A 55,531-nucleotide genomic window follows, 5' to 3' on the forward strand; every position below is an offset into this window, starting at 1 on the left:
GGTCGTGTGCGCCGTCCCAGCAGATCTGCACGCCCAGGCACAGCAGCACGAAAGCCGACATGCGCATGAAGATGGCCGTGCCGTTGCTGCCCAGTTTGCTGAGCAGGGGTTCGCCAAAACGCAGGCAAAGGAACAGGATCCAGCCTACTGCCAGCAGGCCGGGCAGGGCGCCGGCATACTGGGTGGCGCTCATGAGCGGAGACGGATGCTGACCGCGCAGCGAGGCGCCCACCGTAATGGCCGCGGAAATGCAGCCCGGGCCGACGCAGATGGGAAAAGCCAGCGGATAGAAGGCGCGTGCCCGCGCGATTTCTGGCGTGAAGACCTGCGCCATCTGGGCCTTGCCGTCGCTGTCGGCGTCGGCCGAGTTCACTAGCCGCCAGCCGCTGTAGATCACCAGCAGGCCACCGCCCACGCGCACGGCTGCCAACGATATGCCGAAGAATCCGAGCACGACGTTGCCCGCAATGAGCGACCCGATCATCAGGAGCGTGGCGTTGATGGTCACACGGCGGGCCAGGTCCACGCGCGTGGCGTGCGAGGCGCCGTCGGTCAGCGTCAGGAAAATGGGCGCGACCGCAGGCGGGTTGAGAATGGGCAGCAGCGTGGCGAAGGCCAGGAAGAAACTGCGTCCGAAAGCCGAGGCGTAGTCGTAGATGGCCATGCGCGTAAAGGGCTGGGAAGGGTGCCGAGAATTGTACTCATGCGTGCAGGTCCGAAGTCGGCGATTGCGTTAATTTTCTTCGCCGGCCAGCGCCTGCAATACGTCGCGCTCGAACTGCATCTGGACGCGCGGCCGCTCCAGGGCCGAGCCCGAGATGATGAAGACGTCTTCCACGCGATCGCCCAGCGTCATGATCTTGGCCATGATGAGGCTGATCTCGTTCGAGGAAAAAACCCGCGCCAGCGCGTGCAACAGGCCAGGCCGGTCGGTGGCCGTCACGGTCAGGCGCCAGGACTGGCTGCGTTCGTCGGGTTGCAGCTCGGCTTGGGGCACGATGGGGAAAGCGCGGGAGCGACGCGATTGCCGCGCGCGTGCGCCGCCGCTCCATGCGCGCGCCGAGTCCGGCGCGGCTAGTCTTTCGGCCAGCTCGTGCTCTACCAGGGACGCAAGCGAGCGCAGGTCGCTGCCGTTTTCAGGCGGCAGGACGATATAGCTGTCCAGCGCCCAGCCATGCCGGGTGGTATGCACGCGCGCGTCCTGGATGCTGAGCGACTTGCTGTCGAAATATCCGCAGGTATTGACGAACAGCTGCGGCACATCGCGGGTATAGACCATCACCTGCAGGCCTTCCCCGTGTTCGGTGGGGCGGACGCGCACCACGGGCTTGTCGGGAGCGCTCTGATAGTAGAGATGTCGCGTGTGCCAGGCGATTTCCGACGGTTCGTGGCGCAGGAAATAGGCCACATCGAGCTGTTTCCAGAACGGGTCGCGCTCGGCATCGGTCAGGCCTGCCAGACGGGTCAGGCGCGCGGCTTCTTCGCGGCGCCGGGAGAGCACGGTGGTTGCGTCCGCGCGCTCGCCGCCCAGCCGTTCCAGGGTCAGGCGGTACAGATCTTCGAGCAGTTTGCCTTTCCAGGCGTTCCAGACCTTTGGGCTGGTGCCGCGGATGTCGGCCACGGTCAGAAGATAGAGCGCGGTCAGGTGCCGTTCGTCGTGCACCTGGCGGGTGAATTCTTCGATGACAGCCGGATCGGAGAGATCGCGCTTTTGCGCCACGGCCGACATCAGCAGGTGGTTGCGCACCAGGAACTCGACCAGCTCGGCGTCTTCGGCAGCCAGGCCATGCTGCCGGGCGAAGCGGCGCACTTCGACGGCGCCTAATTGCGAGTGATCGCCGCCGCGGCCTTTGGCAATGTCGTGAAAGAGCGCAGCCACGTAGAGCAGCCAATGCCGGTCCAGCCCCGCGATCAGCTGGCTGGCCAGCGGATACTCCTGCGCATGCTCGGGCATGGTGAAGCGGCGCACGTTGCGCAGCACCTGCAGCGTGTGCTGGTCGACCGTATAGACGTGGAATAGGTCGTGCTGCATCTGGCCCACGATGCGCTTGAAGACAGGCAGATAACGGGGCAGTACTCCAAGCATGGCCATGCGGCGCAATTCGTGCACGATGCCCTGAGGCTGCTGCAGAATCTCGAGGAACAGCCGATGGTTGGCTGGGTTCTTGCGGAAATCCGAGTCGATGCGGCCGCGCGCGTGCCAGATGGCCCGCATGGTGCGCGCCGACATGCCGGTCAGCGTGACGTGCTGCTGCATGACCAGAAAGGCGCGCAGCATCAGACCGGGATTGCGCTCGAAGGCATCGTCATGAACGATGTCCAGGCGCTCGTGCAACTGGCGGAAATCGGCGTCGATGAGGGTGGCTTCGTCAGCCGGGCGCGGAAAGAGGCGCTCTTCGATGTTCTGCACCAGAATCACGTTCAGCTGCGTCACCTGGCCCGCAGCGCGGTAGTAGCGCTGCATGAGCAGCTCGCTGGCTCGGCGCGTGGCCGTATCTTCGATGCCGTATACCTGCGCGAGGCCCGGCTGCAGGTCGAACAGCAGCCGGTCTTCGCGGCGGTTGGCGAGCAGGTGAAGTTCGATGCGCAAGCGCTTGAGCGCCTGCTCGGCGCCTCGCAGTGTGCGGGCCTCGGTCGGCGTGAGCAGGCCCGCCTGGGCGATCTGGCTCCAGCTGCGGCCGAAGTTTGCCGCACGCGCCATCCAAAGAATCACCTGCAGATCGCGCAGGCCGCCGGGCGATTCTTTGCAGTTCGGCTCCAGCGCGTAAGGGGTTTCTTGATAGCGGGCGTGGCGCTGCTGCAGTTCGACCCGTTTGGCCAGGAAGAAGGTGCGCGCATCCAGGCAGTCGTCCATGGCCGCCTCGAAACGTCTGAAGAGGCCGCGGCTGCCCGCCAGCCAGCGCGACTCGAGCAGGGCGGTTTCCACCGTGATGTCGGCCCTGGCCTCGCGTTCGCAGTCTTCGATGGTGCGTACGCTGTGGCCGGGTTCGAGGCCCAGATCCCAGAGCGCGGCGACCAGTCCTTCGACGGCGGCCTCGTCCGCGGGCGAAGGCGCCTGCGGCAGCAGGATGAGCAGGTCGACATCGGAGTGCGGAAACAGGTCGCCGCGGCCGTATCCGCCTACGGCCGCCAGGGCGGCTCCCTTGGGCAGCGGGCGCAGCGTCAGCAGGTCGCGCAGCGCCCGGTCGACATCGCGGCGCAGGTCGGCCAGCAGTGTGTCGGGGCGGCCGTGGTCGTGAAACCGGGCGATGGCCGCGGCACGCGCAGCCTGCATCCGGGACTTGATCTGGACAAGCTCGGCGAAGCTCATGCGAACGGCAGCCGTTGGGTCAGGCGAGGGCGGGAACGGACAGCGGTTCGGTGATGAAGGCCGGAGGCTGGGGTACGCCGGGCGAGACGGTCAACACCTCGTAGCCAGTCTCGGTCACCAGTACGGAATGCTCCCACTGCGCCGACAGGCTGTGGTCTCGCGTTACCACCGTCCAGCCGTCGGCCATGTTGCGGATCTCTTTGCGGCCTGCGTTGACCATGGGCTCGATGGTGAAGATCATGCCTGGCACCAGTTTGATGCCCATGCCGGGCTTGCCGTAGTGCAGGATCTGCGGATCCTGGTGAAAGCGCCGGCCTACGCCGTGGCCGCAGTATTCGCGCACGATGGAAAAGCCGGCGGCCTCGCCGTGCTTCTGGATGGCATGGCCGCTGTCGCCCAGCGTGGCGCCAGGGCGTACCTGTTCGATGCCTTTCCACATGCATTCGAAAGTGACGTCGGTCAGACGGCGCGACAGGATGGATTGCTCGCCCACGGCGTACATGCGGCTGGTATCACCGAACCAGCCGTCCTTGATGATGGTGACGTCCAGGTTGATGGAGTCGCCGTTCTTCAAGACCTTGTCGCCGGGGATGCCGTGACAGACCACATGGTTGACCGAGGTGCAGATGGCGCCGGGGAAGGGCGGGTAGCCTGGAGGCGCGTAGCCCACGGTGGCTGACTTCACCTTGAGTTCGTCGGTGAGGTATTCCATGCACAGACGGTCGAGCTCGCCGGTGGTGACACCCGGTTTCACGAATGGAGTAAGGTAATCCAGGATGAGCGCGGCGTCCTGGCAGGCGGCGCGCATCTTGGCCAGGTCGGCGGGGTCGGTGACGAGTTCGATTGCCATGGCGTGTCCAGCAGAATTTTTAACAATCCGACCCTGTTTTTTTGGGCCGGGTTTATAGCGTGTTTAAGGCCTCGGGGCATGCCACTTGAGGGTTTGCCCTGGAAAATAGTAGAATTATAGGCTTTCCGGCGTTTGACCCAAGGTTTATCCCCAGGATTGAACCGAAAGGAACCGAAGATTAAGCGCCAAATCCCGCACCTTGCCAACCAGGGTGCCCGTCTGCCGATTGCAAAAAAAGCGATTGTAAAAAAGCAGGCGGGTGCTGGCGAGCGTGCAAGTCCAAACCCTAGGAGAACATTATGTCCCTTATGCGCGAAATGCTTGAAGCCGGTGTCCACTTCGGTCACCAGACCCGTTACTGGAATCCGAAGATGGCTCCCTACATCTTCGGTAGCCGCAACAAGATTCACATCATCAACCTCGAAAAGACGGTTGAGAAGTACCTCGAAGCCACCAAGTTCGTGAAGCAGCTGGCCGCCCGCGGCGGCAATGTGCTCTTTGTCGGCACCAAGCGCGCCGCCCGCGAGCTGGTCGCCACGGAAGCCTCCCGCGCCGGCATGCCTTACGTCGATGCCCGCTGGCTCGGCGGCATGCTGACCAACTTCAAGACGGTCAAGGCTTCGATCAAGCGCCTGAAAGACATGGAAGCTGTCGTCGCCGAGGGCGGCGCCGAGCGCATGATCAAGAAGGAAGGCTTGCTGTTCCAGCGCGAACTGGAAAAGCTGAACAAGTCGATCGGCGGCATCAAGGACATGACCACGCTGCCCGATGCCATGTTCGTGATCGACGTGGGTTACCACAAAATTGCCGTGGCTGAAGCCCGCACTCTGGGCATCCCGGTCGTGGCCGTGGTCGATACCAACCACGCTCCCGACGGCGTGGACTACATCATCCCCGGCAACGACGACTCGGCCAAGGCCATCGCGCTGTACGCCAAGGGCATCGCCGACGCGATCCTCGAAGGCCGTCAGCAAAACCTGAACGGCCTGGTCGAAGAGATCGAGGGTCAGGAAGAGTTCGTCGAAGTCCAGGACAACCAGGCCTGAGCCTGTCATGTCCGTCGGCTAGCCTGAATTGGCTGGCCGACGGAGCAAGCGTTGCGCCGCGTGCCGGCGCTTTGCACTCGCAGCATCATTTCTGCCCCGGCCAGCCCGGGGCATGTCTTACGAAATTTGGAGCAAACATGGCTGAAATTACCGCTGCCCTGGTCAAGGAACTGCGCGAAAAGACCGACGCGCCCATGATGGAATGCAAAAAGGCCCTGACCGAGGCCGCCGGCGACCTGGCCAAGGCTGAGGAGATCCTGCGCGTCAAGTTGGGCAACAAAGCCAGCAAGGCCGCCACCCGCGTCACCGCCGAAGGCCTGATCGGCCTGTACATCTCGGCCGACGCCAAGCAAGGCGCCGTGATCGAAGTCAACTGCGAAACCGACTTCGTCGCCAAGAACGACGACTTCGTCGCATATGTCAACGGTTTGGCCAAGCTGGTTGCCGAGAAGAATCCCGCCGATGTGGCCGCGCTGTCCTCGCTGCCCTACGGCGATAGCACGGTCGAAGCGACCCGCACCGCACTCATCGGCAAGATCGGCGAAAACATGAGCATCCGCCGCTTCGAACGCATCCAGACGCCCAACAAGCTTGCCAGCTACGTGCACGGCGGCCGCATCGGCGTGCTGGTCGAGTTCGCCGGCGCCGACGAAGTGGGCAAGGACCTGGCCATGCACATTGCAGCCACCAAGCCCAAGGCCCTGAATGCCGACGGCGTGCCCGCCGCCGACATCGCCACCGAGCGTTCGGTGGCCGAAGCCAAGGCTGCCGAATCGGGCAAGCCCGCCGACATCGTCGCCAAGATGGTCGATGGTTCGATCGCCAAGTTCCTGAAAGAAGTCACGCTGCTGTCGCAGCCCTTCGTCAAGAACGACAAGCAGACTATCGAACAAATGCTCAAGGAAAAGAACGCCTCGATCACCAAGTTCGTACTTTTCGTCGTGGGTGAAGGCATCGAGAAAAAAGTCACCGACTTCGCGGCCGAAGTGGCCGCTGCCGCTGCCGGCCAAGCCTGATCCAGCAGTTCTGCGGGCCGGCGCGGGGGCGCCAGGGGCCGAAAGCCCCGTACCCCGCCCCGGCCCGTTTCTTGTCTTACACTTTCGTCGGAACCGTTCCCAGGGGCATGCCTATGACCAGCAGCAGATCGTACAACCGGGTTCTCCTCAAGCTTTCCGGCGAAGCCCTGATGGGCGAGGATGCTTTCGGCATCAACCGCAGCACCATCATTCGCATGACCCAGGAAATCGCCGAGGTCGCTTCCACCGGCATCGAGCTGGCCATCGTCATCGGCGGTGGCAATATCTTCCGCGGCGTGGCCCCGGGCGCGCAGGGCATGGATCGCGCCACGGCCGACTACATGGGCATGATGGCCACCATCATGAACTCGCTCGCCCTGCAGGACGCTCTCAAGCACCAGGGCGTGGATGCTCGTGTGCAGTCGGCGCTGAACATCGAGCAGGTGGTCGAACCCTATATCCGCCCCAAGACGCTGCGTTACCTCGAAGAAGGCAAGGTCGTTATTTTTGCGGCCGGCACGGGCAACCCCTTCTTCACCACCGATACCGCGGCGGCGCTGCGCGGCGCCGAGATCGGCGCCGAGATCGTGCTCAAGGCCACCAAGGTCGACGGCATCTATAGCGCCGATCCCAACAAGGATCCCACCGCCACGCGCTATGCGCGCATCAGCTTCGACGAGGCCATCGTGCGCCGCCTCGAAGTGATGGACGCGACTGCGTTCGCGCTGTGCCGCGACCAGAAACTGCCCATCAAGGTGTTTTCGATCAACAAGCCGGGCGCGCTCAATCGCGTCGTGGCCGGTGAAGACGAAGGCACGCTGGTACACGTATAAAAGGAAACCTCATGAGCGTTGCAGACATTCGCAAATCCGCCGACAGCCGGATGACCAAGTCGCTGGATACCCTCAGGTCCAATCTGGGCAAGCTGCGCACGGGCCGCGCGCACCCCAGCATCCTGGATCATGTGCAGGTCGAGTATTACGGCTCGCCGGTGCCGGTGGGCCAGGTGGCCAACCTGACTCTGGTCGACGCTCGCACGATCAGCGTGCAGCCGTATGAAAAAACCATGCTTCAGCCCATCGAGAAGGCCATCCGCGAGTCCGATCTGGGCCTCAATCCCATGGCCCTGGGCGATACCATCCGCGTGCCCATGCCCGCGCTCACCGAAGAGCGCCGCCGCGAGCTGACCAAGGTGGCGCGCAGCGAAGGCGAGGATGCCAAGGTGGCCGTGCGCAATCTGCGCCGCGATGCCAACGACAGCCTGAAGAAACTGGTCAAGGACAAGACCATTTCCGAAGACGACGAGCGCCGCGCGCAAGACGACGTGCAGAAGCTCACCGACCGCTTCGTGGCCGACATCGACAAACTGGTCGCGCAGAAAGAAGCCGAAATCATGACGGTGTAGGCGGCCCTGCCGCAATGCCGGCGTGCCTCGCACACCATCATGACCTCCAGCTCCACTCTCGCCGTACCGCAGACCAGCGGTGTGCCGCGGCACGTTGCCATCATCATGGATGGCAACGGTCGTTGGGCCACGCGTCGGCATCTGCCGCGTACGGCAGGCCATATCAAGGGCGTGCAGGCCGTGCGCCGCACGGTCGAAGCCTGCGGCCATCTGGGGGTGCGCTATCTCACGCTGTTCGCCTTCAGTTCCGAGAATTGGCGCCGTCCGGCCGACGAGGTATCGCTTCTGATGCGGCTGTTCGTCAAGTCGCTGGAGCGCGAGGTCGTCAAGCTGGAAAAGCAGGGCGTTCGCCTGCGGGTGGTGGGCGATCTTTCGCCTTTCGAACCTCGCTTGCAGGAGCTCATCCGCCAGGCCGAGGCGCGCACCGAGCATAACGATCAGCTGCATCTGTCGATCGCGGCCAACTATGGCGGCCGCTGGGACGTGCTGCAGGCCATGCGCGGCATGCTGCGGGCCGATCCCAGCCTGGCCGAGCATCCCGAACGCATCGACGAAAACGCCTTGTCGGCGCATCTGTCGATGCCTTGGGCGCCCGAACCCGACCTATTCATCCGCACGGGCGGCGAGCAGCGGGTCTCGAATTTCCTGATCTGGCAGCTTGCCTACACCGAACTGTATTTCACCGACACGTACTGGCCCGATTTCGATCGGGCAGCCCTGCAAGAAGCCATTGCGTGGTACGGCGGCCGCGAGCGTCGTTTCGGACGAACCAGCGCGCAGGTGCTGGCGGCGCGCCGGCCGCCCCAGTGATTCCCCCTTTACATAGCCACCCGCGAGAGTCCTAGCGATGTTACGCCAGCGCATCATTACCGCCGCCGTTCTGCTCGCCGTATTGGCCGCGGCAGTGGCCGCGCCTCAACCCATCTGGGTGCTGGCGCTGTTGGCGCTGACGGCTGCCTGCGCCTGCTGGGAATGGCTGCGCTTGACGCTGCCCGAGCGCGTACCTGCGATTGTGCCGCGTCTGGTCGCCCTCATCGTCTGCTGTTTTCTAATGGCCCTGGCCTGGATCTGGAGTTCACCCATGGGGGGCGTGCTGCCGCAGGAGCTTCTGGCCAGCGGCGCGCTGGTCGTCGTCGTCAGCTTGATCTGGCTGGTTGGCGCCACCGCGGCAGTGGTGCGCGGCCGGGCCGATGCGCCGCCCGCCAGCATCGGCTGGTCGATATTCGCCGTGCTGGCGACCGTCTCCGCCTGGATCGTGCTGGCCGTGATGTATCTGGCCTTCGGGCCCCTGTTCGTGCTGACGCTGCTGCTGCTGGTGTGGACCGCCGACATCTGCGCCTATTTTGGCGGTCGCAAGTTCGGGCGCCACAAACTTGCGCCCAGGGTCAGCCCAGGCAAAACAGTCGAAGGCGCACTTTGCGGCCTGCTGGGGGCGGTTGTCGTGACATTGATCGGCGCATGGTGGCCCGACACTTTCGGCTATATGCTGGTCGACCGCTGGTCGTTATGGGGCGCCATTCCCGTCGCTGCCGTCCTGGGTGCGGTATCCATCATGGGCGATCTGTTCGAATCGCTACTCAAGCGGCGCGCCGGCGTCAAGGATTCCAGTGGTCTGCTGCCGGGCCACGGCGGCGTGTTCGACCGCATTGATGCCATTCTGCCGGTCGTGCCTATTGCGCTGCTGATTTCGGGAGCCCTGTTTTGACCATGCGACAAGCCTCCGGGCCGCGGCGCGTCGTCGTGCTGGGTTCGACCGGCTCCATCGGTGTAAGCACGCTGGACGTTATCGCGCGGCATCCCGATCGCCTGCGCGTTCATGCCTTGTCGGCGAACAGCCGCATGGAAAGCCTCGCCGAACAGGCCGCGACTTGCGGCGCATCCATAGTGCTGGTGCCTGACGACGCCGCGCGCGCGCGGTTCGTTGCGGCTTGGCGCGGTAAAAATTTTCCCGAGATTCGCGTCGGCGCCCAAGCGCTGGTCGAGACGGCTGCCGATCCCCAATGCGATACGGTCGTGGCGGCTATTGTCGGCGCGGCCGGTCTGCCGTCCGCTCTGGCGGCGGCGCATGCAGGCAAGCGCATTCTGCTGGCCAACAAAGAGGCCCTGGTCGCCGCTGGCACGCTCTTCATGCAGTCAGTGCGCGACGGTGGAGCCGAACTGCTGCCCATCGACAGCGAACACAACGCGATTTTCCAGTGCCTGCCGCATCAGGGCGCATCGGGCAATCGCGCCCATGCGCCCGCGGCGCCGGACGCAAGCGTGCGTCGCCTGCTGTTGACAGCCTCGGGCGGACCGTTCCGCCTGGCCGATCCCGCGAACCTGCAAAGCGTCACGCCCGAGCAGGCCTGTGCCCATCCCAACTGGAGCATGGGCCGCAAGATTTCCGTCGATTCGGCGACCATGGTCAACAAGGGGCTGGAAGTGATCGAGGCGCATTGGCTGTTCTCCACGCCGCCTGAGCGCATTGAGGTGGTGATTCATCCGCAAAGCGTGGTGCATTCGCTGGTCGAGTATGTGGACGGTTCGGTGCTGGCCCAGCTGGGCAATCCCGATATGCGTACCCCCATTTCCTACGGACTGGGGTTTCCCGACCGTCTCGAAAGCGGTGTGGGCCTGTTGGATCTGGCCCGCGCGGGGCGGTTGGATTTCGAAGAGCCGGACTTTGCGCGCTTTCCCTGCCTGCCGCTGTGTTTTCACGCGCTCAAGGCCGGGCAGGGCGCCTGCATCGCGCTCAACGCGGCCAACGAGATCGCAGTGCAGGCTTTTCTCGAACGCCGCCTGCCGTATACCGGAATCGCCCGGGTCATCGAGGCCTCGCTCGATTGGCAGGCGGGTCAGCCATCTGCTACGCTGGGTTCCCTTGAAGACGTGCTGGCTGCCGATGCCGCGGCGCGTGCCTATGCCGGTAATCTGGGGCTGGCCTGAGTCTTTCTCGATTGGTCCGGGTTCTTGAGCGGCCGTCGCTAGACTAAGAGAGTCCTGACGCGAGCCGGGCGAGCATCGGAAGTGCGCAGGGCGGCTTCGGCGCCAGAGGAACCCGACGACCAGCGCTCTCAAGAACTCATCCCGACGTCTCATAAACCTTCACCGCCATACATGTTCCTGACGCTAATCGCCTTCGTTGTCGCGCTCGGCATTCTCATCACGTTTCACGAGTTGGGTCACTACTGGATAGCCCGCCTGTGCGGTGTGCGCGTCCTGCGGTTTTCCATCGGCTTCGGCCGGGCGATCTTGCGCCGCACCGATAAACACGGCACGGAGTGGGCCGTATCGGCCATCCCGCTGGGCGGCTACGTGAAGATGCAGGACGATCCCGAGCCGGGCGCGTCCCGGGCCGAGGCGGCGCGGTCTTTCAATGCCCAGCCCGTATGGCGACGCATGGCCATCGTGGCCGCGGGGCCGGTATTCAATCTGGTTCTGGCAGTAGTGTTTTATGCCGGACTGGACATGGTCGGCACACAGGTGCCAGCACCCATTCTGGGCCAGCCCGAGATCAGCAGTCCGGCCGGGCAGGCCGGCTTCATGGCGGGCGACAAGATATTGGCGATTGATGGCAATGCCGTGGCGTCCTGGAACGACGCGCGTTGGCGTTTGTTGGATGTGCTTTCCTCGGGCGGCCAGGCTGCATTGGATGTGCAGCCGGCTGCGGGCGGAGTGCAGCGCCGCGTGCTGGTGCTCAAGACCGGCAACCGCCTGGATCCGTCCCAGGGTGATCCGCTAGCCGCGGCGGGCTTGCATCTGCAGCGCCCGCGCCCTGTGGTGCGCGAGGTCGGCGCCGGCAGCCCTGGCCAGGCCGCCGGCCTGCAAGCGGGCGATACCATCGTCGGCGTAGGAGACTTGAAGGGTCCGCTCGATGCCTCTGCCTTAGTCGGCTACATCCAGCAGCATGCGGGCGTCTCGTTGCCCATTACCGTGCTGCGTGGTGGGGTAGCGATCTCGCTGCACGTGGTTCCTCGCGATGTGCAGGCCGAAGGCCGCGAGGTGGGTCGCATCGGCGTGCTGCTGGGCGGCGACGTGCCCATGGTCACTGTGCGCTACGGCGTTCTTGACAGCGTGTGGCACGGTGCGCGGCGCACCTGGGATACGGCCTGGATGTCGCTGCGCATGATGGGCCGCATGGCAGTGGGCGATATTTCCTGGCGCAATCTCAGTGGCCCGGTGACCATGGCCGATTACGCCGGCCAGACCGCCCGTATCGGACTGGCCGCTTATGTGTCCTATCTGGCGCTCATCAGTATCAGTCTGGGGGTGCTCAATCTTCTGCCCATACCCATGCTGGACGGCGGCCATCTGCTGTACTACCTGCTCGAGGTCGTCCGTGGGCGCCCGGTGCCAGAACGTTGGATGCAGATTGGTCAGCGCACCGGCCTGGGCCTTTTGGTCTGCCTGATGGGGCTGGCGCTCTTCAATGATTTTGCCCGCCTGTTCACCTAGGCGCGAATCGCATAAAATGCTCGGTTTCGTGCCCACCTAAGGATACCTCAGCTTATGTTTTGTCGCCGGATGTTTCAGCGAGTGCTCCAACCGTCGCTGAGGTATTTGCTGAAGTATCTGCTAATCGGGGCCGTGCTACTGGCCCCGACCTGGGCGCAGGCTTTCATCGTCAAGGATATCCGCGTCCAGGGCCTGCAGCGCGTCGACGCGGGTACGGTCTTCGGCTATCTACCTTTCAAGGTGGGTCAGGATTTCAACGATCAGGAAGCCAACGAGGCTATCCGCCGCCTGTACGCGTCCAATTTCTTCAACGACGTGAAAATCGGCACAGAGGGCAATGTGGTGATCGTGACGGTGGTCGAGCGTCCCACGGTCGCTTCCATCACGTTCTCCGGCATGCATGAGTTCCAATCCAAGGACATCGTGTCCGAGCTTGCCAAGGTGGGCTTTGCCGAGGGCCGCATTTTCGACCAATCCGCCCTCGACCAGGCCGAGAGCGAGCTCAAGCAGCAGTACTTGAGCAAAGGTCTGTACAGCACCGAAGTCAACGCCACGGTGACGCCGCTGCCGCGCAACCGCGTGGGCATTGCTTTCGACGTCTTCGAAGGCAGTCGTGCCAAGATTCGTGGTATCCATTTCGTCGGCAACAAGGCCTTTTCCACCAGCACGCTGATGGATCAGGTCGATATGAGCACGCCGGGCTGGTTCACCTGGTATACCGACACCGACAAATATTCGCGCGAGAAACTCGAGGCCGATGTCGACAGGATCCGCTCCTTCTATCTGAACCACGGCTACCTGGAATACTCCAACGAGCCGCCACAGGTCACGATCTCGCCCGACCGCAGCAGCATTTACATCACCATTGCCATTCACGAAGGCAAGCCCTACAAGGTGCGCAGCGTCAAACTGGCCGGCAATATGCTGGGGCTGGACGCCGAATTGCAAAAACTGGTGACGGTCAAGCCGAACACGGTTTTCGATGCCTCGCAGACCAACAAGACGGCCAAGGCAATTGGCGACTACCTGGGCGAGCTGGGTTATGCCTTCGCAAACGTCAATCCCAGTCCGGTTCTGGATCGTGCCAAACACGAGGCTGACCTCACGTTCTATATCGATCCGAGCCGCCGCGTGTACGTGCGCCGCATCCAGATGGCCGGCAACACGCGCACCCGCGACACGGTCATCCGTCGCGAAATGCGCCAGCAGGAGGCCGCCTGGTACGACTCCAACCAGATCCGCGTCTCGCGTGACCGCATCGACCGCCTGGGTTATTTCACCTCGGTCGATGTCAAGACCGAACCGGTTCCGGGCTCGCCCGACCAGGTCGACGTCAACGTCAACGTCAAGGAAAAGCCCACCGGCATGATCAGCCTGGGCGTGGGCTACGGTTCGGCAGACAAGGCCATTCTCCAGGCCGGCATCAGCCAGGACAACCTGTTCGGCAGCGGCCACAACGTGTCGTTCAACATCGGCACCAGCAGCGTGCAGAGCTCGGCGGTGCTGACCGAAACGGATCCGTACTTCACCAAAGACGGCATCAGTCGCACGGTTTCGCTTTATTACCGCCTGACCCGGCCCTGGATCGCCGACTCGGGGCAGTACATGGTCCGTACCTATGGTGCAGGCCTGAACTTCGGTGTGCCCATTACCGACACCGATCGTATCTTTCTGGGCGCCAGCGTCGAACGCAACACCATAGGCCTGTACGGCAACAATTCGCCGGCTGCCTACACGGATTACGTCAATACTTACGGCACCACCACCAACGCACTCATCCTGAACACCGGCTGGTCCAAGGATACTCGCGACAGCGCGCTGTCTCCCACCCGCGGTTCGTATACGAAGCTGAACGCCGACGTCGGCGCGGCGGGCTTGAAGTACGTCATGCTCAGTGCGCAGCATCAGTACTACATTCCCTTGAGCCGTTCTTATACGCTGGCCTTCAATGGCCTGGCCAACTACGGCTTCGCCTACGGCGGCAGGCCTTACCCGGTGATCAAGGACATTTACGGCGGCGGTCTGGGTTCGGTGCGCGGCTACCAGTCTTCCTCGCTGGGTCCGCGCGACCAGAACACGGGCGACTTCCTCGGCGGCCAACGCATGCTGGCGGCCAACGTACAGCTTTATCTGCCGGTTCCGGGCACCGGGCACGACGGAACGTTGCGCTGGTTCCTGTTCGCCGATGCGGGCCAGGTGGCGCCGACCAGCTCGATCCCCGGAAGCACCGGATGCTCCAGCGGTACCTACTCCAATGCCTACGGCTTTACCGTCACCGATCCTTGCGCCTGGCGCATGTCCGCGGGTATCGGTCTGTCATGGCAATCGCCTATCGGTCCGCTGCAAATTTCCGTCGGCAAGGCGCTCAATGCCAAGGCAGGCGACAACAAGGAAGCCTTCCAGTTCCAGGTGGGCACGGCCTTCTGATTTTCGTCCCGTTCACAAAGACCATGCCTCCGGGCATGGCACAATACTGCTCCAGGCAGATTTCGTTTTTTGCCGCTTGATGCGGCATGTACTTTCAGGTGAGAGTTTCAATGTCTGATTTTGTCCGTATGACCCAATCCCGCATTCTGCGCCATGGCGCCATGACCGTTGCCGTCGCGCTGTTGGCAGGCTCGGTCGTCATGGGCACGGCCCAGGCCGCGACGACCACGGCGCCGACCGCGGCCGCCTCGACGCAAGGCACCAAGATCGGTTTCGTCAATACCGAGCGCATCCTGCGCGAGTCGGCGCCAGCAAAGGCTGCTCAAGCCAAGATCGAAGCCGAGTTCAAAACGCGCGATGCCGACCTGCAGAAACTGGCCTCCCAACTGCGCGCCAAGGTCGAACAGTTCCAGAAAGACAGCCCGGTGCTGTCGGACTCCGATCGCGCTACGCGCCAGCGCCAGCTTTCCGATCTTGACGCGACCTTGCAGCGCAAGCGCCAGGAGTTCCAGGACGACTTCAACCGTCGCCGCAACGAAGAGTTCTCGGCCATCGTCGCCAAGGCCAACGCGGCCATCAAGAAGATCGCCGAGCAGCAAAACTACGACCTGATCATCCAAGATGCCGTCACCGTCAACCCGCGCGTTGATATCACCGATCAGGTGATCAAGGCCCTGAACTGATCGCTCTCCAGCGATCGTCTCGCGTTTTTTCATGCCGGCTTTATTGGATCCAGCGCAAGCGCCCAGTCTCGATGAGCTCCTGGCGGGCGCCGATACGCAGGGGCTGAGCTGGCGAATCGAATCGCCAGACTCAGCCAGCGGTGCAGGGCCAAGCGTGCCGCGGGTGTGCGGCATCGGGACGCTATCGGGCGCCAGCCCCGGCGAAATCAGTTTTCTCACCAATAAGCGCTATCAGTCGCAGCTGATGGGCACCAAGGCTGCCGCGGTCATCGTGCCGGAACAGGCGGTCGAGCTGCTAAGGCCTTACGCGCCGCTACCGTTTGCGCTGGTGGTCAGCGACCAGCCTTACCTGCTTTATGCCCGTCTGGCACAGTGGTTCGACGCGGCGCGCCGGCCCTTGCCGCCGCCAGGCGTACATCCCACTGCGGTGGTCGCGGTCGACGCCGTTCTTGAAGACGGCGTGAGCGTGGGACCGCACTGCGTGGTCGAATCCGGCGCCCGCATCGGGCGCGGCACGATTCTGGGGCCGGGTTGCGTCATCGGCGAAGGTTCAATCCTTGGGCCGGATTGCCGGTTGCATGCCCGCGTCACGCTCTATCATGGCGTCTCCGTCGGAGCGCGCGCCATCCTGCATAGCGGCGTAGTGCTGGGCGCCGACGGCTTCGGCTTTGCGCCGGACTCGACGCGAGGCAAGGGCGCCTGGGGCAAGATTCCCCAATTGGGCGGGGTCAGGCTGGGCGACGACGTCGAAGTCGGCGCCAATACCACGATCGACCGCGGCGCCCTGGAAGACACCCAGATCGCCGACGACGTCAAGCTCGACAATCTGATCATGATCGCGCACAACGTGCGCATCGGTGCCCATACCGCCATTGCGGGCTGTGTGGCTGTGGCCGGGTCTGCCGTCATCGGCGAGCGCTGCATCATCGGCGGTTCGTCGGCCATCGCCGGCCATATCACGATCGCCGACGATGTGACGGTATCGGGCAAGACGGGGATTTTCTCCAGCATCGCCAAGCCCGGGCACTACACGTCCGTGTATCCTTACTCGGAGCATGCCCAGTGGCAGCGCAATGCCGCGGTGATTCCTCACCTGGCCGATTTGCGCAAGCGCTTGCGGGCGCTCGAAAAGAAAAGCGGCGGCGCGAGCTGACCGCAGTGCCTCGCTGCCGATGCGCCATGGCGGGGCAACAATAATTTAAAACTCGTATTCAGGAAAAGACTCAGCATGGAACTCGACATCAAGGCGATTATGGAACGGTTGCCGCATCGTTATCCGATGCTGCTCATCGACCGCGTTCTGGAAATGGTGCCGGGCAAATCCATCGTGGCCCTCAAGAACGTCTCGATCAACGAACCCTTCTTCGAAGGCCACTTCCCGCATCTGCCGGTAATGCCGGGCGTGCTCATCGTCGAGGCCATGGCCCAGGCCGCAGCCATCTTCTCTTTCTCCAGCGAAGACGGCAGCAAGTCGCTGGACACCAGCAAGACGGCCTACTATCTGGTGGGCGTGGACGGCGCGCGCTTCCGCAAGCCTGTCGTGCCCGGCGATCAGCTGCGCCTCGAAGTCCAGGCCGAACGCCTGAGCCGCACCATCTGCAAATACAAGGGTATCGCCCTGGTCGACGGCCAGGAAGTGGCCGAAGCCACACTCATGTGCGCAATCCGCAGCCTGGAAAGCTAATGTCCGGAATCATCCACCCCACCGCGATCGTCGACCCCGCCGCCAAGCTCGACCCTACGGTGAACGTGGGGCCCTACAGCGTCATCGGACCCGACGTAACCATAGGCGCCGGCACCGATGTCGGTCCGCATTGCGTCATCGACGGCGTCACCACCATCGGCCGCGACAACCGCTTCTACCGCTATTGCTCCATCGGCGGCATGCCCCAGGACAAAAAATACGACGGCGAGCGTACCGAGCTCCTCATCGGCGACCGCAACACGATTCGCGAGTTCACCACCTTCAACACCGGCACGGTGCAGGACGGCGGCAAGACCATCGTCGGCAGCGACAACTGGATCATGGCCTACGTGCACATCGCGCACGATTGCCGCATCGGCGACAACACGATCCTGGCCAACACGGTGCAACTTGCCGGCCATATCGAAGTGCACGACTGGGCTATCGTCGGCGGCATGACGGGCGTGCATCAGTTCTGCAAGATCGGCGCGCACAGCATGGTGGGCGGCGGCACGTCGCTGGTGCAGGACGTGCCGCCCTTCGTGCTGGCTTCGGGCAACGACGGCGCCTGCCGTCCGGCGGGCATCAACGTCGAAGGCCTGAAGCGTCGGGGCTTCAGTCCGATCGCCATTTCGGCTTTGCGCGACGCGTACAAATCGCTGTATCGCCGCGGACTGACCCTCGACGAGGCCTGCCTGCAGTTTCGCTCCCAGATGCAGGCCGAACCCGAAGCTTACGATGCTTTACAGACCTTGCTTGAATTCGTCGAAAGCTCCCGGCGCGGCATCATCCGTCCATGAGCACGTCGGCTCCGCTTGGCCGCCCCAAGGAGCCGACCGCTTCCTTGGGGGGCAGCGAGCCCAGTGAGCGAGCGGGCTTGCGCGCAGCGGCTTCGCTCGCCATCGGCATGGTGGCCGGTGAGCCGTCCGGTGATCTGCTGGCGGGCCGCGTCATCGCCGGCCTGCATCAGCGCTTTCCCGGCGTTGCGATCCAAGGCATAGGCGGCCCGCGCATGCTGGAGCATGGCTTCGAAGCGTGGCACGACATGCATGCGCTGACGGTGTTCGGATTTGTCGACGCCTTAAAGCGCCTGCCCAGCCTGGTCTCCATTTATAACGATACGAAAAAGCGCTTACTGAGTGCCCCCCCCGCGGTCTTCGTAGGCATCGACGCGCCGGATTTCAATCTGCGCCTTGAACGCGAACTGCGCCGGGCCGGCACGCCCACCGTGCATTTCGTAGGGCCTTCGATCTGGGCCTGGCGCTATGAGCGCATTCACAAGATACGCGAGTCCGTTTCGCACATGCTGGTGCTGTTTCCCTTCGAAGAAGAGATCTATCGCAAGGAAAACATCCCGGTCACTTACGTAGGCCATCCGCTCGCGCAGACTATTCCCATGAGGCCTGATCGCGCAGCCGCGCGCGCGCGGTTGGGGGTGGACGCATCGGCCCGCATGTTGGCCATTTTGCCGGGCAGCCGCTCGTCGGAAATCCGTCTGATAGGGCCGCGCTTTCTGCAAGCCGCCCAAGGTCTCATGCGTCGCGATCCCAAGCTGGTGTGCGTCGTTCCTATGGTCAACCCGCAGCGCCGCGCCGAATTCGAAGCCTTGCTGGCGCAATATCCAGTGCCCAATCTGCGCTGCGTCATGGCGCAAGATCGGGTCGGGCAGGACGCGGCTGCAGCGCAGCCGGTGGCATGGTCTGTCATGGAAGCCGCCGACGCGGTCCTCGTCGCCAGCGGCACGGCCACACTGGAAACCGCGCTCTATAAGCGGCCCATGGTCATTTCCTATGTGCTTTCGCCCTGGATGCGCCGCATCATGGCCTGGAAGTCCAAGCAGGAGCGGCCTTATCTTCCCTGGGTAGGTTTGCCCAACATTTTGCTGCGCGACTTTGTCGTGCCCGAGCTTTTGCAGGACGATGCGACGCCGCAAGCCTTGGAGGCGGCGGCCTGGGCGGCATTGACCGACGACGCTCGCGCAGCGAGACTGGAAGTGAAATTCACCGCCTTGCACCAGGAGCTGCTGCGCGACACCCCGGCCTTGGCTGCGCAGGCCATCGCTGCGGTTGCAGACGGCCGGTTGTGAGGCGACCGGGGCCGACTTGATTGCGCCGGGCGTCGGCCGAACAAGGGTTGCTAGTGTGGTTCGGGCGGCAATACGTCGGGATGCGCGAGCGTTCTGTACGGTAGCGCCGATGTCTTCGGATCGTTCGTGGTCTCGTCGATCACCTTTAGAACGTCGGCAGTCTTGGCGAGTTCGAACAAGAATTTCTTCTTGTCGAAGTTCGCCGACACGCAGCCCTGCACGATGATGAAACGGCGCTGCAGCATCAGCCACAAGGCCGTATGTTCGCGCCAGCCTGTCGTGCGGTCGATGAACGCAAGGCGTCGCCGGACCGCCTCCGCGATCTCATGGTCGTATTGGTAGGCATTGGACAATCTGCAGCGTCCTTCCCACCAGCAGCTGTTGCCGTCCTCGACGCGATAATGCACGCGAGTGGTCCATTCGTTTTCCGTGTAGAGCGGTCCCAACGGAGTGGGACAGTTCGCGACTGCATGCGAAATCTGGAAGAAGGGATCGCTGCCGCGATTCTGCCTGGCGCCGTCGGCGTAAGACGCCTGGCTCACAAGTGCGATCAGCAAAATCCCCATACCCCGATGAATTCTGTTCATGGCCGACCCTTTTGAATTGGCGCAGCGTGCCTGGGAATTCATGGTAAGTTGCGCCGCATGCGCATGCAACCCGATTTGTTCGACCAGACCGACGGCATCGACGCCTCCGCCACCGCCGGCGTGGACGAGGCGGGCCGCGGCCCGCTGGCGGGCGCCGTTTACGCTGCCGCCGTCATTCTCGACCCCTCGCGCCCCATCGCGGGCCTGGCCGATTCCAAGGCGTTGTCCGCAGTCAGGCGTGAAGAACTGGCCTTGGTCATACGCGAGCGCTCGCTGGCATGGTGCGTCGCCCATGCCAGCGTCCAGGAGATCGACAAGCTCAACATCCTGCGCGCCACGCTCCTGGCTATGCAGCGCGCCGTCGAGGGACTGGCCGTCGCACCGCGACTGGCATTGGTCGACGGCAATCAGCCGCCCAGGCTGCAGTGCGCGGTGCAGACCATTATCAAGGGCGACGCGGAAGTGCCTGCCATCTCCGCCGCTTCCATCCTGGCCAAGACGGCGCGCGATGCCGATCTCATGCGCCTGCATGCGCTGTATCCGCAGTACGCTTTCGACAAGCACAAGGGCTACGGTACGGCTCAGCACCTTGACCTGCTGCGCGAGCACGGCCCGTGTCCCGAGCACCGCCGCAGCTTCGCGCCGGTCAAGGCGTTGATGCAGACCTGACGATGTTCGACCATGAAATCCATAAGTTCTCGCGATAATCCGCTGGTCAAGACGCTGCGCAAATCGGCGGCAGGCGCCGGTCGCCGCGGAGAACCGGTGCTGCTGGACGGCGTACACCTCTGCCAGGCCTGGCTGCAGCGCCATGGCGCGCCCAATTACGCCGTATTCGACGAAGAAAAGCTGCAGCGTCCCGAATTGCAGGCCCTGGCGGCACAACTACCTGCATCGGTCTGCATTGCGCTGGATGCGCGCCTGATGCGCGAATTGGCCAGCGTGGAAAGTGGGCAGGGCGTGCTGTTTCTGGTTCACCCTCCCGAGCCAGAATTGCCCGGGCGCATCGCCGAGAACTGCGTGCTGTTCGACCGTATTCAGGATCCCGGCAACGTCGGCACCTTGCTGCGCACCTGCGCGGCGGCAGGGGTGCGCAGGGTGTTCCTGTCGATCGGCACGGCAGCCGCCTGGTCCCCCAAGGTGGTGCGCAGCGGTCAGGGCGCGCATTTTGCGCTGGCCATCCACGAGCATCAGGATCTGCAGGCCTTGCTGCCGCGTCTGGACCTGCCCCTGGTCGCCACGGCGCTCGAGGGCGCGACCGATCTTTACGCTCAGGACTTGCCGCGCTCCTGCGCCTGGGTCTTCGGCCATGAGGGGCAGGGTGTGGCGCCCGAGCTGTTGCGGGCTGCCGGCTTGCGCCTGCGCATTCCCCATGATAGTGCGGCCGTGGAGTCGCTCAACGTCGCCGTCGCCGCAGCGATATGCCTTTTCGAGCAGCGGCGCGTGCATGGCGGGCAGTGAACGACCGGACATGCGGTTTTGTGCTATGGTTTTTATAATACTGATAGGCTACGATTATGCATCGTGCCTTGAGCGGCACTTCCGGAGAGAAACCCATGAGCAAACAGATCATTCACACCGATGACGCGCCGGCCGCGGTCGGTCCGTATTCCCAGGCTGTGGCGGCCTCGGGCAGCAAGACGGTGTACCTCTCGGGCCAGATCGGCCTGGAACCTGCCACGGGTGAACTGGTCGCCGAAAGCTTCGAGGCGCAGGTGCGCCAGGCGTTCGCCAACCTCAAGGCCGTAGTTGCCGCTGCCGGCGGCACGCTGGACAACGTCGTCAAGCTCACGCTTTTCCTTACCGATCTGGGCAAGTTCGCCGCGGCTAACGCCATCATGGCCGAACTCATTCCTCAGCCTTTCCCTGCACGCTCGACTATCGGTGTGGCCAGCCTGCCCAAGGGCGCCCAGTTCGAGGTCGAGGCGATTCTGGTGATCTGACACGGCCGCGAACGAGCCGCACGTCCGACCCCGTCTGCCCTAGAACCGGCAGCCACTTGCGAGCGCGTAGATCCATGGCGCCCTCAGCGGCCGCATCCCGCGAGCCCCGCGCAGCCGAAGCGGGAATGAGCGCTATCGAGCGCAAGTTCCATGCGCTGGGCCTGCGCGAGCATCAGGATTTCATCCTGCATCTGCCGCTGCGCTACGAGGACGAGACCCGCATCACGCCCATCGCGCGCCTGCGGCCGGGTTTTCCGGCGCAGGTCGAAGGCGACATCCTGCGCTCAGAAATCCAGTATCGCCCGCGCCGACAGCTCACCGCGATCATCGCCGACGACACGGGCGAGTTGCAGCTGCGCTGGCTGAATTTCTACGGCAGCCAGCACAAGCAGCTCACGGCGGGACGCAGGCTGCGTGCGCGCGGCGAGGTGCGCGGCGGCCTCTGGGGCCGCGAGATGGTGCACCCGCGCATGAGTAATGCCGATGCGCCGCTGCCTCAGGCGCTCACGCCCGTCTACCCGAGCACCGAAGGCCTGCCGCAGCCCACGCTGCGCAAGGCCATCGACGCGGCGCTCAGATTATCCGATCTGTCCGACACGCTGCCCGAGGGCTTGCGCGAACGCTATGACCTGCACGCGTTCGAGCCGTCCATCCGCTTGCTGCACGCGCCGCCGCCCGGGGTGGCCGAAGCCGACCTGATCGAGCGCGCGCATCCGGCCTGGCGGCGCATCAAGTTCGACGAACTGTTGGCGCAGCAGTTGTCTCTGGCTGAGGCCAGGGCGGGCCGGCGCAGCAAGCAGGCCCAGCCCATGCCCGCGTCCACGCAGCCCGGCAATCTGACGCAGCGGTTGCTTGCGGCGCTGCCGTTCGGGCTGACGCGGGCGCAGCGGCGGGTGTGCGATGAAATATCCGAAGACCTGGGCCGCGCGTATCCGATGCATCGCCTTTTGCAGGGCGACGTGGGCAGCGGCAAGACCGTGGTGGCCGCCATGGCGGCCGCGCAGGTCATCGACAATGGTGCCCAGGTGGCGTTGATGGCGCCGACCGAAATCCTGGCCGAGCAGCACTATCGCAAGCTATCGGCCTGGCTCGAGCCCCTGGGCGTGAAGATCGCCTGGCTGAGCGGCAGCCTGCCCGTCAAGGCGCGGCGCGAGGCCACGGCGGCCGCGGCCGAGGGCGCCGTGCAACTGGTGGTGGGAACTCAGGCCCTGGTGCAGGACCACGTGGTATTTCACGACCTGGGTTTGTCCATCGTCGACGAGCAGCACCGCTTCGGGGTCGGCCAACGGCTGGCCTTGAGCCGCAAGGGCGAAGAGGGCAGGCTCGCGCCGCACCAACTGCACATGAGCGCCACGCCGATCCCGCGCACCCTGGCCATGACGTTCTTCGCCGATCTTGACGTGTCGGTCATCGACGAGCTGCCGCCCGGCCGCACGCCGGTGCTGACCAAGCTGGTTGCCGACGCACGCCGCGAAGAAGTGCTCATGCGCATTGCCCAGGCCGCGCGCCACGGCCAGCAGGCGTATTGGGTCTGCCCCCTGGTCGAAGAAAGCGAAGCGCTGCAGTTGCAGACCGCCGTCGACACGTACGAGACCATGCGGGCCGAGCTGCCGGATCTGCGCATAGGCCTGGTGCACGGCCGTCTGGCGCCGGCCGAGAAAGCCGAGGTCATGCGCGCTTTTCGCGATGGCGAGATCGACCTGCTGGTCGCCACCACGGTCATCGAAGTGGGCGTGGACGTACCCAATGCGTCGCTCATGGTGATCGAGCATGCCGAGCGCTTCGGTCTGGCGCAGCTGCATCAACTGCGCGGCCGAGTGGGGCGAGGTACGGCCGAATCGGTGTGCGTGCTGCTATATCAGCACCCTTTGTCGCCGGTGGCGCGCGAGCGCTTGCGTGCCATGTTCGAGACCAACGATGGCTTCGAAATCGCGCGGCGCGACCTGGCTCAGCGCGGCCCCGGGGAGTTCCTCGGCACGCGCCAATCGGGCCTGGCGCTGTTGCGCTTCGCCGACATCGAGCTGGACGCCGCGATCGCCGAGCAGGCCCGGGAGGCCGCGACCTGGCTGCGCAAGCACGATCCGCGGGCTGTCGCCGCGCACCTGGCGCGCTGGATGCGCGGGCGCGAAGACTTTCTGCGCACCTGATATTTCGTCAACCTTTAGCCTTAGCTCCTGCCGCCATGACGCTTACCGAGTTGAAATACATTGTCGCCGTCGCGCGCGAACGCCACTTCGGGCGAGCCGCCGAAGCATGCTTCGTCAGCCAACCCACGTTGTCGGTGGCCATACGCAAGCTTGAAGACGAGCTGGGCGTCACGTTGTTCGAGCGCGGGGGGGCCGAAGTAGGCGTCACCCCCATAGGACAGCGCATTGTGGTCCAGGCGCAGAAGGTCTTGGAAGAGAGCGCCAGCATCAAGGAGATCGCGCGTCAGGGCCACGACCCGCTGGCCGGCGCGCTGCGCGTAGGCGTGATCCATACCGTCGGCCCCTACCTGCTGCCGCGCCTGGTGCCCGCACAGATCGAACTGACGCCGCAGATGCCTTTGGTGCTGCAGGAAAACTTCACCGTACGCCTGCTCGAATTATTGCGCCAGGGCGAGATCGACTGCGCCATCATGGCCTTGCCCCTGCCCGAATCGGGCCTGATCGTGCAGCCGCTGTACGACGAGCCCTTTATCGTGGCGGTGCCGCAGACACATGAAATGGCCAAACTCAAAGCCATCGACGCGCACGACTTGAAAAAACAGAACATGCTGCTCCTGGGTTCCGGGCATTGCTTTCGCGACCAGGTGCTGGAAGTGTGCCCCGAACTTTCGCGCTTTTCGGCCACCAGCGACGGCATCCAGCGCACGTTCGAGGGCTCGTCGCTGGAAACGATCCGGCATATGGTGGCGGCCGGCATCGGCGTGACGGTGCTGCCTATGAGCGCCGTACCGGAGACCGCGGCCGAGCCCCCGGCGGGCAGGAACCTGTTGCGCTATGTGCCTTTCGCCGGCAGCGTGCCAGAGCGCCGTATCGTCCTGGCGTGGCGCCGCAGTTTTCCGCGTCTGGCGGCCGTCGAGGCGTTGGCCCAGGCGGTGCGCATCTGCGGCCTGCCGCACGTGAAGATGCTCGACGAAGAGCCTGTTCAGGCTTGATTTCCCCGACGGCGCCCAAGTCGGCGCGGTGAGCGGCAATGTTAATCTTTGACCTCTCACTAGATTGCAAAAAATCAACGCTATGACCTTACTCGTGACCGGCGGAGCCGGCTTCATCGGCGCGAACTTCGTGCTGGACTGGTTGGCAGCCTCGCAAGAGTCCATCGTCAATCTGGACAAGCTGACCTATGCCGGCAATCCCGATACGCTGGCCTCGTTGCAAAACGATGCGCGGCACACGCTGGTGCAGGGCGACATCGGCGACAGCCAGCTCGTGGACAGGCTGCTGGGCCAATACCGGCCGCGCGCAGTCGTCAATTTCGCCGCCGAGTCGCATGTCGATCGATCGATACACGGCCCGGCCGAATTCATGCAGACCAACGTCATCGGCACCTTCAATCTGCTGGAGTCGGTGCGGGCTTATCTGCCGACCCTGACTGATGCCGAGCGCGGCGCCTTCCGCTTTCTGCACGTTTCCACCGACGAGGTCTACGGCACGCTCGCGCCCGAAGATCCGCCTTTCACCGAGACGACGCCCTATGCGCCCAACAGCCCGTATTCGGCCTCCAAGGCGGCTTCCGATCACCTGGTGCGGGCCTGGCACCATACCTACGGCCTGCCGGTACTCACCACCAATTGCTCCAACAATTACGGGCCCTATCATTTTCCGGAGAAACTGATTCCGCTCGTCATCCACAACGCCTTGGCGGGCAAGCCTTTGCCGGTGTACGGCGACGGCATGCAGGTGCGCGACTGGCTGTACGTAAAAGACCACTGCAGCGCCATACGCCGTGTGCTCGAGGCCGGCAGGCTGGGAGAGACCTACAACGTGGGCGGCTGGAACGAGCGCGCCAACATCGATGTGGTGAAGACGATCTGCGCACTGCTCGACGAGTTGCGGCCTTTGCCGCAAGGGCGTCGCTATAGCGACTTGATTACCTTCGTCAAAGACCGCCCGGGGCACGACCGCCGCTATGCCATCGACGCACGCCGCCTCGAGCGCGAGCTGGGTTGGCGCCCGGCCGAGACTTTCGAAACCGGCATACGCAAGACGGTGCAGTGGTACCTCGACAACCAGGGCTGGGTGCAGGGCGTGACCAGCGGCGCCTATCGCAATTGGGTGTCGCGCCACTACGGTGCCTGAGGACTCTCGCAATGAAGATCTTGCTCACGGGCTGCAACGGGCAACTGGGCTTTGAATTGCAGCGCAGCCTGGCCGTGCTGGGCGAGGTGGCGGCCATGGACCGCCGCCGCTGCGATCTGGCCGACCCGGAATCCATCCGTGCGGCCGTGCGTGCCGAGCGTCCGGACATCGTCATCAACGCGGCCGCCTACACGGCCGTGGACAAGGCCGAGCAGGAGCCCGAGCTGGCCTTGCAGGTCAATTGCCAGGGGCCGGGCGTGCTGGCCGCCGAAGCGCAGGCGCTGGGCGCGCTACTGGTGCATTATTCCACCGACTACGTGTTCGATGGCACGCAGCAAACGCCCTACGGCGAAGGCGATGCCACAGGGCCGGCCAGCGTCTACGGGCATAGCAAGCTGGTAGGCGAGCAGGCGGTAGGCGCGGCGTGCGAGCGTCATCTGATCCTGCGCACCAGCTGGGTGTACGGGGCGCATGGCGGCAATTTTCTGAAGACCATGCTGCGCGTAATGCGCGAGCGCGATGCCTTGCGCGTGGTAGGCGATCAAACGGGCGCGCCCACGGGCGCCGCGCTGATCGCCGATGTGACCGCACAGATGCTGGGACGCTATTTGGCAGACGCAAAATACGGCGCGCCGTTTCCCTACGGCACTTATCATCTGGCGGCCCGGGGCGAAACTACCTGGTACGACTATGCCGTGCTGATAGGACGGCTGGCCCGCGCAGCGGGCGCGCCCTTGGCAGTGCAGCCCGAGCAGATCCAACGCATCTCGACGGACCAATATCCGCTGCCGGCGCGCCGTCCGGCGTCGTCGCGTCTGGATACAAGCAAGCTGCGTTCGACCTTCGACCTGGCCTTACCGCCCTGGGAAGACGGCGTTCGGCAAGTCGTGCAGGTTCTGCTCGGCGTCTGAGAGCTCGGCTCACGCGCTACGCGGCGTGGGCTTGAGCGCGAATGCGCCGTCGCCGAGCAAGGCCAGCGCCGCCGCCGCGATCGCCAGAAAAATCGGGTATTCCCAGCCGCCGTTGGCGTTGGTGAACATCCAGCCGTTGCCGAAGTGCACCGTCGATGCCGCGAACAGTTCGATCGCGGCCACCGCGGCGATCAGGCGGGCATAGACTCCCGTCACAAGCAATACGCCGGCAGCGATTTCGAATGCGATGATCGGCCAGGCCAGCCAGCCGGCGAAGCCCACCGACTCAAAGAATTTCGCGGTACCGGCCGGCGTGAAGAGGATCAGCTTGGTTAAGCCATGCGCGACGAACATGATGCCCAGCGCGATGCGCAGGACGAGAGCGGAGTAGGGAGCAGTGCGGGTATCGGTCATGATGGTTCCTGGTTAGTTGAGATGCAGGTGCTGGTCCACCCAGCGAGAGAAGTCATTGACGATGTCGGCGTTCAAGGCGTGGCCGACCGGATAAAGGCGCGTCTCGTGCGAGACGCCCAATTGCGTCAGTAGTGCGTCGCTTTGCGCAGCCAGGGCAACAGGCAGCTTGTCGTCATATTGGCCGTGCATGACTAGCGCGCGGACATTTGCCAGTTTTTCGGATGAGGCAAGACGCGGTTCCAGCTCCGGCAGGATGCGGCCGCTGAGAATCGCGAAGCGCGGTACGTCGTTCGGCGCGGATAATGCGACGCTCGCGCTCATGATTCCGCCCTGGCTGAAGCCCGCCATCACTGCCGTGACGGGCATATCCCGGTCGGCGTGGCCGAGCGAACGGACCAGTGCGAGCAACCGCTCGCGACTGTCTTCGGCTTGCGCGGGATCGATGACGCTGCCCTGCGGCCCGAATCGCACGTGGAACCATGCGTATTGTCCGCTGCCCAATGCAACGGGACCGCGCACGAAAACCAGTTCAATGCGCGGGTCGAGGTCTTGCGCGAGGGCAGTCAGATTGGTTTCGCTGCCGCCGAAGCCATGCAGCAAGAACAGGCGACCCGTGGGCCGGCCTGCGGCCGGACGCACCCGGTACGAAAGGCCGGAGACGCGGTCGCTGTGCAAAGTGTCCATGATTTGCGATGCCTTATCGGAGCGTTGATGGGGCCATTCTATTGACTATTAATTTGTTAATAAATTAGTATTTCGTGAACTTATAGTCCCAATAAACGAGATAATTAATGGATCGAAGCCTGGAAATGGCGACATTCGTGGCCGTCGTCGATGCCGGTAGTTTCGTCCGCGCGGCCGATGCGCTGCGCGTGTCGAAAGCCGCGGTGTCGCGGCATGTCGATGCGCTCGAACAGCGGCTCGGCGTGCGCCTGCTGCAGCGGACCACCCGCCGCTTGTCGCTAACCGAGGAAGGGCGCCTGTTCTATCAGCGTGCGCGAGATATTCTCGGTGCGATGGACGATGCGGAGGCCGAGGCCGGCTCGCGTATGCATACACCCAGCGGACTGGTGCGGGTCAATGCGCCGGTCAGCTTCGGCATACTGCACCTGGCTACCTTATGGGGAGATTTCCTGGAGGCGTATCCGCAGATCGATCTGGACATCACCTTGAACGACAGGGTGGTGGATCTCGTCGACGAGGGCTACGACCTGGCGGTTCGGATCAGCTCGCTGCCCGATTCGTCGTTGATCAGCCGCAAGCTGGCCCATACAGAGATGCTCCTATGCGCTTCGCCCGGCTATCTGGCTCGCCACGGCGCTCCGGCGCATCCGCGCGAGTTGGGCAAGCACCCCGTGCTGGCCTATACGAATCTCGCAGGCCGCGACGAATGGCGGTTCTTCGGGCCCGATGGCGAAAGTGTGGTGAAGACGGCACGCGTGCGCGTTTACTCGAATAATGGCGATACGTGCCGCGCGCTCGCGCTGCGAGACGGCGGCATCATCCTGCAGCCCAGCTTCATGATCGACCAGGACATCAGAGAGGGCCGTCTGATCAGACTGATGCCGGAATACCGCTCGATCGCGCTGGGCATCTACGCGGTGTACCCCAGCCGCAAGCAGTTGCCGCTCAAGGTGCGAAGCCTGATCGATTTCCTGTCCGAGGCGTTTCGTGCGCCGCCGTGGCAGACCGATTAGGCCTGCCGTCCTGGCCGCATCAAAGATTCGCTACCCGCTTGCCGCTGTCGATCTCGAACCAGTGCATGGGGTGCCTGCCATCGGGTCCGATGTCCAGGCGCGCGCCCGGCTGCAGCGGCGCTTCGGTCAACTGCCGGGTCGTGCAGCGCACGATCAACCGGTCGTTGCCGTAGCGGCAGTGCACCAGTTGCTCGGAACCCAGCGTTTCGATCATCTCGACCTCGGCCGACAGGCCGCGGGTGTTGAGGATCATGTATTCGGGCCGCAGGCCCAGAATCACCTTGCGGCCGCGCACGGCGGGCGGCACGTCGTTGGGCGAGATGTCCAGCGGCAGGCTGCCCTCGAGGGTCTGCATGGTGCCGTCGCCGGCCACCTTGACCTGGATCAGGTTCATGGGCGGCGAACCGATGAAGCTGGCGACGAACACCGAGGCTGGTTTTTCGAACACCTCGACCGGCGTGCCGATCTGCTCGGGCACGCCCTGGTTCATGACGATCATGCGATGCGCCAGCGTCATGGCCTCGACCTGGTCGTGCGTGACGTAGAGGCTGGTGGTTCTCAGGCGGCGATGCAGCTTGAGAATCTCCAGGCGCATGGCCACGCGCAGCTTGGCATCCAGGTTGGAGAGCGGTTCGTCGAAGAGAAACACCTTGGGTTCGCGCACGATGGCGCGGCCCATGGCCACGCGCTGGCGCTGCCCGCCGGACAGCGCGCGCGGGCGGCGGTCGAGCAGCTTGGACAGTTCCAGGATTTCGGCGGCGTCGTCGACGCGCTTCTTGATCTCTTCTTTGGGCAGCTTGCGCAGCTTCAGGCCGTAAGCCATGTTGTCGAACACGCTCATATGCGGATAGAGCGCGTAGTTCTGGAACACCATGGCGATGTCGCGGTCGGCGGGCTCCAGGTCGTTGACCGTGTTGCCGTCGATCTGGATCTCGCCGCTGGTGACTGCTTCCAGGCCGGCCACCATGCGCATCAGCGTGGATTTGCCGCAGCCGGACGGGCCGACGATGACGATGAATTCGCCGTCGGCGATCTCCATATCGATGCCGTGGATGACGGCGATGTTGCCGGCGTAGGTCTTCTTGACGTTCTTGAAGCTGAGAGTGGCCATGAGTAGCGCGAACGGGTAAGGGATTATTTTTCGGCGTCGACCAGGCCTTGCACGAACCATTTCTGCATCAGGATCACGACCAAAGCGGGCGGGATCATGGCGAGAATGGTGGTGGCCATGGTGATGTTCCATTGGGTGACGTCGTCGCCGCCGGCGACCATGCGCCGTATGCCCACCACGATGGGGTACATGTTTTCCTTGGTGGTGATGAGCAGCGGCCAGAGATACTGGTTCCAGCCGTAGATGAACTGGATGACGAACAGCGCCGCGATGCTGGTCTTGGACAGAGGCAGCAGCACGTCGTAGAAGAACCGCATGGGACCGGCGCCGTCGATACGCGCGGCCTCGACCAGTTCGTCGGGCACAGTGAGAAAAAACTGGCGGAACAGGAATGTAGCGGTGGCCGAGGCGATCAGCGGCAGGGCCAGGCCGGCATAGCTATTGAGCATGTGCAGATCGGCCACGACCTGGTAGGTGGGCGCGATGCGCACCTCGACAGGCAGCATCAGCGTAATGAAGATCATCCAGAAGCAGAGCTGGCGTCCGGGAAAACGGAAGTACACCACGGCGTAAGCCGAGATGATGGAGATGAGAATCTTGCCGATGGCGATGGACAGCGCCATGACCAGGCTCACCCACAACATGCGGCCGACCGGAGAGGCGCCGGAGCCGCCTGCGGTGATCGCGGTGATGTAGTTCTCGACCATGTGCGAGCCGGGCAGCAGCGACATGGGCGCGTTGGCGACTTCCTGCGCGGTCTGCGTGGACGCGATGAAGGTCACGTAAAGCGGAAAGGCCACGATGAGCAGGCCGACGATCAGGATGACGTGGGCCAGAAAATCGAGCCAGGGGCGGCGTTCTACCATGGAGTTGATCTAGTTCGTGGGCTGGTGGCCAGCGGGAGTCAGTACTGGACCTTGCGGTCGATATAGCGGAACTGCACGATGGTCAGCACAATGACGATGAGCATCAGCACCACCGATTGCGCGGCCGAGGAGCTCAGGTTCAGTCCGTTGAAGCCGTCGTTGTAGACCTTGTAGACCAGGATGTCGGTGGACGTTCCGGGACCGCCCTGCGTGGTGGTGTCGATCACCGCGAAGGTATCGAAGAACGCATAGATGATGTTGATCACGAGCAGGAAAAAGGTGGTGGGCGAGAGCAAGGGGAAGACAATGCTCCAGAAGCGCCGCCACGGCGAGGCGCCATCGATGGCGGCCGCCTCGATCAGCGACTTGGGGATCGATTGCAGACCGGCCAGGAAGAACAGGAAGTTGTAGGAGATCTGCTTCCATACGGCCGAGATCAGCACCAGGATCATCGCATCGGTGCTGTCCAGGCGCGGGTTCCAGGGGATGCCCAGGCTATTGAGCGCCACGGCCAGGATGCCGACTGCCGGCGAGAACAGAAAGAGCCACAATACGCCCACCACGGCCGGCGCCACGGCGTAGGGCCAGATGAGCAGGGTCTTGTAGACGCTGGCGCCACGAATGACGCGGTTGGCCATCACGGCCAGCAGCAGCGCCAGCGATAGGCCCACGAAGGCCACCAGGATGGAGAACACCGCGGTAGTCTTGAACGAATCGAGGTAGGCCGACTGGGTGAACAGGTCGGTAAAGTTTTCCAGGCCGACGAACTGGGTGGTCAGCCCGAAGGCGTCCTGCAGTTGCGTGGACTGCCAGATGGCTTCGCCAGCAGGCAAAAAGAAGAAGATGACCGTAATCAGCAACTGAGGGGTCAGCAGCAGATAAGGCAGGGTCTTGTGGCCGAAAACGACGCGTTTTTCCATGGGGCAGGGCAGGTTCAGGACGGGCCGACGACCCGATGGCCGCAAGCATAACCGCAAAAACAAACCGGCTATTCAGTCAATAAAGTGAAAAACAATAAAGTGAAAAACGGGCGGGTCTTTCCGTCGGGAAAGACCCGCCCGCGGCGCATTTAACTTATTTGACGCTTTGCTGGAACTTGGCCAGCAGCGCGTCGCCGCGCTTGGTCATGTCTTGCAGGCCGGCCTTGGCGGTCATCTTGCCCGACACGATGTTTTCGAAGTCGGCGTCCTCGATGTCGCGAATCTGCGGCAGGAAGCCCAGACGGATGCCGCGCGACTGCGCGGTGGTCTTGACGTTGAGCTGTTGCACGCCCACTTCGGTGCCGGGGTTCTTGTCGTAGAAGCCTTGCTGCTTGGTCAGCTCATAGGCGGCCTTGGTCACAGGCACATAGCCGGTGGCCTGATGCCATTGTGCGGCGACCTCGGGGCTGGCCAGGTACTTGAAGAACTTGGTGACACCCTTGTAGACCTCGGGCGACTTGTGGGCGAAGACCCACAGCGAAGCGCCGCCGATGATGGCGTTCTGCGGCGCGCCCTTGACGTTGGCGTAGTAGGGCAGGGTCGAGATGCCGAACTGGAACTTGGCGTTCTGCAGCAGGCTGGCGCGCAGGCCCGACGAGCCGGTGATCATGCCGCACTTGCCGCTCACGAACAGCGCGTTGGGGTTGTCGCCGCGGCCGCCGTACGTGAAGATGCCTTCCTTGGACCACTTGGCCAGGTTCTGCATGTGGCGCAGGACCAGCGGATTGTCGATGGCCAGGCGCGCGCCGAAGCCGCCGAAACCGTTGTTCTCGGTGGCGTAGGGAATGTTGTGCCAAGCCGAGAAGGTCTCGAGCTGGATCCCCGAGGGCCAGCTGGTGGTATAGCCGCATTCCATACCGGCAGCCTTGAGCTTGGCGCCGTCGGCTGCGACTTCTTCCCAGGTCTTGGGCGGCTTGTTGGGATCCAAGCCCGCCTTCTGGAAGGCGTCCTTGTTGTAGTAGAACACAGCCGTCGAGCTGTTGAACGGCATCGATTCGAGCTTGCCGTCGTTGGTCGAGTAGTAGCCGGCCACGGCGCCGAGGAAGGCCTTGGCGTCGATCGGATCGCCGGCCTTTTCGGACATCTGCTGCACCGGCATGACGGCGCCCTTGGCGGCCATCATGGTGGCGGTGCCGACTTCGAACACCTGCAGGATGTCGGGCGCATTGCCGGCGCGGAACGCGGCGATGCCGGCGTTCATGGTTTCGTTGTAGCTGCCTTTGTAAATGGCCTTGACGTCGTAGTCGGGGTTGGCCTTGTTGAAGGCGGCCACGATGGCGTTCACGCGGTCGCCGAGCGGGCCTTCCATTGCATGCCAGAACGAGATTTCGGTGACGGCCTGGGCCGAGGTGGCGGTGAGCGCGCCGGCGATGGCCAGGGCAGTGGCCAGACGTGAGAATCGCATTACAACTTCCTCCTGAGATGGCCGGCGCGGCGCGGGTTGCGACGCACGCGGCGAGTGTGTGTACCGAGCGCTGTCGGGTCTCGATGCAGGCTGGCACTTTATGAAGTGTTTATGACAACGGCGTGACTTTGATCCAGCGGGCGCCAAACTGTCAATGATCTTGTTGGCCCGCGTTCGCGGCGACCTGGCGACATTCCTGGTTCATGGGTTGAAAGTTAACTGAAGGATTGCTTGGCGCCGATCCGGGTTTACTGGGTAGAAACTCGGGTTTACCTATAAATCGTGGTGGGTATTACAATTTCATCCCTATGGACAACCTCACTCTCGCATTCATCGGCGGCGGCAATATGGCCGCCGCCCTGGCTTCCGGCCTGGCAGGAAAGATCTGCGCCGCCGGCGATATCCACGTCATCGACATCAACGAAGCGGGGCACGAAGCCTGGCGCGCCCGCGGCATGACCACGGCAACCCAGCCCGATGAGACGTTGCGACGCTGCAAGGCCTGGGTCTATGCGGTCAAGCCGCAGCACATGCGCGAGGCGGTGCTGCAGAGCAAGCCCTGGCTGGCGCCCGATACGCTCATCATCAGCATCGCGGCCGGTATACGGGCCGATACCCTGGCCGGTTGGCTGGGCGAGCCGGGCAAGCCCTGGCAGCGGCTGGTGCGTTGCATGCCCAATACGCCTGCGCTGGTGGGTGCGGGCATGACGGGTCTGGCGGCAATGCCTGGCGTGACAGAATCCGATCGCGCGCTGGTCGCCCGTCTCTTGCAGTCGGTTGGCGAGGTGGTGTGGGTGGATGGCGATGCCGGACTGGATGCGGTTACCGCCGTGTCGGGCAGCGGTCCGGCGTATGTCTTCCTGCTGCTGGAAGCCCTGGCGGCGGCGGGCCAGTCGGTGGGCCTGACCGAAGCGCAAGCGCACCAGCTGGCGCAGGCTACGGTGGCCGGCGCGGCCAGATTGTCGGGGCAGTCGACCGACACGCCGGCGGTCCTGCGCGAGAAGGTGACATCCAAGGGCGGCACGACGGCCGCGGCGCTGGACGTGTTCAAGCAGGCCGGTTTTGCCGACATCGTGCGCGATGCGGTGCAGGCTGCGGCGCGTCGTTCGAGAGAGCTGGCCGAAGAGTTCGGCAAATAGGCCGCATCGATAACAATGCAGAGGGGCCGCCTGCGCTTTGCGCGGGCGGCCCCTTTTTATTGCGGGACTGTCGCTGCGATGCGCTTTATTCCAGCCCTTCGGCCTTGAGCGCAGCCGCGACGCCGGGGTCGGCCTTCATGCGTGCGTTGAATTCGGGCAGGTTGGCCAGGCCGGACAGGTCAAGATTCTTGGCGTGAGCCCAGCGCAGTACGACGAACAGATAGGCGTCGGCGGCGGTGCGCCGGGCGCCGGTCAGGTAGTCGCGGCCATCGAGGCGCGCGTCGAGCATGGCGAAGTAGCGGTGCAAGATCTTGGCGGCCGAAGCGGCGAGCTCTTGCTGGGCGGCATCGTCGCTGACGAAGCGCCCTGGACCGAAGAGCAGGCTGAAGGTGCGGTGCAGGTCGGAGTTGATGAAGGCTAGCCAGCGCATGGTTTCGGCCAGGCCCTCGGGCGTGCCGTCGCCCAGCAGGCCCGCTTCGGGGTGCTTGGCGTTCAGGTAGGCGAGGATGGCGAGGTTCTGGTTCAGATTGAAGTCGCCATCGGTAATGGCCGGCACGGCGCCCATGGGGTTGATCTTGAGGTAGTCGGGCGACTTGATCGCGTCCCGCTCCATTTTCCGGGCTTCGTAGGGCTTGCCTATCCACTCCAGCGAGATGTGGATAGTGAGCGAGCAGGCTCCGGGCAAGTAGTACAGCTTCATGTTCTATCTCCTGTGGCATGAACGTGCTGCCGGGTATGGTACGCCCGCAGGACGGGTTGCGCGACGGGCCTCGGACCTTCGATTCAACGCGGCGCGCGCCAGGCCGCCCAGCCCGTCATGGCCCAGGCCAGCAGAAAGGCGACGCCGCCCAAGGGCGTGATCGCGCCCAGCCAGCGCATGCCGGTGAGGGCCAGCGCATAGAGGCTGCCCGAGAACAGCACGATGCCGGCGAACATCAGCCACGCAGCGACCGGCAGCAGGCGGGTCCGAGGGTGGCGCGTACGCAGCCAGGCCACGGCGAACAGGCCCAATGCGTGGACGAGATGATATTGCACGCCGATCTGCCAGACGCCGAGCATCTCGGCGTCGATTCTGCCCTTTAGGCCGTGGGCGCCGAAAGCGCCGGCAGCGACGCCGACGAGCATGCAGAGGGCGGCGAGCGCCGGGAGCGAACGATCGTTCATGGTGAGGCCGGAAGTAAACAGAAACCTATTATTATGCGCAAATTCAACGGAGGCCGAATGGAACACAGCATTCCCCTGATCACAACGCTGGCCGAGGGCTTCGGCATGGCGCTGGTCCTGGGCTTCGCGGCCGAGCGCATCAAGGTGCCGGCGCTGGTCGGCTATCTGTTGGCGGGCATACTCATCGGTCCGGCTACGCCAGGGGTCGTGGCCGATGTGAAGTTGGCTTCGGAGTTGTCGGAAATCGGCGTCATGCTGCTGATGTTCGGCGTAGGGCTGCATTTTTCGCTGCGCGACCTGCTGGACGTCAAACGCCTGGCCGTGCCCGGCGCCATGGTGCAGATGGCGCTGGCCACCGCGATGGGTATGCTGATCGCGTGGCTCTGGGGCTGGAGCTGGGGCAGTGGGCTGGTCTTTGGCCTGTCGCTGTCCTGCGCCAGCACCGTGGTGCTGCTCAAGGCGCTGGAGACGCGCGGCACGCTGGAAACGCAAAATGGCCGCATTGCCGTGGGCTGGCTGGTGGTGGAGGATCTGGCCACGGTCCTGGTGCTGGTGCTGTTGCCGCCCTTGGCCGGCGTGTTGGGCGGCCAGGCGCTGGAGCACGGCGCCACCGGCATGGCCTTGTGGCTGACCATCGGCAAGACGCTGCTGGAGGTGGCCGTGTTCATCGTCCTGATGCTTGCCGTCGGCCGGCGTGCATTGCCCTGGCTGCTGTGGCAGGTGGCGCGCACCGGCTCGCGCGAGATGTTCACCCTGGCGGTCGTTGCCGCGGCGATCGGCATTGCCTACGGCGCCGCGCAGCTTTTCCATGTGTCGTTTGCGCTGGGGGCTTTTTTCGCCGGTATGGTCATGCGCGAGTCGGAGTTCAGCCACCGCGCCGCCGAGGAGTCGCTGCCGCTGCGCGATGCTTTCTCGGTGCTGTTCTTCGTCTCGGTCGGCATGCTGTTCGATCCCGCCATTCTGCTGCGCGAACCTCTGCATGTGCTGGGCGTGCTGGTCATCATCATGTTCGGCAAATCACTGGTGTCGATGGCCTTGGTCCTGCTTTTGCGCTATCCGCTCACGACAGCGCTGACCGTGTCGGCCAGCCTCGCGCAGATCGGCGAGTTCTCTTTCATCCTGGCCGGGCTGGGCGTGTCGCTGGGCCTGCTGCCGCCCGAGGGCATGAGTCTGATACTGGCCGGCGCGATTCTCTCTATTGCGCTTAATCCCATTCTCTTTGCCGCCATCGAACCGCTGCGCAAATGGGTGCTGGCGCGGTCGGCGCTGGCCCGCAAGCTCGAAGCCAGCGGCGATCCCTATGCCGAATTGCCCGTGAGCACCGAGCGCAAGTATCTCGACGGGCAGGTGGTGTTGGTGGGATACGGCCGGGTAGGGCGGCGCGTCGCCACCGACCTGGCGGCGCACGGCATCCCGATGGTGGTGGCCGAGCAAAGCCGCGAGAGAGTCGAAGACTTGCGCAATCAGGGGCAGGCGGCAGTCCTGGGCGACGCGGCCGAACCGGCCGTGCTGATCCAGGCCCATATCGCGCACGCAGCCATGCTGGTGGCGACCGTGTCCGATCCGGTGGGCATGCGCAAGATGGTCGACACGGCGCGCACGCTCAACCCGCAGATCGAGATCGTTCTGGTCGCGCAAAGCGAGGACGAGATGCGGATGCTGCGCGAGGAAAATATCGGCGAGGTGTTCATGGGCGACGAGCAGCTGGCCCGCGGCCTGGCGGGGCACGTGCGATCGCGCTTTGCCCAGTAGATCCTGGCAGGCGCTAGGCCCGGGCGCGGCCCAAGGCCTGGCCCATGCGCACGGCGCCGCCGGGCTCGGCCAGATCGGTCCAGTCCACGCGGTCGCGCCCGAACAGGGCTACGACGGTCGAGCCCAGCAGGAAGCGCCCCATTTCGGCGCCTTGCGCCAGCTGTGCGGCCTGCGCACCCTGATAGCGCGTGACGACCAGGTCGGGACGATGCGGCGCAATGCGGCCCGCCCAGACGGTCTGTACCGACGCCACGATCATTGCGCCCACCAGCACTAGAGCCATGGGGCCGTGCGCGGGTGTATCGAAAATGCAGACGACGCGCTCGTTGCGCGCAAAAAGACCCGGCACGCTGCGGGCCGTCAGCGGGTTGACCGAGTAAAGCCGGCCGGGCACGTAAACCATCTCGCGCAGCACGCCGGACACCGGCATGTGCACACGGTGATAGTCGCGCGGCGACAGGTAGATGGTGGCGAAGCTGCCGTCGGTGAACGGCGCAGCGCGCTCGGCGTCGCCGCCCAGCAGGTCGAGCAGGTCGAAATGGTGGTTCTTGGCCTGGAAGATGCGGCCGCCGACAATGCGGCCGGCCTGGCTGACGCTGCCGTCAGCCGGGCACAGTACTGCGCCCGGTGTCGCATCCAACGGACGCGCATCGGGCTTCAGGGCGCGGGTGAAAAAATCGTTGAAGCTCTCGTAGGCCAGCGGGTCTTCGATTTGCGCTTCGCGCATGTCCACGTCGTAGCGGCGCAAAAAACGACCGATGAGGGTGTTCTTGACTCCGGTCATGCGGCATCCTGCCAGGCTGCCTGCCAGGCGCGAAACCATCTGATGCGGGGCCAGATGCTGGCAGGCGAGAAACAGCGAGTCGGAAAAAGACATGGCGACAGACGAAAATCGCGCCCTCCCATAGTGGGCGCCGAGGGCGAAGTGTAGCGCGCAGGGGCCGTCTTAACGCGGCGTATCGTTGTCTTTCTCTTGAAAGTGCGCCGTAAATTTCTCTCCCTCGGACGAAGGAGGCGCCTCAAACGCTTCGTTGGCCGCGGCGGCGTTCCGGGCGGCGATAATCTCTTCCAGCGTCTCGATCGGCGCATCCGGCGGAATCGTCAGGATCTTGTCCCGGTCGATGCTGCGCGGCGTGGAGAGATTCTGGCGCCGCGAAGCGGTGTAGTGCAGCAGCACCGACATCGCCGAACTCTTGTCTTGTATCCATTTTGTGCGCTTGCGCAGATGCCGGATGGCTTGTTCTGCAGTACCCAGCCGATAGACCAGGTGCTCGATTTCCACACTGCCCTTGCTTGCGAACTCTTCGTCGGTCAGGTTGACGATGCCAACCGCCTCCATGTTGTAGGTGTCGAAATCGGCCCGATACACGAACTTCAAATCGTTATACGGATCCCGCACCACGATAAGCCTGTCTCCGGAATAATCGTTGATGAGACCGATGACGGGGGATTCGCGCAGGCGTCCGCCCTTATCTTCTTCGGTATAAAGAAAGATAGTGTGGCGAGGGAATGCAATTTCGTTATTCATGGGGTTTTGCTTCACGCGCATGCAGATCATGCGTATGAACAGATTGTCGGATTTTGTCCCACTTGCGTCCAGAGAAACTGAGGTCAAGTAGGGCATTTCATGCGCTTTCGGAACAAAGCGTGACGTTCCTTTTCATTTTCGGCATGGAGGTATTCATGAAACTCTTCTCAACCGCTTGGGTCATGGCCGCGGCAATGACCGGTGCATTGATAGCGACCACGCCGGCGCGCGCCCAGTCAGCGCCGTCCACGCAACTGCGCGGAACGATTTCCAGCGTCAGTCCCCATGCAATGACGCTCAAGACGACGGGGGGCGACAAGCCGGTCGCGGTGGCTTTACCGGCTCATGTCAGGTTGCTCTCGGTGTCGCGCGCCAGCCTGGCCGGCATCAAACCCGACAGCTATATCGGCACGGCCGCCACGCGGCGCCAGGATGGAACGCTCGAGGCGCTGGAAGTGCACATTTTCGCTCCCGGCATGCGCGGCGTAGGCGCAGGCTTCCGACCCTGGCGGGGCGCAGGCGGCGCGACAGGCACGATGACCAATGGCACGGCGGGAAGCCTGGACAAAGGCCTCGCGGGCAGCATGGTCAACGGCTCGGTGAGCGCGTCGACGGGGCTGGGGGCCGGCGCAACGCTGGTGGTCGATTACCCCGGCGGTCGGCAGACCGTGGACGTGTCGCCCGATGTGCCCGTGGTCTATATGGAGCCCGGCAAACGCAGCCTGCTCAAGCGCGGTACCGCCGTGCTGGTGTTTGCTGCCCGAGATAGATCAGGCGGATGGACGGCCCGCACTGTCATCGCCGGCAAGGACGGCGTCGTGCCCCCGATGTAGGAATCGGTGGCAGGCCAATATCGATGCGCGAGGCATAAGCAAATTACCAGGCCAGGCATAACGATCTAATCATCGATTCGTTCTTGTGCCCGCCATGCCTGCCTAGAATCGTCTGCATTCCCACTGACCGCATGCAGCCGATCCATGAAACTTCTGCCCTCTTTGCGTGTTGCAATGCGCATACTCGGGGTCTGCGTGATCGCCTGGGCCGCCCTGCATCCCGCCGCGGATGCCGGCAAGGCCGCAGCGACGGACACTGCCGTATCGTCCGGCACGTAAACCCCGCCCGGCGGCCCGGCGCGATCCGCGCCCTATAATTCGTGGCGTGAGCCACAACAAACCTGTTTCCGTGCACGATATGCAGGGCTTCGACGCCCTGATCGATGCACGCTCCCCGTCGGAATTTGCGCTCGATCACGTGCCGGGCGCCATCAACTGCCCGGTGCTGGACGACGAAGAGCGCCGCATCGTGGGCACGCTCTACGTGCAGCAATCGTCTTTCGAGGCCAAGCGCGTCGGCGGCGCCATGGTGGCGGCCAACATCGCGCGGCACTTGCGCGAGCAGTTCCACGATAAACCCAAAAGCTGGCGCCCGCTGGTCTACTGCTGGCGCGGCGGCATGCGCAGCGGCAGCCTCGTGACCTGGCTGCGTCTGGTGGGCTGGGACGCCCAGCAGCTCAAGGGCGGCTACAAAGCCTGGCGCGGTCACGTCATCGCCAGCGGTGAAGGCCTGGCCGCGGCACTGCGTTTGCGCGTGCTGTGCGGCCCCACAGGCAGTGCCAAGACGCGCGTGCTCCACGAACTGGCTCGCCTGGGCGAGCAGGTGCTCGACCTGGAGGGCCTGGCCAGACACCGAGGCTCGGTCCTCGGGGCCATTCCCGGCGTGGAGCAGCCGTCGCAGAAGGGCTTCGAGACGCTGCTGCATGCGGCCATGTCGTCCTTCGATCCGGCGTGTACGGTGTGGGTCGAGGCGGAAAGTCGCAAGATAGGCCGGTTGAGCCTGCCCGAATACCTGGTGACCCGACTGCGCGCCAGCCCGGTGGTGGAGATCGACGCACCCCGGGAGGCGCGGCTGAACTATCTGCTGCGCGACTACGCGTGGCTGGGCGACGATCCCAGCGGCCTATGCGCCAAGATCGCCGGCCTGAAAGGCCTGTTGTCCAACGAGACTCTGGACCGTTGGCAGGCCTGGGCGCATGCGCGAGCGCTGCCGGCCTTGTTCGAGGAAATGATGGTTTTGCACTACGACCCGCTCTACGCGCGGTCGCAGGGCCGGAACTTTCAGCGCCTGGGTCAGGCTGTAGCGATGCCGGCCGAGGATCTCTCGGACCTCGGCATCGCCGATCTGGCACGGCGCATCGCGGCCTTGGCGGCCGGTTGAAGCATCGCTGCGGCGACCGGCTTCGAACCGGATCGGATCACCACCAGTTGCGTTCGGACTGCAACGACTGCATGCGGGTTTCGAACGCGGCGATGTCGCGCGCGTCTCTCAGATACTGCATGGCGCGCTGATCGTGAGCCTGCATGATGGAAAGCTCCATGAAGTCCTTCTCCGGATGCGGCGCCGGCCGGCGGGGAAGGGGTGAGAGGCGGCTCCAGAAGAAGCTGAAGAACATCGGCAGTGTCATGATCGGTACCTCCTGTTTCAAGTGGTTCTGGACAGCAAGGCGAGGCGCAGGGCCAGCAGGGCAAAGACGGCGGCCAGGGTGCGCGAACCGAACTTGCTCGCGGCACTCGAGCCGTCGGGCAGAAGGCGTCGAATCGAGCCGCTCAAGGTGCCGAGCAAGCCGTTGAGGGTCAGACTGATCAGGGTCAGCAACCCACCCAGCGTGATGATCTGCAGGGCTACGTGGCCTCGGGCTGGATCGACGAATTGCGGCAGGAACGTCATGTAGAACAACATCGGTTTGGGGTTGAGCAGGCTGTTTAGCGCGGCGCGTGCGCTGATGGCGAGCCAGGAACGACGCACTGGCTGGCAAGGCCGCAGCCCGCCGTTTTGACGCAATGCTTTGTAGGCCAGCCACAACAGATAGGCCGCACCCGCATAACGGATCAGATCGAAAGCGGGTGGCCAGGCATGGATGACCGTGACCAGCCCGGACACTGTCAAGGCCGTATAGACCAGATTTGCCATGCCCAGGCCCAATGCGGCAGCCAGGCCTGCGCGCGGGCCTTGAGTCGCTCCGTAGCTGACGACGAAGGCCATATTGGGGCCCGGCGACAAGATCAGCGCCAGGCAGGCGATGGAAAACATAAAAAGCGTGGGGGCAGAGATCATCGTGGCAACTCCAGAAAGCGTCATGCGGGATCCGGGCTTTCAGCGTATGCTATGAATGCAGAACAACAAAGAAATTGTTCTAAATACAAAATGTTCTAGATACAGGTTTTCTTTCTGCCGCAGTCCCGAGCCATGCGCGAGCCCCGCTACAAATCCATCGTCGACGATTTCACCGCGCGCATCCGCGCCGGCAAACTGATGCCGGGCACGCAGTTGCCCACCACGCGCGAGCTGATGCGGCAGCACGGCGTCGCATTGGCCACGGCCTCGCGGGTCTATGCCGAACTGGGCGAGATCGGCCTGGTGGTGGGCGAGACGGGGCGGGGCACTTTCGTGCGCGACACATCCTTGCCGCGCACCATGGGATTGCAGCAGCGTCCTGCGCGCTCGGGCGTGATCGACCTGAGCCTCAACCATGCCTTGTTGCCGGGACAGGACGAGCTGCTGCGGGCCGGCCTGCGCACCATGGCCGCCGCGGGCGACCTCGACGCCTTGCTGCATCCCGCGCCGCATGGCGGGCGGCCGCACGAAAGGCAGATGTTCGCGCGCCATCTGCGCAACCGCGGCATCCGTGTTCCCGGCGAGCAGGTGCTGATCGTCAACGGTGCGCAGCAAGGCCTGTCCGCTGCGGTCATGGCCATGTTCCAGCCTGGCGATGTGCTGGCCATCGACGAGCTGACTTATCCCGGCATGAAGAATCTGGCCCAGCAGGCCCACCTGGACCTGGTTCCCGTGCCCCAGCGCCCGGGATACGGCGGCATGGACATGGACCGTCTCGAAGCGTTGTGCCGCAAGCGTCCGGTGCGCGGCATCTACGTCATGCCCACGCTGCACAATCCCCTGGGCTTGGTCATGTCCGAGACCGATCGCCTGCGTCTGGCCGTTCTAGCCGAAAAATACGGTTTCATCATTCTCGAAGATGCAGCCTATGCCTTTCTTGCGGAGCCGGCGCCGCTTCCCGTTTTCACGCTCGCGCCGCAGCGCACGATCTATGTCTGCGGACTATCGAAAAGCGTGGCTTCGGGCCTGCGGCTCGGTTTCATGGCAGCACCGGCCGAATGGATCGCCGACATCGAATATGCCATCCGAGTGTCGACCTGGACGGCCTCTTCGCTGAGCATCGCGCTGGCCTGCCTATGGATAGACGACGGCACCGTCGATCGGCTCGAAGACGGCAAGCGCAAGGACGCCCGCCGTCGCCAGACCTTGGCGCGCCGCGTGCTCAAGGACATCGACGTCCGAGGTCACCCGTCGTCCTATTTTCAGTGGCTGAGCTTGCCGCCGGACATGCGCATAGACCAGGTCGCGGCCAGCCTGGCGCACCAGGGTATTTTGGTGGCTACGTCCGAGCCCTTTTCCACGTCCATGCGCATGCCCCACGCCATGCGCATCGTGCTCAGCGGGATCGCGCCCGACGCGTTGCAGGATGTGCTGGGCAAGGTGCGCCGCGAGATACTGGGCGTGGTTCCGGAAAATTAGTGCCAGGCCTTAGCGGATGCGAATCAGCGCTTCGGGCCCGAGTTCGCCGCAGGCGTTGACCCCTAGCATCGCCATATTGCGATCGACCTCGTCGCGCAGCAGGCGCGTGGTATGCGCCACGCCGTGCGCTCCGGCCACGGCCAGCGCATAGTTGTAAGGCCGGCCCACGAACACCATGCGCGCGCCCAGCGCAATGGCTTTGAGGACATCCGAGCCGCGGCGAAAGCCGCTGTCTATCATCACCGGATAATCCGGGCCCAGCCTTTCGACGACCGTGCGCAGCACGCGCATCGGCGACGTTGCGCCATCCAACTGCCGCCCGCCGTGGTTGGAGAGAATGACGCCGTCAACACCCTGATCGCGCGCAGCCGCAGCGTCGTCGACGCTCAGAATGCCCTTGACCACCAGGTTGCCTTGCCATTGCCGGCGAATGACACGCAGATCTTCCCAGCTCAAATGGTCCCGCGCGGTGAAATCGCGCGTTACGTTGGACGATACGATGGGTGCGCCGCGCGTTGCGTAGGAATTTTCGAAGTGCGGCATGCCGTGCTTGAGCAGCGTGCGCGCGAAGGTGCCGAGCAGCCAGCGCGGCCGCGTCAGCCCATCCCAGGCCAGACGCAGGCTGGGGCGCAGCGGCGTGGAAAAGCCGCTGCGCACATTATTTTCCCGATTGGCCCAGACGGGGATGTCCACGGTCACGACCAAGGTGCCGTAGCCTGCCTGCGCCACGCGCTCGATCAGGGCGGCGCGGCGCTCGGCGTCGCCCGGAAGATAGACCTGGAACCAGGTCGATGGCGCGGCCGCTGCAACGTCCTCGAGCCGGATCAGCGACGAGCCGCTCATGATGGAAGCGATGCCGGCGGCCAGTGCCGATTGCGCCAGCACGATGTCGCCGCGATAGCCCGAGATGGCGTTGATGCCCATGGGCGCGATGCCGAAGGGCGCAGAAAAGCGCTGCCCGAATACTTCGACCCCTTGTGTGCGGCCCGACACATTGCGCAGCACGCGGGTCACAAAACGGTAATCGTCGAAGACATCGCGATTGTCGTCGCGTGTGCGGTTGTCCTCTGCCGCGCCGCTCACATAGCCGAAGACGGGGCGAGGCAGGATGCGGCGCGCAGCAGCCTCGAAATCGTGCAGGCTCAGGATTTTTTCCAGCACGCGCGGCGGTTTTCCTTCTGCGGCCTGGAGACTGATCCGGGAGAGGGCGGCTGGGTCGGCGGTGTTCATCTGCAAGGCATCCTTCGAATCGAGCCGACATTCTATGTCGCGGCGCGAAGCCGGCAAATGCGATCGGCGCAGACCGCTTTACGCTAACCTGGCGGCCTGCTCGCGATCGGATGCACAATGGCGGCAACGACGGCTATCGCCGCCGGCGCGGCGGAAAACTGATCTACAGTCATACCATCGGCCCCAAGGCCCCACGTAGCGGAAGATCCTGCGCGTCTCATTCAACATCCCGACATAGAGTTCTCCGATCATGTCTGCAAGTATTCCCGCATTTTCCTCCGAGAAAGACGCCGATCGGCCGCAGGCCTCGGATCGCATCCGCTCCCGTTTGATCGAAGCCGGGCAGCGCTATCACGCCAACGACAATATCTCGGCTTACATCGAGGAAGGCGAACTGGGGCAGCTGCAGCTCGAGGTCGAAGGCAAGCTGCAGGCAGTGCTGCACTCGCTGGTAATAGACACCGAGAACGATCACAACACCATGAACACCGCGCAGCGCGTGGCCAAGATGTTCATCAAGGAAGTGTTTCGCGGCCGCTACGACGCGGCGCCATCGGTCACGGCATTTCCCAATGTATCGCGCCTGAACGAACTGATGATCGTCGGACCGATCAAGGTGCGCAGCGCCTGCTCGCATCATCTTTGCCCGATTCTGGGCAAGGTCTGGATCGGCGTGCTGCCCAGCCCATCGTCCGATTTGATCGGGCTTTCGAAGTACGCGCGCATCTGCGACTGGGTGATGAGCCGCCCTCAGATCCAGGAGGAAGCGGTGATCATGCTGGCCAACGAGCTCGAACGCCGGATCAAACCTGACGGACTGGCCGTCGTGATCGAGGCCAGCCACTTTTGCATGCATTGGCGCGGCGTCAAGGACGACGGATCCCTGATGAAAAACTCCGTCATGCGCGGCGCCTTCTTGAACGACGTTGCGCTACGGCGAGAATTTTTGAGTCTGCTGCATACGGACAACCCACGATAGCGCGCTCATCACGACGATCGTGAGCGGCTGGCCTGCTATTTTTTTGGATCCAGCGCCCGCAATTTTGTGCGCAGCTGGTCCATTTCCTCGAGCATGTCCGCCACCAGCGCCGCCAGTTCCGGTACCGCGTCGTAGCCGCGTTCGATATGGATCATGCGGCGAGCCCGCCTCAGGTCCACGCTGCTGAAGCGCTGGGTGCTTACGGCCACGCTGCCGTCGCTGAAAAGGCCTGCCTGCACATGCTCCACCACCCAGTCGGGTTTGACGCCGCACGCGCGTGCCAGTTCGTCCAGCGTCAGGGTTTCGTCGTCGAGCAAATGGCCGATGATAACGTCCGTAGGCTGCATGGCTTACGCTCCTTGGCGCTGACGCGGATTGAAGGGCATCTCGCGCGCCATCGTCTCGTAGAGTTGGCGTGCCTTGTCGCTGTCTGCCGGAGGCAGCACGACTTCCAGCACAAGGTAGAAATCACCGGGCGGCTCGCTCGGCAGGCCGCGGCCGCGTAGCCGCAGCTTGCGGCCGCTCTGGCTGCCGGCCGGCACCTGCACGTCGAAAGTGCCGGCCGGCGTCGTTGCCGTGACGGAAGCCCCTAGCGCGGCCTCCCACGGCGCCACCGGCAGGGCGCCGTAGACGTCGGCGCCCTCGATGCGGTAGCGCGCGTCGGGACGGAACTGGACATCCAGATACAAGTCGCCAGCGGGGCCATCTCCTAGCCCCGGCGCGCCCTGACCGCGTAGACGTATGTGCTGCCCCTCGCGGATGCCCTTGGGTATGCGTACGTCGAGCGTGCGCTCCTGGCGCGTGACTCGGCCTTGCTCGTCGATGACGGGTTGCTGCAGTGTGATGGTGCGCGTGGCGCCCTGGTAGCTGTCGGCCAGGTCGATCTGGACGCGGGCATGGCGGTCTTCGCCAGGCATGTGTCGGCCATGAGGCTGGCCGCGTCCGGCGCGGCCGAATAGCGTACTGAAAAACTCGCTGTAGTCGCCTTCCCCGTCGCCGTCGCCTGAAAACTCGTAGCCGGTGTTCCAGTCGGGAGGAGGGCGGAAGTCGCGGGCGGCGTGCGGGCGGCTGTTCAATTCATCGTAGGCGCTGCGCTTTTCCGGATCGCTGAGTACATCGCGTGCTTCGTTGATCTCCTGCATGCGCGCCTGGGCATCGGGCTCTTTGCTCAAGTCGGGATGGTATTTGCGGGCAAGGCGCCGGTAGGCGGTGCGAATCTCGTCCGCGGTGGCGGTCTTTTCCACGCCGAGAATCTTGTAGTAGTCCTTGAAGTCCACAATGGGTCCTCCTGTATCGCTTGTGCCGGACGCTCTCGATGCTGCCGTTCCTAGTCTAGTTCAATGCCTGCCGCGCGCGCCAATCGCGGCGCGGCTCGCGCTGTGCGCCGGGGCGCATCCGGTCGCGGCCCCGATGCGAGGCCGCCTGGCGGTTTGTGCGCGTCACACCTCACGGGTCCTGACGGCGAATGTGCCGCGATCTTGACCTGGAGCAAATAGCGCACGCCTGGACGCCGCTATGGTGATCATCGCGGCGCTTCGATGGCGCGTTTCGTCCATCGATATACGAGTGCGCGCTGCCGTCACGCCGTGCGATCGGCGATCTCTCGAAGGTTAATTCGCATGTCAGGCTCCGCAGCCACCGAAGCGATCGTAGCGACCGGCCTCACCAAATTTTTCGGCGAAGGGGCCACGCGCATGACGGCCGTCAACGCGGTCGATCTGGTCGCGCACTTCGGCGAAATGTTGTTCATCGTCGGGCCGTCAGGCAGCGGGAAAACCACTTTATTGAGCTTGCTTTCGGGAATTCTGCGGCCCGATGCCGGTGCGGTTCGCATCAACGGCAGCGATATCTGGGCACTGTCGAAAGACGACCTGGCGGATTTCCGCTTGAACACGATCGGCTTCGTGTTTCAGGATTATCACCTGTTCCCGCGGCTCACGAGCGTGGAAAACGTCGCGATCCCGCTGATTCTGAAACATCAGAATTGGCAGGAATCCCTTGCAGCGGCGCGTCAGTGCCTCGACATCGTCGGCCTGAAGGAGCGCGCGCAGATCCTTCCGGTCAAGCTCTCCGGCGGCGAGCAGCAGCGCGTTGCGATCGCCCGCGCCATCATCGGTTCCCCGCAGATTCTGGTGCTCGACGAGCCGACGGCATCGCTGGACGGCGATACGGGCCGCATGATCATCGCTTTCGTCAAGCAGAAGATCCTGGACCAACACCGGTGCATCGTGATCGTGACCCACGATGCCCGAATAAGCGAATATGCGGACAGGATCATTCATATGGAGGACGGCCGCATCGTCCAAGGCAGCGGAGACCGGCCATGAGCAACAAATGGCTCATTGGGGTGGCCGCGGCCGGGATAGCGGTCGCCTTGCTGGGCGCCTACCTATTCAGCCTGGTGCGAAAACCGGAGCCGCCCGCCTTCGTTCCGGTCGGCAACCCATATCCCACCGCGATCTACGCCACCGGCATCGTTGAAAGCGAGCAGGCCGGCGGTGCCAACATCAATATGTACCCCGACGTGTCGGGCGTGGTTACTCAGGTGCTCGCTCATGAGGGCGACAAGGTGCGCGCTGGGGAAACACTGCTGCGGATCGACGATACCGTGCAGCGCGCGACGGCGGAGCAACTGCACGCCCAGATGCTCGCGGCCGGCGTCGTGCTCGATAAATTGAAGGCCGAGCCGAGGAAGGAAACCCTGGCCGTCGCCAAGGCGCAGGTAGATCAGGCACAGGCGAATCTGAAAGCGGCCCGGGATCAGTACGACAAGCGCCGGATGTCCTATGAAATGGACAGACGATCGATCAGCAAGGACGTCGTCGATACCGCCCGCGATGCGCTCGGGCAGGCGCAAACAGCACTGGAAGTCGCACGGCGTCAATATGAGCTGACACGCGCCGGCGCGTGGCGCTACGACATCGAAAGCCAGGCGCGGCAATACGACGCGCTGTCCCAGTCGTACAACGCCGCTGCCGCGCTTTTGCAGAAATACACGCTCGCCGCGAAATCGGACGGCGTGATACTCGCCTTGAACGCGGCCGTGGGCAGCTACGTTTCGCCGCAAGGCGTTTACGACAGCTATACCAACGGATCCGATCCCGTGATCGTCATGGGCGCACCGCAGGATTACCTCGCGGTGCGCTGCTATGTCGACGAAATTCTGGTGTCCCGCCTTCCTGCTCCCGACCATATGCGCGCCCAGCTCTCCGTGCGGGGCGCCGAAGTCAAAGTGCCGTTGGAGTTTGTCCGGGTGCAACCCTATGTGTCGCCGAAGATCCAACTGTCCAACCAGCGGCAGGAAAAAGTGGACCTGCGTGTGCTTCCGGTCATTTTCCGGTTCAAGAAGTCGGACCTGCCGATGATCTATCCGGGACTGCTTGTCGATGTCTTCATTGGACAGAAATGATGCTCGCCTACGAGACCAAGTCAGCGGCGGCGCGGGTGCTGCTGGGCGCGGTCGTGATCGCGACGGTATGCGGATGCACCGTCGGCCCGGATTTCACGAGCCCGGCGCCTCCTGGCGTCGATCGCTACACGCGTGAACCGCTGGCGCCATCGACGGTGGTTGCCCAGGGCAAATCGCAACGCTTCATGTCCGGAGCCCCGGTACCCGAAGCATGGTGGCGGCTGTTCGGCTCGCCCGAACTGGACGGGACGGTGCGCCAGGCGCTATCGAACAGCCCCACGGTCGCAGCGGCCCTGGCCAGCCTGCGCGAAAGCCAGGACAATCTGAGGGCAGGGTACGGCGTGTTCTTTCCGCAAGTCGGCGCGCAAGGGCAGGCCGTACGCGAGCAAACGCCGCCAATGCCAGCTGCCGGCCGGCTGCAAGAAGGCAGCGTCTTCAACCTGGTGACGGCAAGCGGCAGCGTGACGTACCTGCTGGACTTTTCCGGCGGAAAGCGCCGCAGTGTCGAGGCATTGCGCGCGCAGTCGGACTACCGGCGCTATCTCGCCATGGCGACCTATCTGACGCTGAGCACCAATGTCGTCAATACCGTCATTGCATACGCGGCCTATGCTGCGGAGGCGAACGCAATCGGCCGGATGATCGCGCTCCAGACGCAGCAATTGCAGGCCATCGAGGCGCAGGTGAGGGCGGGCACGTCGTCCTATTCGACCGTATTGAGCCTTCAAGGCTTGATCGCCGGGAATCGGGCCGCCATGGTGCAGCTGGAACAGAAAATGAGCCAGTCGGCGCACCTATTGGCAACGCTGCAAGGGCGTTCCCCGGCCGAGGCCGACGCGCCTCGGATCGCATTGGCTGCGCTGGCATTGCCCGACGATCTGCCCGTCAGCCTGCCGTCGGATCTGGTCAGGCAGCGCCCTGACATTCTCGCGGCGCAAGCGCAACTGCATGCCGCCAGCGCCAATATCGGCGTGGCGACGGCGGCCATGTTCCCGAGCATCAGCCTGAGCGGGACCTATGGCAAGGATGCCACCCGCTTTGCCGGGCTATCTGGCGACGGATTCAGGTTCTGGAGCATCGGCCCTTCCATTTCGATACCGGTGTTCGAAGGCTGGAGCCTTTGGTACGGACGCAAAGCGGCCATCGATGCGTTCGATCAGGCCCAGGCATCCTACCGGCAGACCGTGCTCGCCGCGTTTGCCCAGGTTGCGGACGTGCTCGATGCCCTCGCGCACGATGCGCAGGCATTGCAGGCGCAAGAGGGCGCGCTGAACGATGCGCGGACGGCGCTGGACCTCGTGCAGGTCAACTTTCGTGCGGGAATGGCCGGATATCTCGACGTGCTGGCCGCCGACGTCCAGTTTCAGCAGGCGTCCATGGCTTATCTTGGATCGGTTGCCCAGCGCCAGCAGGACACCGTCGCGCTTTTTGCGGCACTGGGCGGCGGGTGGCGGGAAACCGCGAACGCGGAGCAGGGCAGGCAATGAGCATGAAATCGCTCGGCATCATGCGCATCGGCTTTCGGCTGCTTGTCAATGACAAGGCGAAATTCTCTGCGCTTCTGGTCGGCATCGTGTTCGCGGTGTTTCTCATGACGCAGATGACGGCGATGTTCGCCGGCATCTTGAATCGAGCCTATTCGACGGTTACGAATGTGGGGGCCGACATGTGGGTGATCGATCCGGCTGTCAACACGCCCACCATCTCGTTTCCCTTGCCGAGTTTTCTTCTGGACGCGGTGCTGAGCATGGACGGCGTGAAATACGCTGCGCCGCTATACATCGGCGGCGCCCAGGTCAGACTTGCCAACGGCAAATATCAATCGGTGAGCGTGGTCGGCCTGGACGATGTCAGTCTTTTCGGCCGGCCGCACATGGAGGAGGGAAACCTCCTCGATATTTACGCAGACAACGCTTTCCTGGTGATCGACGATCCGGAAATCGCCAAGCTGGGCAACCCGAAAATCGGGACCACCTTCGAGATCAACGACCTTCGCGGTGTCGTCGTCGGCCTGGCGAAGGTTTCCGCGAACGGCCTGAACGGCGTACCGACGCTTTACACCTTGTACAGCCGCGCCGTCGCCTATATTCCGGGCACCCGTTTCTCCACGTCGTACATTCTTGTGGAACCTAAAACGCCAGCGGCGGTCGCATCGATCAAACAGCAGGTGGCCAAGCTTGGCTACCTCGCCCTGACCAAGGCCGAGTTCAATCAGCGCATTGCCAATTTCTACACCTATCAGACCGGCATCGGGACCAATATTCTGTTGATGACGATCATCAGCTTTTTGGTCGGCGCCTCGATTTCGGGCCAGACGTTTTATGCATTCGTACTCGAAAATCTCGACAATTTCGGCGCGCTCAAGGCCATCGGGGCCAAGGGAAGCGAACTGGTGAAAATGATCCTGTTCATGGCCGCCTTTACCGCGCTGACAGGGTATGGGATCGGCGTGGGGCTGGTCACGGTGGTGATTTCGCTGATCCAAAGCGTCTTGCCGAACTATGCGGCCATCACGACATCCTGGAACCTCGCGTTCTCGTTTGCGATGGTCTTGCTGATCGCCGGGGTCTCGAGCTATATCGGAGTCCGTCGGGTGCTTAAGATCGAGCCGTTCGACATATTCCGGGGATAGCCGGGTCAGCCGATCCGCCACCGTGCTTTTATTCGCATAATGTATATTATGTAAAGTACGAGATATGGCGGGCGCCTGACCGAATGTCGAGATACCCGCCCGATTACCCGGCTGCGCCTAGAGCTCGAGCACGAGTTTGCCGCTGGCCCCGCCCGTGCGAACCAGCTCGTGAGCCTCTTGCGCCTGGTCGAGCGTCAACCGGCGGCTATCGAGCCGCGGCAGCAGTTTGCCGTCTTCCGCCAGCTTCGTCGCTTCGGCCAGAATCCGCCCGTGCGCTTCGCGCCCTTCGCCGGACAACAATGGACGCAACGTAAACACGCCTGCATAGCTCGCAGAGCGGAAAGACAGCGGTCCCAGGGAGTACGTGCCCCAGCCGAGCGAGCTTGTTACCCTGCCGAATTTGCGCACGGCCTGGAAGGCGGTGTCGAGCGCGCCGACGCAGTCGTAGACGACATCGAAGCCCAGGCCGTCGGTGAATTCTTTCACGTAGGCGTCCACCGGCGTATTGCGATCGATCGCGACAGCGCCCAGGGATCGCAGGTAGTCGGCCGCATCGGCGCTGTCGACGCCGAATACGCATGCGCCGCGGGCATGCGCAAGCTGCAGCGCAACGTGGCCCACGCCTCCGGCGCCGCCTATCACCAGGACCTTGTCGGCGGGTTGGACATCTGCAATATCCACCATGCCTTCCCAGGCGGTAATGATGGCCAGCGGCAGCGCGGCCGCTTGCCGCATGGTGAAATTGGCCGGTTTTTTCGCCAACAAGCGCGCATCGACGGCCGCGAATTCGGCCATCGAGCCTTGCACGCCCGCCACGCCGCCGGCCATGGCCCAAACTTCGTCCCCGGGCGCGAAATCCGTTACGCCGGGACCGACGTGTTCGACGATTCCGGCCAGATCCATGCCCAGCACCGCGGGCAAGGGATGACGTGCGTGATCGGCGGCGCCGGCTCGGATCTTGGTATCGAGCGGATTGACTCCGCTGGCACGTATCCGCACGAGAACGTCTCCGGCTCCAATCTGCGGCATGGGCAGGTCGATCCAGCGAAAAGGCGCGTCGGGCGCATCCACCACCAGGGCACGCATCGTCTCGAATTTCATTTTTACTCTCCAAAAAATAGACAATGACGACACTTTAGGAGGAAAATATCTGAATGAAAATAAATATAAATGAATTTTATCCATGCAAAAATGAATGAGACTATGGATTGGAGCGATATTCGAATCTTTCTCGCCATCGCCCGGGAAGGCAGTCTGGGCGCCGCGGCGCGGGCGCTGGGGCAAACGCAGCCGACCATGGGCCGGCGTCTCAAGGCGCTGGAGCGGCAGATCGGCCACGTGTTGTTCCAGCGAACCCAGCACGGCTTCGTTCCGACGGATGAAGGCCAGACCTTGTTCCTGCATGCCGAACGTATGGAGGTCGAAGCGCTCGCCGCCATCAGAGAGCTGTCGGGCGCGGAAACGCAACTGTCGGGCCTTCTCAGGGTCTCTTGTTCAGACTGGTTCGGGTCGCTGTTGCTCGCCCCTGTCATCGCGGAATTCACTGCCAGCCATCCCGGCGTGACAATCGAACTGCTCACGGATCCGAGGCTCTACAGCCTCCCCCATCGCGAGGCGGATTGCGTCATGCGCATGCTGCCGTTCGAAGACCAGGACGTGGTCAGCAGGCGGCTGCTGCGAACCCGCTACGCGGTCTATGGCCGCCCGGGATCATGGCGTACGAAACCCGGAGAGGGCTCGGGGTGCCGGCTCGTGCTGATGGACACCGCGTTCGGCAACATGCCCGACGTCGCATGGGTGACGCGCATGCTGCCGAATGCGCGCGTTGCGGCGCGCAGCAACAGCCGCGAGGCCCAGGCGCGGCTTTGCGCGCTCGGCGTCGGATTGGCGGTTCTTCCCTGCCCCGTCGGCGATGCAACGCCGGGCATCGAGCCGATCGACCTGGGCGAATCTCCTCCGACGCGGGACACCTGGCTGGGCTATCACCGCGACATGCGCCGGCAACCGCGCTTGAGCAGATTCGTGGAGCTGGTCGTTGCGCGGCTTGCGACGACCGATCCGCAGCCTCAGTCCGGGCCGACGTAGCGTTTTCGGAAAACTCTCATCGACTGCAAGGCGACCGAGTTTGGTAGCATGCCTGCGTTGGATCTCAGCAGGCGACGGGATAGGAGCCCCTACATGCGATTCTTTGACAGGTTTGCCAGACGCCCCGCCGCTTCGCACGCGCTATCCCCGCATTCCGACGGGCAGACCCAACTGCTTGCCAGCCTGCTGGCCATGGCCTGGTTCGTCGAGGCCCGCGATCCCTATACCGGCGGGCATCTTTGGCGGGTTTCGCGTTATGCCCAGCTGCTGGCCAAGGCACTGGGTCTGGCGCCCGCAGAGGTCGCCCGCATCGGCCTAGGCGGTTTTCTGCACGATCTGGGCAAGATCGGAGTGTCCGATGCGATCTTGCGTAAAACGGATCGGTTGACCGATGAGGAATATGCCGTCATCAAGACTCATCCGGCCATGGGCGCGCGCATGCTGGCGGGCCACCCCCTGGCCGAACTGGTGATGGATGCCGTGCGCCTGCATCATGAACGTCCCGACGGAAAAGGCTACCCGCTGGGTCTTGCCGCGAGCGACATTCCGCAAATGGCGCGAATCGTCGGAGTTTGCGATGCCTTCGACGCAATGACCAGTCATCGGCCCTATCGCAGCGGCATGCCCCTGGAGAAAGCGCTGGGCATTCTGGGCAGCGAAAGCGGAACCCAGTTCGACGCGCAAAGCGTCCGAGCGTTGATCGCGCTGGGAGAACGAGGCGATCTGCAGCATGTGATGGGCCATAGCGCCGACGGCATTCCGCTGCAGCAGTGCCCTGCCTGCGGGCCGACGCTGGTGCTGACTCGCCGCAGCGTCAGCGGCCAACTGCTGTATTGCCGCAATTGCAGCACCGAATTCAAGCTGACCGCGGGCGCGGACGGCCTGCGGGCAACGCCGACGGGAAACACAGGCAGTGCGGCGGATCTGACGCCGGAGCTGGATTCGGATCTGATTCAGGAAACCGTCGCCCTCGCGGTCGCGGAGCTGCCGGCAGATCTGATCGGCAAGGTCGACAGCGCCGATTCGAGGACGGCCTAGCCTGCCGCAGGTAGGTTGCTCGCCCTTGCCTATGCGCGAAGGCCGGGGCCTGTCGTCACGCCTTGAGCTCGAAGATCGTGCGGAGGAACGTGATGATATCGTCCCGGCTGAGCATCCCCACGACACGGCGCTCGCGGGTGACCGGCAACTGGTTGACGCCGTTTCGATCCATGGTTTCAAGCGCGCTCCACAGCTCGGCATCGGCGTCGATGCATTTTGCTTTCTCCAGGGCAAGCATGGCCTGATCGACGCGAGTCTGCGCCCATTGATGTCTAGGTATGGCCCTGATCTGGTGCAACGTCGCCAATCCGACCATCTGGCCGCCGTGCTCGACGAGAAAACTGCGCTGGCCTTTGCCCAGCACGAGTCCGTTCACCAGCTCCTGCAGCGTCATGTCCGAAGAGACGGCGGCGCAATGCGCATTCATGGCCTGCGTGACGCGATACCCTGCCATCAGATCTTTCATTCGCACCTGCGTGACCTGGGCGTGCGCGGTGCTGTCCAGAAACCAGCCGACGAACGCAATCCATATCCCGCCCGGATTGCCGCTCAATATCTGCATCACGCCCAGAAAGATCAGCAATAGCCCGAAGATCCGACCTGCGTTTGCAGCGATAAGCGTTGCGCGCTGCAAACTGCCGGTGAGTTTCCAGACAATAGCGCGCAGCACGCGTCCGCCGTCGAGCGGGTAGCCGGGGATCAGGTTGAACAGGACCAGGGCAACGTTGACGTAGGCTAGATAACCGACTATGCCGAGCAGCGGTTCCATGCCCGCAAACAAGGGCTGCGCCACATAGAACAGGATCGCAAGAACCAGGCTTACCAGGGGGCCGGCGATCGCGATGAA

The 55,531-nt window shown here is 63.7% G+C and carries 56 protein-coding genes (1 of these 56 cut by a window edge); 35 read left to right on the top strand and 21 right to left on the bottom strand.

The window, feature by feature from the left end; genetic code table 11:
- The 3 genes from ACTHJ1_RS17445 to map all read right to left on the bottom strand — a co-directional run.
- Positions 1-664, bottom strand: a 664-nt coding sequence (locus ACTHJ1_RS17445; protein WP_440195081.1) for a MarC family protein, incomplete at its 3' end; no start/stop codon positions are given.
- Between the two features lie 69 nt (positions 665-733).
- Positions 734-3,310 carry a [protein-PII] uridylyltransferase gene (locus tag ACTHJ1_RS17450; protein ID WP_440195084.1) on the bottom strand — a complete coding sequence of 859 codons (2,577 nt, stop codon included), beginning with the start codon at positions 3,308-3,310 and terminating at the stop codon, positions 734-736.
- Between the two features lie 19 nt (positions 3,311-3,329).
- A complete protein-coding gene (gene map / locus ACTHJ1_RS17455; RefSeq protein WP_440195268.1) occupies positions 3,330-4,154 on the bottom strand; it encodes a type I methionyl aminopeptidase in 825 nt (274 codons plus the stop codon).
- A gap of 305 nt (positions 4,155-4,459) precedes the next feature.
- Between map and rpsB the strand changes: the two genes are divergently transcribed.
- From rpsB to lpxB, 14 genes are all read left to right on the top strand, one after another.
- Positions 4,460-5,206 carry a 30S ribosomal protein S2 gene (rpsB, locus tag ACTHJ1_RS17460; protein ID WP_440195087.1) on the top strand — a complete coding sequence of 249 codons (747 nt, stop codon included), beginning with the start codon at positions 4,460-4,462 and terminating at the stop codon, positions 5,204-5,206.
- A gap of 137 nt (positions 5,207-5,343) precedes the next feature.
- Positions 5,344-6,222: a translation elongation factor Ts gene (gene tsf / locus ACTHJ1_RS17465; protein WP_440195090.1), complete on the top strand. Its 879-nt coding sequence runs from the start codon at positions 5,344-5,346 to the stop codon at positions 6,220-6,222.
- Positions 6,223-6,335: 113 nt separating this feature from the next.
- On the top strand, positions 6,336-7,055 hold the full coding sequence (gene pyrH, locus ACTHJ1_RS17470) for a UMP kinase (RefSeq protein ID WP_440195093.1): 720 nt from the start codon (positions 6,336-6,338) through the stop codon (positions 7,053-7,055).
- Between the two features lie 11 nt (positions 7,056-7,066).
- Entirely contained in the window at positions 7,067-7,627 is a 561-nt protein-coding gene (gene frr / locus ACTHJ1_RS17475; protein WP_440195096.1) for a ribosome recycling factor, read from the top strand.
- A 39-nt stretch (positions 7,628-7,666) separates the two neighbouring features.
- The gene (gene uppS, locus ACTHJ1_RS17480) at positions 7,667-8,437 is read left to right on the top strand and encodes a polyprenyl diphosphate synthase (protein ID WP_440195099.1); all 771 of its coding nucleotides are present in this window, start codon (positions 7,667-7,669) and stop codon (positions 8,435-8,437) included.
- 37 nt (positions 8,438-8,474) lie between these two features.
- Positions 8,475-9,332 (top strand): phosphatidate cytidylyltransferase, encoded by an 858-nt coding sequence (locus ACTHJ1_RS17485; RefSeq protein ID WP_440195102.1) that lies wholly within the window; start codon positions 8,475-8,477, stop codon positions 9,330-9,332.
- A 2-nt stretch (positions 9,333-9,334) separates the two neighbouring features.
- The gene (locus tag ACTHJ1_RS17490) at positions 9,335-10,552 is read left to right on the top strand and encodes a 1-deoxy-D-xylulose-5-phosphate reductoisomerase (protein ID WP_440195105.1); all 1,218 of its coding nucleotides are present in this window, start codon (positions 9,335-9,337) and stop codon (positions 10,550-10,552) included.
- 171 nt (positions 10,553-10,723) lie between these two features.
- On the top strand, positions 10,724-12,061 hold the full coding sequence (rseP, locus tag ACTHJ1_RS17495; RefSeq protein ID WP_440195108.1) for an RIP metalloprotease RseP: 1,338 nt from the start codon (positions 10,724-10,726) through the stop codon (positions 12,059-12,061).
- 69 nt (positions 12,062-12,130) lie between these two features.
- Positions 12,131-14,488 carry an outer membrane protein assembly factor BamA gene (gene bamA / locus ACTHJ1_RS17500; protein ID WP_440195270.1) on the top strand — a complete coding sequence of 786 codons (2,358 nt, stop codon included), beginning with the start codon at positions 12,131-12,133 and terminating at the stop codon, positions 14,486-14,488.
- A gap of 128 nt (positions 14,489-14,616) precedes the next feature.
- The gene (locus ACTHJ1_RS17505) at positions 14,617-15,171 is read left to right on the top strand and encodes an OmpH family outer membrane protein (RefSeq protein ID WP_440195111.1); all 555 of its coding nucleotides are present in this window, start codon (positions 14,617-14,619) and stop codon (positions 15,169-15,171) included.
- Between the two features lie 31 nt (positions 15,172-15,202).
- Entirely contained in the window at positions 15,203-16,324 is a 1,122-nt protein-coding gene (lpxD, locus tag ACTHJ1_RS17510; RefSeq protein WP_440195114.1) for a UDP-3-O-(3-hydroxymyristoyl)glucosamine N-acyltransferase, read from the top strand.
- A gap of 75 nt (positions 16,325-16,399) precedes the next feature.
- Positions 16,400-16,855, top strand: a complete 456-nt coding sequence (gene fabZ, locus ACTHJ1_RS17515) for a 3-hydroxyacyl-ACP dehydratase FabZ (protein WP_440195117.1) — start codon at positions 16,400-16,402, stop codon at positions 16,853-16,855.
- The gene (lpxA, locus tag ACTHJ1_RS17520; protein WP_440195120.1) at positions 16,855-17,655 is read left to right on the top strand and encodes an acyl-ACP--UDP-N-acetylglucosamine O-acyltransferase; all 801 of its coding nucleotides are present in this window, start codon (positions 16,855-16,857) and stop codon (positions 17,653-17,655) included. The genes fabZ and lpxA overlap by 1 nt, the downstream gene beginning before the upstream one ends.
- The gene (gene lpxB / locus ACTHJ1_RS17525; protein WP_440195123.1) at positions 17,652-18,941 is read left to right on the top strand and encodes a lipid-A-disaccharide synthase; all 1,290 of its coding nucleotides are present in this window, start codon (positions 17,652-17,654) and stop codon (positions 18,939-18,941) included. The genes lpxA and lpxB overlap by 4 nt, the downstream gene beginning before the upstream one ends.
- A 50-nt stretch (positions 18,942-18,991) precedes the next feature.
- Here lpxB and ACTHJ1_RS17530 read toward each other — a convergent pair whose 3' ends face one another.
- Positions 18,992-19,507, bottom strand: coding sequence for a BON domain-containing protein (locus ACTHJ1_RS17530; protein ID WP_440195273.1), 516 nt, complete (start codon positions 19,505-19,507; stop codon positions 18,992-18,994).
- Positions 19,508-19,585: 78 nt separating this feature from the next.
- On the opposite strand from ACTHJ1_RS17530, the gene rnhB reads away from it, so the two are divergent.
- The 7 genes from rnhB to rfbD all read left to right on the top strand — a co-directional run bounded on the left by rnhB (position 19,586) and on the right by rfbD (position 26,665).
- Complete coding sequence (rnhB, locus tag ACTHJ1_RS17535) at positions 19,586-20,197, top strand: ribonuclease HII (RefSeq protein WP_440195126.1); 612 nt, start codon at positions 19,586-19,588, stop codon at positions 20,195-20,197.
- A 12-nt stretch (positions 20,198-20,209) separates the two neighbouring features.
- Positions 20,210-20,989, top strand: coding sequence for a TrmH family RNA methyltransferase (locus ACTHJ1_RS17540; RefSeq protein WP_440195129.1), 780 nt, complete (start codon positions 20,210-20,212; stop codon positions 20,987-20,989).
- 95 nt (positions 20,990-21,084) lie between these two features.
- Positions 21,085-21,471 (top strand): Rid family detoxifying hydrolase, encoded by a 387-nt coding sequence (locus ACTHJ1_RS17545; protein ID WP_440195132.1) that lies wholly within the window; start codon positions 21,085-21,087, stop codon positions 21,469-21,471.
- A gap of 74 nt (positions 21,472-21,545) precedes the next feature.
- Positions 21,546-23,618, top strand: a complete 2,073-nt coding sequence (gene recG, locus ACTHJ1_RS17550; RefSeq protein ID WP_440195135.1) for an ATP-dependent DNA helicase RecG — start codon at positions 21,546-21,548, stop codon at positions 23,616-23,618.
- A 35-nt stretch (positions 23,619-23,653) separates the two neighbouring features.
- Positions 23,654-24,610, top strand: a complete 957-nt coding sequence (locus tag ACTHJ1_RS17555) for a LysR substrate-binding domain-containing protein (RefSeq protein ID WP_440195138.1) — start codon at positions 23,654-23,656, stop codon at positions 24,608-24,610.
- An 82-nt stretch (positions 24,611-24,692) separates the two neighbouring features.
- Positions 24,693-25,754 (top strand): dTDP-glucose 4,6-dehydratase, encoded by a 1,062-nt coding sequence (rfbB, locus tag ACTHJ1_RS17560; protein ID WP_440195141.1) that lies wholly within the window; start codon positions 24,693-24,695, stop codon positions 25,752-25,754.
- 11 nt (positions 25,755-25,765) lie between these two features.
- A complete protein-coding gene (rfbD, locus tag ACTHJ1_RS17565; protein ID WP_440195144.1) occupies positions 25,766-26,665 on the top strand; it encodes a dTDP-4-dehydrorhamnose reductase in 900 nt (299 codons plus the stop codon).
- Positions 26,666-26,674: 9 nt separating this feature from the next.
- On the opposite strand, the gene ACTHJ1_RS17570 is transcribed toward rfbD, so the two are convergent.
- Entirely contained in the window at positions 26,675-27,079 is a 405-nt protein-coding gene (locus tag ACTHJ1_RS17570) for a DoxX family protein (RefSeq protein ID WP_440195147.1), read from the bottom strand.
- Positions 27,080-27,091: 12 nt separating this feature from the next.
- Positions 27,092-27,763, bottom strand: coding sequence for an alpha/beta hydrolase (locus tag ACTHJ1_RS17575; RefSeq protein ID WP_440195150.1), 672 nt, complete (start codon positions 27,761-27,763; stop codon positions 27,092-27,094).
- 107 nt (positions 27,764-27,870) lie between these two features.
- Between ACTHJ1_RS17575 and ACTHJ1_RS17580 the strand changes: the two genes are divergently transcribed.
- Complete coding sequence (locus ACTHJ1_RS17580) at positions 27,871-28,776, top strand: LysR family transcriptional regulator (protein ID WP_440195153.1); 906 nt, start codon at positions 27,871-27,873, stop codon at positions 28,774-28,776.
- A 19-nt stretch (positions 28,777-28,795) separates the two neighbouring features.
- Here ACTHJ1_RS17580 and ACTHJ1_RS17585 read toward each other — a convergent pair whose 3' ends face one another.
- The 4 genes from ACTHJ1_RS17585 to ugpB form a co-directional block, all read right to left on the bottom strand.
- Positions 28,796-29,887, bottom strand: coding sequence for a sn-glycerol-3-phosphate import ATP-binding protein UgpC (locus ACTHJ1_RS17585; protein ID WP_440195156.1), 1,092 nt, complete (start codon positions 29,885-29,887; stop codon positions 28,796-28,798).
- 23 nt (positions 29,888-29,910) lie between these two features.
- Positions 29,911-30,753: a sn-glycerol-3-phosphate ABC transporter permease UgpE gene (gene ugpE, locus ACTHJ1_RS17590; protein ID WP_440195159.1), complete on the bottom strand. Its 843-nt coding sequence runs from the start codon at positions 30,751-30,753 to the stop codon at positions 29,911-29,913.
- Positions 30,754-30,791: 38 nt separating this feature from the next.
- Positions 30,792-31,673 carry a sn-glycerol-3-phosphate ABC transporter permease UgpA gene (gene ugpA / locus ACTHJ1_RS17595; protein ID WP_440195161.1) on the bottom strand — a complete coding sequence of 294 codons (882 nt, stop codon included), beginning with the start codon at positions 31,671-31,673 and terminating at the stop codon, positions 30,792-30,794.
- 154 nt (positions 31,674-31,827) lie between these two features.
- On the bottom strand, positions 31,828-33,138 hold the full coding sequence (gene ugpB, locus ACTHJ1_RS17600; protein ID WP_440195164.1) for a sn-glycerol-3-phosphate ABC transporter substrate-binding protein UgpB: 1,311 nt from the start codon (positions 33,136-33,138) through the stop codon (positions 31,828-31,830).
- Between the two features lie 308 nt (positions 33,139-33,446).
- Here ugpB and proC point away from each other — a divergent pair, with 308 nt between their 5' ends.
- On the top strand, positions 33,447-34,277 hold the full coding sequence (gene proC, locus ACTHJ1_RS17605; protein ID WP_440195167.1) for a pyrroline-5-carboxylate reductase: 831 nt from the start codon (positions 33,447-33,449) through the stop codon (positions 34,275-34,277).
- Positions 34,278-34,362: 85 nt separating this feature from the next.
- Here the strand turns inward: proC and ACTHJ1_RS17610 are convergent, their stop codons facing one another.
- Both ACTHJ1_RS17610 and ACTHJ1_RS17615 read right to left on the bottom strand, forming a co-directional pair.
- The gene (locus ACTHJ1_RS17610) at positions 34,363-34,977 is read right to left on the bottom strand and encodes a glutathione S-transferase family protein (protein WP_440195169.1); all 615 of its coding nucleotides are present in this window, start codon (positions 34,975-34,977) and stop codon (positions 34,363-34,365) included.
- An 83-nt stretch (positions 34,978-35,060) separates the two neighbouring features.
- Positions 35,061-35,441, bottom strand: a complete 381-nt coding sequence (locus tag ACTHJ1_RS17615) for a DUF423 domain-containing protein (protein ID WP_440195172.1) — start codon at positions 35,439-35,441, stop codon at positions 35,061-35,063.
- Between the two features lie 57 nt (positions 35,442-35,498).
- On the opposite strand from ACTHJ1_RS17615, the gene ybaL reads away from it, so the two are divergent.
- Positions 35,499-37,193, top strand: coding sequence for a YbaL family putative K(+) efflux transporter (gene ybaL, locus ACTHJ1_RS17620; protein WP_440195175.1), 1,695 nt, complete (start codon positions 35,499-35,501; stop codon positions 37,191-37,193).
- Between the two features lie 13 nt (positions 37,194-37,206).
- Here ybaL and asd read toward each other — a convergent pair whose 3' ends face one another.
- Complete coding sequence (gene asd / locus ACTHJ1_RS17625) at positions 37,207-38,070, bottom strand: archaetidylserine decarboxylase (protein WP_440195178.1); 864 nt, start codon at positions 38,068-38,070, stop codon at positions 37,207-37,209.
- 69 nt (positions 38,071-38,139) lie between these two features.
- The gene (locus ACTHJ1_RS17630) at positions 38,140-38,721 is read right to left on the bottom strand and encodes a hypothetical protein (RefSeq protein ID WP_440195181.1); all 582 of its coding nucleotides are present in this window, start codon (positions 38,719-38,721) and stop codon (positions 38,140-38,142) included.
- A gap of 155 nt (positions 38,722-38,876) precedes the next feature.
- Between ACTHJ1_RS17630 and ACTHJ1_RS17635 the strand changes: the two genes are divergently transcribed.
- The 3 genes from ACTHJ1_RS17635 (at position 38,877) to mnmH (ending at position 40,935) form a co-directional block, all read left to right on the top strand.
- Positions 38,877-39,554 (top strand): hypothetical protein, encoded by a 678-nt coding sequence (locus ACTHJ1_RS17635; RefSeq protein ID WP_440195183.1) that lies wholly within the window; start codon positions 38,877-38,879, stop codon positions 39,552-39,554.
- Positions 39,555-39,698: 144 nt separating this feature from the next.
- Entirely contained in the window at positions 39,699-39,833 is a 135-nt protein-coding gene (locus ACTHJ1_RS17640; RefSeq protein ID WP_440195186.1) for a hypothetical protein, read from the top strand.
- 46 nt (positions 39,834-39,879) lie between these two features.
- Positions 39,880-40,935: a tRNA 2-selenouridine(34) synthase MnmH gene (mnmH, locus tag ACTHJ1_RS17645; protein ID WP_440195189.1), complete on the top strand. Its 1,056-nt coding sequence runs from the start codon at positions 39,880-39,882 to the stop codon at positions 40,933-40,935.
- A 37-nt stretch (positions 40,936-40,972) separates the two neighbouring features.
- Here the strand turns inward: mnmH and ACTHJ1_RS17650 are convergent, their stop codons facing one another.
- Entirely contained in the window at positions 40,973-41,182 is a 210-nt protein-coding gene (locus ACTHJ1_RS17650; RefSeq protein WP_440195191.1) for a hypothetical protein, read from the bottom strand.
- 17 nt (positions 41,183-41,199) lie between these two features.
- The gene (locus ACTHJ1_RS17655; protein WP_440195194.1) at positions 41,200-41,832 is read right to left on the bottom strand and encodes a LysE family translocator; all 633 of its coding nucleotides are present in this window, start codon (positions 41,830-41,832) and stop codon (positions 41,200-41,202) included.
- A gap of 132 nt (positions 41,833-41,964) precedes the next feature.
- On the opposite strand from ACTHJ1_RS17655, the gene ACTHJ1_RS17660 reads away from it, so the two are divergent.
- The gene (locus ACTHJ1_RS17660; RefSeq protein ID WP_440195197.1) at positions 41,965-43,311 is read left to right on the top strand and encodes a PLP-dependent aminotransferase family protein; all 1,347 of its coding nucleotides are present in this window, start codon (positions 41,965-41,967) and stop codon (positions 43,309-43,311) included.
- Between the two features lie 9 nt (positions 43,312-43,320).
- Here ACTHJ1_RS17660 and ACTHJ1_RS17665 read toward each other — a convergent pair whose 3' ends face one another.
- Entirely contained in the window at positions 43,321-44,541 is a 1,221-nt protein-coding gene (locus ACTHJ1_RS17665; RefSeq protein ID WP_440195200.1) for an alpha-hydroxy acid oxidase, read from the bottom strand.
- Positions 44,542-44,791: 250 nt separating this feature from the next.
- On the opposite strand from ACTHJ1_RS17665, the gene folE reads away from it, so the two are divergent.
- Positions 44,792-45,520 (top strand): GTP cyclohydrolase I, encoded by a 729-nt coding sequence (gene folE, locus ACTHJ1_RS17670; RefSeq protein ID WP_440195202.1) that lies wholly within the window; start codon positions 44,792-44,794, stop codon positions 45,518-45,520.
- A 35-nt stretch (positions 45,521-45,555) separates the two neighbouring features.
- Here the strand turns inward: folE and ACTHJ1_RS17675 are convergent, their stop codons facing one another.
- Positions 45,556-45,867: a chaperone modulator CbpM gene (locus ACTHJ1_RS17675; RefSeq protein WP_440195205.1), complete on the bottom strand. Its 312-nt coding sequence runs from the start codon at positions 45,865-45,867 to the stop codon at positions 45,556-45,558.
- Positions 45,868-45,870: 3 nt separating this feature from the next.
- On the bottom strand, positions 45,871-46,797 hold the full coding sequence (locus tag ACTHJ1_RS17680) for a DnaJ C-terminal domain-containing protein (RefSeq protein ID WP_440195208.1): 927 nt from the start codon (positions 46,795-46,797) through the stop codon (positions 45,871-45,873).
- Between the two features lie 342 nt (positions 46,798-47,139).
- Between ACTHJ1_RS17680 and ACTHJ1_RS17685 the strand changes: the two genes are divergently transcribed.
- From ACTHJ1_RS17685 to ACTHJ1_RS17700, 4 genes are read left to right on the top strand one after another with little or no spacing between them, the layout of a single operon-like run.
- Positions 47,140-47,847, top strand: a complete 708-nt coding sequence (locus ACTHJ1_RS17685; RefSeq protein ID WP_440195211.1) for an ABC transporter ATP-binding protein — start codon at positions 47,140-47,142, stop codon at positions 47,845-47,847.
- The gene (locus tag ACTHJ1_RS17690; protein ID WP_440195214.1) at positions 47,844-48,929 is read left to right on the top strand and encodes an HlyD family secretion protein; all 1,086 of its coding nucleotides are present in this window, start codon (positions 47,844-47,846) and stop codon (positions 48,927-48,929) included. The genes ACTHJ1_RS17685 and ACTHJ1_RS17690 overlap by 4 nt, the downstream gene beginning before the upstream one ends.
- Positions 48,926-50,416, top strand: a complete 1,491-nt coding sequence (locus ACTHJ1_RS17695) for an efflux transporter outer membrane subunit (RefSeq protein WP_440195217.1) — start codon at positions 48,926-48,928, stop codon at positions 50,414-50,416. The genes ACTHJ1_RS17690 and ACTHJ1_RS17695 overlap by 4 nt, the downstream gene beginning before the upstream one ends.
- Positions 50,417-50,418: 2 nt before the next feature.
- A complete protein-coding gene (locus ACTHJ1_RS17700) occupies positions 50,419-51,561 on the top strand; it encodes an ABC transporter permease (protein WP_440195220.1) in 1,143 nt (380 codons plus the stop codon).
- A gap of 117 nt (positions 51,562-51,678) precedes the next feature.
- Here ACTHJ1_RS17700 and ACTHJ1_RS17705 read toward each other — a convergent pair whose 3' ends face one another.
- The gene (locus ACTHJ1_RS17705) at positions 51,679-52,662 is read right to left on the bottom strand and encodes a zinc-dependent alcohol dehydrogenase family protein (protein WP_440195223.1); all 984 of its coding nucleotides are present in this window, start codon (positions 52,660-52,662) and stop codon (positions 51,679-51,681) included.
- A gap of 102 nt (positions 52,663-52,764) precedes the next feature.
- Between ACTHJ1_RS17705 and ACTHJ1_RS17710 the strand changes: the two genes are divergently transcribed.
- Both ACTHJ1_RS17710 and ACTHJ1_RS17715 read left to right on the top strand, forming a co-directional pair.
- Positions 52,765-53,646 carry a LysR family transcriptional regulator gene (locus ACTHJ1_RS17710; RefSeq protein ID WP_440195226.1) on the top strand — a complete coding sequence of 294 codons (882 nt, stop codon included), beginning with the start codon at positions 52,765-52,767 and terminating at the stop codon, positions 53,644-53,646.
- A gap of 93 nt (positions 53,647-53,739) precedes the next feature.
- Positions 53,740-54,684: an HD-GYP domain-containing protein gene (locus ACTHJ1_RS17715; RefSeq protein ID WP_440195229.1), complete on the top strand. Its 945-nt coding sequence runs from the start codon at positions 53,740-53,742 to the stop codon at positions 54,682-54,684.
- A 55-nt stretch (positions 54,685-54,739) separates the two neighbouring features.
- Here the strand turns inward: ACTHJ1_RS17715 and ACTHJ1_RS17720 are convergent, their stop codons facing one another.
- Positions 54,740-55,531: the 3' portion of a site-2 protease family protein gene (locus ACTHJ1_RS17720; protein ID WP_440195231.1), read on the bottom strand. Its footprint extends 291 nt past the window's final position; the window shows 792 of its 1,083 coding nt (coding positions 292-1,083); the start codon falls outside the window, past its right edge — the gene reads right to left on this strand; it ends in the stop codon at positions 54,740-54,742.

Origin of the sequence: Bordetella sp., from assembly GCF_051960075.1 — a bacterium.
In the GTDB taxonomy this organism is placed as follows: Bacteria; Pseudomonadota; Gammaproteobacteria; order Burkholderiales; family Burkholderiaceae_B; genus Bordetella.

Coding starts and splice junctions, on each gene's coding strand:
- ACTHJ1_RS17450 (WP_440195084.1), bottom strand. CDS start 3,310: ATGAGCTTCGCCGAGCTTGTCCAGATCAAGTCCCGGATGCAGGCTGCG.
- recG (WP_440195135.1), top strand. CDS start 21,546: ATGGCGCCCTCAGCGGCCGCATCCCGCGAGCCCCGCGCAGCCGAAGCG.
- ACTHJ1_RS17655 (WP_440195194.1), bottom strand. CDS start 41,832: ATGATCTCTGCCCCCACGCTTTTTATGTTTTCCATCGCCTGCCTGGCG.
- ACTHJ1_RS17540 (WP_440195129.1), top strand. CDS start 20,210: ATGAAATCCATAAGTTCTCGCGATAATCCGCTGGTCAAGACGCTGCGC.
- ACTHJ1_RS17705 (WP_440195223.1), bottom strand. CDS start 52,662: ATGAAATTCGAGACGATGCGTGCCCTGGTGGTGGATGCGCCCGACGCG.
- ugpB (WP_440195164.1), bottom strand. CDS start 33,138: ATGCGATTCTCACGTCTGGCCACTGCCCTGGCCATCGCCGGCGCGCTC.
- ybaL (WP_440195175.1), top strand. CDS start 35,499: ATGGAACACAGCATTCCCCTGATCACAACGCTGGCCGAGGGCTTCGGC.
- ugpA (WP_440195161.1), bottom strand. CDS start 31,673: ATGGAAAAACGCGTCGTTTTCGGCCACAAGACCCTGCCTTATCTGCTG.
- rfbD (WP_440195144.1), top strand. CDS start 25,766: ATGAAGATCTTGCTCACGGGCTGCAACGGGCAACTGGGCTTTGAATTG.
- ACTHJ1_RS17640 (WP_440195186.1), top strand. CDS start 39,699: ATGAAACTTCTGCCCTCTTTGCGTGTTGCAATGCGCATACTCGGGGTC.
- ACTHJ1_RS17695 (WP_440195217.1), top strand. CDS start 48,926: ATGATGCTCGCCTACGAGACCAAGTCAGCGGCGGCGCGGGTGCTGCTG.
- uppS (WP_440195099.1), top strand. CDS start 7,667: ATGACCTCCAGCTCCACTCTCGCCGTACCGCAGACCAGCGGTGTGCCG.
- ACTHJ1_RS17650 (WP_440195191.1), bottom strand. CDS start 41,182: ATGACACTGCCGATGTTCTTCAGCTTCTTCTGGAGCCGCCTCTCACCC.
- rnhB (WP_440195126.1), top strand. CDS start 19,586: ATGCGCATGCAACCCGATTTGTTCGACCAGACCGACGGCATCGACGCC.
- ACTHJ1_RS17530 (WP_440195273.1), bottom strand. CDS start 19,507: ATGGGGATTTTGCTGATCGCACTTGTGAGCCAGGCGTCTTACGCCGAC.
- ACTHJ1_RS17685 (WP_440195211.1), top strand. CDS start 47,140: ATGTCAGGCTCCGCAGCCACCGAAGCGATCGTAGCGACCGGCCTCACC.
- ACTHJ1_RS17690 (WP_440195214.1), top strand. CDS start 47,844: ATGAGCAACAAATGGCTCATTGGGGTGGCCGCGGCCGGGATAGCGGTC.
- ACTHJ1_RS17485 (WP_440195102.1), top strand. CDS start 8,475: ATGTTACGCCAGCGCATCATTACCGCCGCCGTTCTGCTCGCCGTATTG.
- frr (WP_440195096.1), top strand. CDS start 7,067: ATGAGCGTTGCAGACATTCGCAAATCCGCCGACAGCCGGATGACCAAG.
- ACTHJ1_RS17610 (WP_440195169.1), bottom strand. CDS start 34,977: ATGAAGCTGTACTACTTGCCCGGAGCCTGCTCGCTCACTATCCACATC.
- asd (WP_440195178.1), bottom strand. CDS start 38,070: ATGTCTTTTTCCGACTCGCTGTTTCTCGCCTGCCAGCATCTGGCCCCG.
- ACTHJ1_RS17585 (WP_440195156.1), bottom strand. CDS start 29,887: ATGGCCACTCTCAGCTTCAAGAACGTCAAGAAGACCTACGCCGGCAAC.
- ACTHJ1_RS17675 (WP_440195205.1), bottom strand. CDS start 45,867: ATGCAGCCTACGGACGTTATCATCGGCCATTTGCTCGACGACGAAACC.
- rfbB (WP_440195141.1), top strand. CDS start 24,693: ATGACCTTACTCGTGACCGGCGGAGCCGGCTTCATCGGCGCGAACTTC.
- ACTHJ1_RS17700 (WP_440195220.1), top strand. CDS start 50,419: ATGAAATCGCTCGGCATCATGCGCATCGGCTTTCGGCTGCTTGTCAAT.
- bamA (WP_440195270.1), top strand. CDS start 12,131: ATGTTTCAGCGAGTGCTCCAACCGTCGCTGAGGTATTTGCTGAAGTAT.
- lpxD (WP_440195114.1), top strand. CDS start 15,203: ATGCCGGCTTTATTGGATCCAGCGCAAGCGCCCAGTCTCGATGAGCTC.
- ugpE (WP_440195159.1), bottom strand. CDS start 30,753: ATGGTAGAACGCCGCCCCTGGCTCGATTTTCTGGCCCACGTCATCCTG.
- ACTHJ1_RS17715 (WP_440195229.1), top strand. CDS start 53,740: ATGCGATTCTTTGACAGGTTTGCCAGACGCCCCGCCGCTTCGCACGCG.
- ACTHJ1_RS17490 (WP_440195105.1), top strand. CDS start 9,335: ATGCGACAAGCCTCCGGGCCGCGGCGCGTCGTCGTGCTGGGTTCGACC.
- ACTHJ1_RS17635 (WP_440195183.1), top strand. CDS start 38,877: ATGAAACTCTTCTCAACCGCTTGGGTCATGGCCGCGGCAATGACCGGT.
- ACTHJ1_RS17580 (WP_440195153.1), top strand. CDS start 27,871: ATGGATCGAAGCCTGGAAATGGCGACATTCGTGGCCGTCGTCGATGCC.
- tsf (WP_440195090.1), top strand. CDS start 5,344: ATGGCTGAAATTACCGCTGCCCTGGTCAAGGAACTGCGCGAAAAGACC.
- rseP (WP_440195108.1), top strand. CDS start 10,724: ATGTTCCTGACGCTAATCGCCTTCGTTGTCGCGCTCGGCATTCTCATC.
- ACTHJ1_RS17570 (WP_440195147.1), bottom strand. CDS start 27,079: ATGACCGATACCCGCACTGCTCCCTACTCCGCTCTCGTCCTGCGCATC.
- ACTHJ1_RS17505 (WP_440195111.1), top strand. CDS start 14,617: ATGACCCAATCCCGCATTCTGCGCCATGGCGCCATGACCGTTGCCGTC.
- lpxA (WP_440195120.1), top strand. CDS start 16,855: ATGTCCGGAATCATCCACCCCACCGCGATCGTCGACCCCGCCGCCAAG.
- rpsB (WP_440195087.1), top strand. CDS start 4,460: ATGTCCCTTATGCGCGAAATGCTTGAAGCCGGTGTCCACTTCGGTCAC.
- ACTHJ1_RS17660 (WP_440195197.1), top strand. CDS start 41,965: ATGCGCGAGCCCCGCTACAAATCCATCGTCGACGATTTCACCGCGCGC.
- pyrH (WP_440195093.1), top strand. CDS start 6,336: ATGACCAGCAGCAGATCGTACAACCGGGTTCTCCTCAAGCTTTCCGGC.
- fabZ (WP_440195117.1), top strand. CDS start 16,400: ATGGAACTCGACATCAAGGCGATTATGGAACGGTTGCCGCATCGTTAT.
- ACTHJ1_RS17575 (WP_440195150.1), bottom strand. CDS start 27,763: ATGGACACTTTGCACAGCGACCGCGTCTCCGGCCTTTCGTACCGGGTG.
- lpxB (WP_440195123.1), top strand. CDS start 17,652: ATGAGCACGTCGGCTCCGCTTGGCCGCCCCAAGGAGCCGACCGCTTCC.
- ACTHJ1_RS17630 (WP_440195181.1), bottom strand. CDS start 38,721: ATGAATAACGAAATTGCATTCCCTCGCCACACTATCTTTCTTTATACC.
- ACTHJ1_RS17665 (WP_440195200.1), bottom strand. CDS start 44,541: ATGAACACCGCCGACCCAGCCGCCCTCTCCCGGATCAGTCTCCAGGCC.
- ACTHJ1_RS17615 (WP_440195172.1), bottom strand. CDS start 35,441: ATGAACGATCGTTCGCTCCCGGCGCTCGCCGCCCTCTGCATGCTCGTC.
- ACTHJ1_RS17555 (WP_440195138.1), top strand. CDS start 23,654: ATGACGCTTACCGAGTTGAAATACATTGTCGCCGTCGCGCGCGAACGC.
- proC (WP_440195167.1), top strand. CDS start 33,447: ATGGACAACCTCACTCTCGCATTCATCGGCGGCGGCAATATGGCCGCC.
- folE (WP_440195202.1), top strand. CDS start 44,792: ATGTCTGCAAGTATTCCCGCATTTTCCTCCGAGAAAGACGCCGATCGG.
- ACTHJ1_RS17710 (WP_440195226.1), top strand. CDS start 52,765: ATGGATTGGAGCGATATTCGAATCTTTCTCGCCATCGCCCGGGAAGGC.
- ACTHJ1_RS17545 (WP_440195132.1), top strand. CDS start 21,085: ATGAGCAAACAGATCATTCACACCGATGACGCGCCGGCCGCGGTCGGT.